This window comes from Massilia aerilata, from assembly GCF_042656905.1.
GTDB classification, from domain to species: domain Bacteria; phylum Pseudomonadota; class Gammaproteobacteria; order Burkholderiales; family Burkholderiaceae_D; genus Telluria; species Telluria aerilata.
In genome coordinates this window covers 225,850-280,021 of record NZ_JBHSMZ010000026.1, presented here as the reverse complement: position 1 = coordinate 280,021, position 54,172 = coordinate 225,850, and the positions used below count along the sequence as shown (strand labels likewise).

Below are 54,172 nucleotides of genomic sequence, written 5' to 3'. Positions count from 1 at the left end.
CGCAGGATGTGTGGCAAAAGCCGTCCTTCCTGGTGGGCGTGGGCCTGTCGGCGGCGGCGGCGCTGGTGGTGTTCGTGGCGCTGCGCCTGTTCCTGTGGGACGGCGCCGAGAAGGCGGCGCCTGAAACCGGACCGCCTGCCGCGGCTGCGGACACGGCCAGCGGGCCGCCGCAGGCGCCCCGGCAAGCCCAGGCGCCGCCCCAGGGGCCATCCCAGGCCCCGGCCCCGGCGGCGCAGCCCGCAGCCAAGGCGCAGCCATCCGCGCCCAGCCTGCCGGCCGTCTCCGCGGCGCTGGCGGATTTACCCTGCTCGGCGCTGGTCCCCACGATCAAGGGGCGTACCGTGCGCGTGCAGGGCTACATCGCGCGCAGCAGCGGGAAAGCCCACCTGAAGAATACGCTGATGGCGCTGCCGGGTGTGTCGGGGGTCGATGTGGCGGTGCAGGAGGTGGACGAGGACAAGTGCGCCTTGCTGCGCGTGCTGGGCCGCTACTGGGTGGCGCACCGCATGGCGCAAGGCGCGGCCAATGACGCGAGCTCGATCAAGGTGAACAGGGAAAGCGGCCGCGGCACCGACCTCAAGGCGGGCGCCACCTTGCTGTTCGACGTGACTTCACCGGCCTATCCGTCCCAGTTGGTGGTCGATTATTTCACCCTCGACGGCAAAGTCCTGCACATGCTGCCGACCTTGCTGGAGCGCGAGACCTTTGCACCGCCCAACTATACCGTCATCATCGGCAACCTGAACAACTGGGGCGTCGGCCCGCCCTTCGGTACCGAAATGGTGGTGCTGATCGCCACGCCGGTGCCCCTGTTCGGCGGCGTGCGCGACAACCTGGAAAGCACCGCGGGCTACCTGCGCGCGCTGGACGAGCAGCTGGCCCGGGTCGCCAAATCGCACGGCGCGGGTGCGGTCACGGTGGACTTCCTCCAAATTACCACGCACCCAACACGATAGATTCATTTCAGCGAACGCGCCACCCGCAGCCCGTTCTGCGACTGGCGCACGCTGGCGTCGTACTTGAAGCGGGTGGTGGAGAGCATATAGCTGCCGTCCTCGCGCCAGGAGCCGCCGCGGATGACGCGCGTCTGGCAATTCGGTTCGGCCCAGGCGCTGCCGTCGGCGGGGGCGCCCTTGTAGGAACTGTGCCAGCAATCCTGCACCCATTCCCACACGCTGCCATTCATGTCGTGCAGGCCGAAGGGATTGGCGGGAAAGCTGCCGACCGGCGGCGGTTCTTCCATTTTCCAGGGCTGGCCGCAATCCTTGCAACTCGAATTCCCGCCCTTCATGTCGTCGCCCCACCAGTAGCGGGTGGCGGTGCCGCCGCGCGCCGCGTATTCCCACTCGGCTTCGGTGGGGAGCCGGTAGGGCTTGCCGCTCGCCGTCGTCAGCCACTTGATGTAGAGCTGGGCTTCGTCCCAGCTGACGTCGCGCATCGGTATGTTGCCGGGCGCATCGTCCGGCAAGGGCACCGTCGGGCACACGTTCGCCTTGATGCATTGCCGCCACTGGTCCACCGTGATCTCGAATTTTCCGATGGCGAAGGGCGTGCGCAGCGCCACCTTGTGCGCCGGCTTTTCGCTGGGGTCGCTGCTGTTGCTGCCCATCGTAAACGGCCCCGGCGACAGCGCAACCATGGTCGGGCAAGCCTCGCAATCCTTGACCATGGCCATGGCGCCGGCCGTGTTAGGCGCCGGCGCCTCTTCCTGGTCGTCGTCGGTGGCGGCCGGCTGCGGGCGCGCCTTGGCCTGCTGGGCCTTGCCCGTGTTGGCGGTCCTGGCCTGGGCCTGCTCGCGCGCCGGTTTGTTCTCGGCCGGTCTGGCCGGCTGCGCAACCGGTTTCTGCGCGGGCGCCGGCGCCTGCTGCGGCGCGCTCTTGAGTTGCTGGATGCGCGCCCGCGCCAGCGCGGCGAAGCGTCCCTTGGGATAGGCCTTCAGGTAGGCCTCGTAGTCGCCGACCTGCTTGCTGTCCTTGACCGAGTTCCAGAACGCCAGCTCGAACTGCTCGGCGCTGTTCTTGGGCACCACGCCGGCAAGCTGGATGTCGCCGGTGTGCTGGCGCACCGGCAGCACGCCAGACGTGGCCGGCAGCGCCGCCATCGTCATCATCGCGGCCAGGCCGCACAGGATCGAGAATCGGGTCCGCACCGAAGTTCCCCTGAAGTTCGCCACAAACCGCTTAGACCACCGGACGCCGCGATTGTGCCGGCCAACTCTTTGTGCTGCCACAGGTGGTGCAGCCCGCACCTGATGGATGCTGCCGGAACGGCGGCCGGCACACCGGCAGGAGGGTGTATGCGAAAGAAAATTGCCCTGATTCTTGGCGCGGCGCTGCTGGCGTCGCTACCGGTGCTGGCGCGAACGCCGGGCGCCCGTACGCCGGCGCCCGAGAACGCCCAGGTATATTTCATCTGGCCCAGCGACGGCATGACCGTCCACCACGCCTTCTGGGTGCGCATGGGACTGCGCAACATGGGAGTCGCGCCCAAGGGCACGGACATCGCCAACACCGGCCACCACCATTTGCTGATCGACGTCGACCTGCCCGAGAACATGAACGAGCCGATCGCCAGCGACCGCAGCCACCTGCACTTCGGCGCCGGCGAAACCGAGGCGCGGGTCGAGCTGCCGCCGGGGCGCCACACGCTGCAGCTGGTGCTGGCCGACAAGGACCACATCCCGCACGACCCGCCCGTCGTGTCGAAGAAGATCACCGTCACGGTCAAGTGAGCCAGGAGAGCATCATGCGCAAGCCACTCGCCGTCATCGCCCTTGCCGCGCTGGGCATCGGCTCTGGCATCGCCGCGGCCGCCACCCCGGCCCCGCCCGACGCCTACCTGTACATCGGCTGGCCCAACAACGGCCAGGTGGTATCGAGCGGCAAGCCGATCCGCGTCTGGTTCGGCCTGCGCAACATGGGCGTGGCGCCGAAGGGCGTGAAATTTCCGAACACCGGCCACCACCACCTGCTGATCGACACCGATGCCCCCGGACCGGGCGTCGCCATCCCGAGCGACCGCCAGCACCTGCACTTCGGCACCGGCGAGACCGAAACCACGATCGAGCTTCCACCCGGCAAGCACACGCTGCAGCTGGTGATGGGCGACGACCAGCACATGACGTTCGAGCCCTCGGTACAGTCGAAAAAAATCACCATCACCGTCAAGTGAGCGAGCCACCGAGCGTCAAATGTGCCCGGTTGCGAACTGCGGCGCGCCGCCGCTGTCTTATCAATTCGGCCGATGCGCGCGTTCGGGAGGGCGCATGACTAAAGAACCAGCACCTGACCAGGCGGGCGGCGGGGTCAGCGCCTATCTCGAGCTGCTCGGCAACCGGGCGGCCAAGCCGCAGCTTTTTCCGCTGCACGACGAAATCGTGATCGGCCGCGACCGCCAGGATGCACTGCCCTCCGACCAGTTCGTCTGCATTCCGCAGCACACCATCAGCCGCCGCCATGTGCGCCTGCGCCGGCGCGGCGCGGCCTGGTCGGTCGAAGACCTGCACTCCTCGAACGGCACCTTCGTCAACGGCGAGCGCCTGCTGCCCGGCTCCTGGCGCGAGCTGGGCGACGGTGACGAGCTGGCGCTGGCCTCGACCCAGCTGGTGTTCCGCTCGCTGGTCGCGCCGAGCGCCGCCAGCATGCCGACCGTGATCCGCAAAAGCGTCGACGCCACCCAGTACGCGCCCACGACCATGCCGGCGACGATGAGCGTGTCGGCCGCGCACGACGCCACCCGCGGCGAGCTCGAACAGTCGGTGCTGAAGCTGCACGCCATGGCCCAGGTCAGCATCGCGCTGGGCGTCGTCACCGACCGCGAGACGCTCAGCGAGAAGATCATGAACTTCATCTTCGACCTGTTCCCGCTGGCCGAACGCGCCTTCATCCTGCTGCGCCAGAGCGAACGCGACCCGCCGGTGCCGGTTGCCGCGCGGCGCCGCAACGGCGCCGCTGAAGACCCGAGCCAGGCCAGGCTGTCGCACACCATCGTCGACGAAGTGCTGAACAAGAAGCATGCGATCCTGTCGAGCGATACCCTGTCCGACCGCCATTTCGCCTCGCAGGATTCGATCGTGTCCCAGGCCATCCGCAGCGCCATGTGCGCGCCGCTGATCGTCGGCAACGAGGTGCTGGGGCTGATCCAGGTCGACAGTTCCTCCGACCCGCACGCCTTCCAGGAGGCGGATCTCGAACTGCTGACCGGGGTGTGCGCCGAAACCGCGGTCGCGCTGAAGAACTTCCAGCTCTACACCGACATCGAGCGCCTGCTCGACGGCTTCGTGCGCGCCTCGGTGCAGGCGATCGAGGAACGCGACCCGGTCACCGCCGGCCACTCGTTCCGGGTCGCCACCTATGCCGAGTCGCTGGCCGTCGCCCTCGACCGCGCCGCCGAACCGCAGCTGCGCCGGATCAGCTTCAGCAAGGCGCAACTGCGCGAGATCCGCTATGCCGCGCTGCTGCACGACTTCGGCAAGGTCGGCGTGCGCGAGCACGTGCTGCGCAAGGAGAAAAAGCTGCACCACGCCGACATGCGCCTGCTCGAGCAGCGTTTCCGCTACGCGCGCGCCTGCATGGAGCGGCATGCCTTCCGCGGCCTGGCGCAGCGCCATATCGAGGAAGGCTGGAGCGCGGCCAGGTTCCGCAGCGAGAAGGAAGGGATCGAGGTGCAGCTGCTGGATGAGGCCGGGCGGCTGGACGCCTTCCTGGCCACGATCCGCAGCGCCAACGAGCCGGCGGTCAAGCGCGGCAGTCCGCTGCCCGACCTGCGCGACATCGTCCACTACCCCTGCCACGACCCGGACGGCCTGCCGCTGCCGCTGCTCGAGGAACATGAAGTCTCGGCACTGAGCCTGCCCAAGGGCTGCCTGACCGCCGACGAGCGGCGCCAGATCGAGGAGCACGTGGTCGATTCCTATTCCTTCCTGGTGCTGATTCCCTGGACGCGCGACCTAAGCGGGGTGCCGGCCATCGCGCATGGACACCACGAGAAGCTGGACGGTTCCGGCTATCCGATGGGTTTGAAGGGGCCGCAGATCAGCGTCCAGACCCGCATCCTGACCATCTGCGACATCTACGACGCCCTGACCGCCGGCGACCGGCCGTACAAGAAGGCGGTGCCGGTGGAACTGGCGCTGGATATCATGCGCGAAGAATGCGATGCCGGGCATATCGACGGCAACTTGTTCCAGGTCTTCGTCGACGCCCAGGCGTGGATCACATCATGAAGCAGCTCCTGGGCATGCTCGCCGTCCTGTTGCTGTCCGCCTGCGCGGATGTGAGCATGCGGCCCTACCAGCGTCCGGACACGCCTTCCAAGGCCGCGTGGTCGAATTCGGCGAACGTGCCGATTTCGCGCACGGATTTGATCGTGCCCGACTGGTGGCGCGGTTTCGGCGACCCCACCCTCGACCAGCTGGTCAGCCGCGCGATTGCCGGCAACGTCGATTTGTCCGTGCTGGCGGCCAGAATCGGCGTGGCCAAGGCCCAGATCGGCGAAGCGCGTGCCGGCGCCCTGCCGACCCTGGATGCCGGTGCGGGAGCGAGTTTCGAGAAGAGCACCGGGCAGAAGTTCAGCAAGCAGTTCAACCTGGCCACGCAAACCAACTGGGACATCGACATCTGGGGCAAGGTCGAAAAGGGCGTGCAGGCGCAAAAGGCCGAGTTTTTCGCCACCGAGGCCGACTGGCGCGCCGCTTATCTGACACTGGTGTCGGACGTCTCGACGACCTATTTCCAGATCCTGCAGTTCGACGAGCAGATCGAACAGCAGCAGAAGACGCTGGAAAAGAACCGGCAGATCCTCGCCACTTACGCGGCGATGGAGCAGAACGGCCTGATCCCGCACACGCGCGTGCTGCAGCAGTCGGCCGAGGTCAACCGCCTGAGCACGGACCTGATCGAGCTGCGCCGCCTGCGCGCGCTGGCCGGCAATGCCCTGGCGACCCTGCTCGGGGTGCCGGCCGGCGAGTACCAGATGCCCACCGGACGCCTGCAGGAGCGGGTCAAGGTGCCGGAGGTGCCGGGCGGCCTGCCCTCGCAGCTGCTCAAGCGCCGGCCCGACATCGTCGCCGCCGAATACCGGGTGCTGGAAGCCTACCAGCTGACAGGCCAGGCCAAGCTGGCCCAGCTGCCCTCGATCAGCCTGACCGGGCGCGGCGGCACCTCCAGCTTTGCGCTGGGCTCCCTGCTCAAGTCGTTTACTTTTGGCCTGCTCCCGAGCATCAACTTCCCCATCCTCGACCCCGGCGTCAAGGCGCGCGTAAAAACCAGCGAGGCGCAAACCAGGGTGGCCGAGCAGCAGTACCGCAGCACCGTGATGGCCGCCTTCGAGGACGTCGAAAACGCGCTGGTCAACCTCGATGCGCACAAGAAGCAGAGAGACGAGTTGCAGCAGCAGGCCGACCAGCTGCAACTTGTCGCGACCACCACCGATGCGCAGCGCAAGGAAGGCGTGGTGTCGCAGCTGGAAGTGTTCGAGACCGAGCGCTCGCTGCTGGCCGCGCAGCTGGCGCTGCTGGCCAACCGGCAGCAGATCCTGTCCGACACCGTCACGCTGTACAAGGCCCTGGGCGGCGGCTGGCCGCCGGCCGAGGTGCGCGATGTGGCGGGCCAATGATGGCGCCTGAGGAAGCCGTGGCCGCGACCATGCGGGGGAGCAGGCAGGCAGCGGCGGCCCCGCGCGTCGCCATCGTGCTGGAGGCGCTGACCCATCCCGAGCTGGGGCCGCTCGCCATCGACGACGGCGTGTTCGCCATCGGCCGCACCGAGCAGCCCTTCGCCGGCTATCCGCCCGAAGCGGTGAGCGAGCTGTCGCGCCGCCATGCGCGCATCTTCATCGAGAGCGGCGACGCGTATCTGGCCGACCTGGACAGCAAGAACGGCACCACCGTCAACGGTACGCCGGTGCGCCAGACCATCGTGCGCCTGCATGACGGCGACGAAGTCGATTTCGCCCGCGTGCTGGCTTACCGCGTGCGCCTGCAGGCTGCGGCCTCGGCCTCGGCCTCGGCGCCGCCCGCGCGGCTGGCCAGCCTCAGCCTGACCCCCGAGCGCGCCGAACTGGGGCTGGAGACCATCGTGGTCAGCAGTTTCCCTTTCCTGATCAGTAAGGTCGACGACACCTTCGCCCGCTACCGCGACAAGGAACCGCACCAGGTCGGCTACCTGTCGCGCCGCCATGCCCACATCTTCCTCAAGGGCGGCCAACCCTGGATCGAGGACCTGGGCAGCACCAACGGCACCTTCATCGGCGCGGCCCGGCTCGACGAGCATGCGCACGCGCTCGAGGATGGCGACGTGCTGGCCTTCGGCGGCCACCATTTCGTGTACCGCGTGGGCCTGCAGTGGGAAGCGCTCCCCGAGCAGGCGCCCGAACCCACCGTCACCCGTTTCAGGTCCGCCGCCGCCGCCCCGGGCGCCGCGGAGGATACCGACCACACCACCTTCGTCGCCTCGGCCGGCTCCTTCCTCGATATCTTCTGCGTCGACCGCGGCGCCGCCCAGGAGGACGAAATCAACCCGGCGGAGGCGCCCCCAGGCGGCGCGGCGCCGCAGACGGGCAGGCAAGCACGCGGCAAGGCGGCCCTGATGGCGGCCGGCCTGCTGGATGCCCTGGGCGCCGCCGGCGAGGCCGACCAGGCCAGGCTGCGGCGCTGGATCATGGCGCTGAGCGGCTTGATACTGGCCGCCGTGCTGGCCATCCACCTGGCCGGCGCGCCCCAGCGGCGCCTGCAGGCCCTGCTCGATAGCGGTGAGCTTACCGCCGCCAGCACCCTCGCCGCCGAACGCCTGGCGCAGGATCCGGACAACGCCGAGCTGCGCGCGCTGGGGACCGAGGCGCTGCTGCGGGCCGGGCTGCCGTCCTGGATGGCGCAATTGAAGGCGCGCCGCTTCGGGCCCGCCGCGCAGGCGGTGGCGCGCATGCGTGGGCTGAGCCGGAACAATGCCGACGCCGCGCCGCTGGTGGCCGAGATCGCGTGGGTCGGCGAGGTCGAACAGTTCGTCGCCGCGCGCGGCGGCGCCGATGCGCCGGTGCGCAGTCCGGCCGAGCAGGCGCGCATCCAGCGCATCCTCGGGCAATGGCAGGACGAGCAGCAGGCGCACCAGCGCGCATCCGCGACCATCGCGGCCTATGTGCCGGCGTTCCGCGATACCTATGCCCAGGTGGCGAGCGACCTGCGCAAGCTGGCGCTGGCGGGAGGGAGCAATGGCAGCGATCAATAAAAAGGGATTGCGGCCGCTGATCGGCGCGCTGGAAGACCACAGCGACGAAGGCATCGGCATCCTGACCGCCGAGCCCTGGCGCACCACCCGCCTGGCGATCCAGGTCATGGTCGGATTGGTGCTGGCGGGCCTGGCCTGGTCCTTCTTCGGCCGCGCCGACGTGCTGGTCACCGCGCCCGGGACCCTGGTGCCGGCCTCCGAGGTGCGGCGCCTGTACGCGCCGATCGACGGCGAACTGGCCAACATCTACATCGCCGAAGGCCAGCCGGTGCTGAAGGGTGACGTGGTGGCGCGCCTGTACGCGCGCGGCGCGATCGAGGCCGCCCGCAATGCGCTCGAGGCGCGCCTGAAACTCGAGGACGCCGAGCGCGAATGGAAGGAATTCCCGCAGAAGAAAGCGCTGCTGGACCAGCGCGTGGCGGCGCTCAAGGAGGCGATGGACACCGAGGAGAAACAGCACCAGCGCCGCCTGGCCGAGGGCACCGGCCAGCTCGCGCAGGGCCAGCGCGCGCAGAGCCAGGAAGCGCGCACCAACCTGGAGGATGCACGCCGCGCCGCCACCGCCGCGCGCGACGAGGCCGCCAAGTACGAGCGCCTGTTCGCGCTGCCGGGCGGCGGCGGCGTCTCGCAGCTGCAGGTGGAGGCCAGGAAGAACGCGCTGCAGGCCGCCGAGAACGCGGTGCGGGTGGCGGAATCGCGGGTCGGCGAATTGGGCGCGCGCCAGAGCCTGGAAACCACGCAGGCGCGCGCGCAGCTGGAAACCAGCGGCCAGCAGCTGGCCAGCCTGCGCCTGCAGTACGAGGCGGCCACGCGCGAGGCCAGCAATGTCGAGGAAAAGCTCAGATTGCAGGTGCAGACCGCGCGCCTGGTGGCGGACGCCGCCTCGCGCATCCAGTTCGAGAACATCGACAAGGACAATTTTTTGCGCATCCAGGCGCCGGTGGACGGCGTGGTGACCGAAGTGACCTCGACCCAGCCGGGCGACAAGATCCAGGCGAATACCCCGCTGGGCGGCATCGCGCCGAAGAACACGCGGCCGATCCTGAAAATCGAGATCGCCGAGCAGGACCGCGCCTTCCTGCGCGAGGGGCAGCCGGTGCAATTGAAATTCAATGCCTTTCCCTACCAGCGCTATGGGATCATCGGCGGCACCCTGCAGACCATCTCGCCGGCCACCAAGGCGTCCGTGCAGACCAGGCAGCCGGTGTACGAAGGACGGATCACGCTCGACCGCGACCACTATACGGTCGGCGACACCGCGTACCCGCTGCGCTACGGCATGACGGCGGCAGCCGAGATCGTGGTGCGCAAGCGGCGGCTGATCGACATGGCGCTCGATCCGTTCAGGCAAGTCGGGGGCTGATGACGCGTTGCGGATGTATCACTACGGCAAGATTTTTCTGGCCGAGAGCGGAATGTTGTGCCAGACTCGTCGTCTCGTTTCACCCGTCCACCGCCAATGGATACCAGCACAGAGATCGACGACAGCACCTCCACCCCCGCAGAACAGTTCAGGCACTACCGCCTGGGACGGCAGCTGGGCGCGGGCGGCTTTGGCGAAGTGCGCGAGGCCTGGGACGACACGCTGCAGCGGCGGGTGGCGATCAAGCGGCTGAAGGCCGCCGGACTCCCCAGTCACCCGGGCAGCCTGCTGCAGGAGGCGCGCCTGGCAGCCTCGCTGGAGCATCCGGCCTTCGTGAAAATCTATTCGATCGAGGAAGACGGCAGCGGCCACGCGATCGTGATGGAGCTGATCTCCGGCCTGACCCTGCGCGAACTGATCGGCCAGGGACCGATCGCCGCCGAACGCGTGTTCGACCTCGTCGTCCAGGCGGCGGCGGCGATGCAGGCGGCCCATGCCCGCGGCCTGGTCCACGGCGACCTGAAACCCTCGAACCTGATGGTCGACGATGCCGGCAAGCTGCGCATCCTCGACCTCGGCCTGGCCTTCCACGACGACCCGCAGGCAACCACCTCGGTCATGGAACTCGACCAGCAGGGCACGATCGCCTACATGGCGCCCGAATGCCTGCTTGGCAAGCCATTCAGCCGCCGGTCCGACGTGTATGCGCTGGGCGTGATGTTCTACGAGATGATCTGCGGCGCGCGGCCGTTCGCCAACCTGTCCGGCCTGGCGCTGGCGGCGGCGCAGATGCAATCGAGTTCCGACGCCTGGGTGTTTCCGGCCACGGCGCCGGCGCCGCTCATCGAGCTGATCCGCTCGATGACGGCGCGCCAGCCCGAGCAGCGCCTGGCGAGCATGGAAGATGTCAGCGTTGGCCTGGCCGCCTGCCGCGATGGTGCGCCGGCGCCCGTCTCTCGCCCTGCCGCTGAAACCGCAGTGGAAACCGCACCAGCGCCTGCACCGAAGCCGGCGCCGGAAGCCGGGCCGCCGCACGTACCGGTACTGCGCCGGTTCCGCTCGCGCAAGGCCTGGCTGGGCGGCGCCCTGGTCCTGGCGCTGGGCCTGGGCGGCGTGCTGGCCATCGACCAGCTGCGCACGTCGGCGCCGGTCTTTTCACGCGCGGCGACCATCGCCCGCGCCCTGCACGCCCTCGAAGCCTTCGACCAGACCGAGAAACTGGAAGCGGCGCGCGCCGATTTTTCGGCGCTGCTGGCCAGGGATCCGGAGAATGCGGCCGCGGTGGCCGGCATGTCGCTGGTGAACAGTTTTCGCTACGCCGGCGACACCCAGGACGAGACCTGGCTGAAGCGCGCCGATGCGGCTGCCCAGCAAGCCTTGCGGCTCGACCCGACGCTGGCCCTCAGCCATGCCGCCCGGGCCTGGGTGCTTTACAACCAGGGCCAGCGCGAGCAGGCGCTGGCGGCCGTGGAAAAAGCGCTCGGCCTGGAGCCGGACAATTATTTTGCGGCGCTCGGCAAGATCAACTGCCTGACCATGCTGCACCGTTACGACGAGGCCCGTGCATGGGGCGAAGCCATGCTGCGCCGGCATCCTGGCCAACGTGTCTTTGCCGATTCGCTCGGTACCGTGCATTTCCTGCAAGGCCGCGACAAGGAGGCCGAGCAGACCTTCCGCCTCAGCATCCAGTTGCAGCCCGATTCCAGCGTTGCCTATGCCAACCTGAACGCAGTGCTGCTGCGCCAGGGCCGCAATGACGAAGCCTTGCAGGTGGTCCAGCAAGGCTTGCGGGTCCGGCCGAACGCCATGCTCTACACCAACCTGGGCAACGCTCTGTTCCAGCGCGGCGACTACGTGGGCGCGGCCAGTGCCTTCGAGCGCGCTGTCACGCCGCCGGCGGGCAGTCCGAACAGGTACCTGAACTGGGCCAACCTGGGTGACACCTTGCTGTGGATTCCGGGCCGCGAGTCACAGGCGCGCAGTGCGTATGCCAAGGCCAGGGAACTACTGGCGCCGCGCCTGGCGCGTAGCCCGGATAACGCGACCCTGGTGTCGCGCATGGGTTTGTACGCGGCCCGCAGCGGGGATGGCGATGGCGCCATGCAGATGACAGCCAAGGCGCTGGCCATGGCCCCAAAGAGCGCGGACGCGCATTTCCGTGCTGCCCTGGCATACGAATTGCTCCATCGTCGGGAGCTGGCGCTCGATGCACTGGCCCGGGCAAAGCAACTCGGCTATCCGGCCAGCACCATCGAGGCCGAACCCGATTTCGTGGCCTTGCGCCGCGACCCGCGTTACCAACCACGCTAAAACAAGAGGAAACCTGACGTGATCAAGAACAGTTATTACCTGAGAGTGAGTTTCGATATTGGCCAGGAAAGCGAACGGCTCGACTGGACCATCCTGGACTCGGACCACCAGCCGGTGCAGAAATCCACGGGCCTGGAAACCGGCCAGTACATGCTCGACGTTAATGACACGCTGCGCGTGAACGTGGTGGCCAACAGCTACCTGGGAGAGCTGAGCTCGGTGCATATCATCGATTGCCACCTGATCCATCGCCCGGTGATGTTCTCCAGCCGCGGCAATCCTGCGCATCTTGCCGGCAAATATCCTTACCCTTCGCCCTTCTTCAATCCGGCCACGATGGTGAACGGCCAGGGCGCCACCTTCAGCTTCGGCCAGGGCCAGGCCAGCGGCACACAATTGCAGATGAGCTGGGATTCCGACGCCGCGCTGACCATCCTGAACCAGGGACGCTGGCAAATGTCGTTCATCATGACCGTGGCGATCGAGACGGCCAAGGGCCTCGAATACCGTGTGTTCTCGTTCGATCCCGAAACGCAGGTCGGAAACGGCTCTGTTCCCCCTGACGGCGCCTGAATCCCTTGCCCGCTCAGCCGAGCAGGCCGAGCCCACGCAGGTGACGCCGCAAGGCCTCCAGCGGCGTCCGCAGCAGAGCGGCGCAGCGTTCGACGTCGCCGCCGCTTTTCTCCAGATTCTCCGCCAGTTCGTCCGCGGCTATGTCTTCAGGGCGGCGGATGGCCGGATGGGCCTCGATCAGCTTGTACATCGAGGGCCGCGAAATACCGAGTTCGCCCGCCGCCCCCTGGATGCGCCAGCCGTTGTTGTGCATGGCCGCCAGGATCTCTTCTTCATCGAATTCGCCGAGCGCGCGCCGCTTTGCCGGTACGGAAGCAGCCGGCATCGCCGGCGTGGCGCGCCGGACCTTCACCAGTGTCTCGAACACCGGTTCCTGCCCGGCCTGCCATTCCAGCAGGGCGCGCCCCAGTACGTGGGCCAGCTGGCGCACGTTGCCCGGCCAGTCGTAGTTGGCGCAGGCGCTGGCGAAGGCGAAGGGCAGCGGCGGCGCCTGGCTGCCGTCCTCGCGCGCCCGCTCCAGGTAATGCAGCAGCAGCACGCCGATATCCTCGCGCCGCGCGCGCAGGGGCGGCAGTGAGATCACGAAGCGCTCGAGCCTGCGCAGCAGGGCCTGGTTGAAGTCCTGCCCGTTCAAATCCTGGTCGGTCGCGGCGATCACGCGGGCGCTGCTGCGGCGGTCGGTGTCGCCGCCGAGCGGCCGGTACTGGCCGCTTTCCAGCACCCGCAGCAGCATCGGCTGGACGTTGGCCGGCGTATTGCCGATCTCGTCGAGGAAGAGGGTGGCGCCGTCGGCTTCGGCGAACAGGCCGGCGCGCGCGGATTGGGCGCCGGTATAGGCGCCGCGCGTGGCGCCGAACAGCTCGGCGGCCGCCAGGCCCTCGTTCATCACCGCCATGTTCACGGCCACCAGCGGGGCGGCGGCGCGCCTTCCGAGGGCGTGGATGGCGCGCGCCGCGACTTCCTTGCCGGTGCCGGTTTCGCCCAGCAGCAGCACCGGCATGTCGGTCGAGGCCACCGCATAAATCAGCTCCCGCACCTTGATCGCGCCGCTGCTCACGCCGAGCAGGCCCGGCACCTTGTTGTTGCGCGGCAGCCGGTCGGTCCAGTGGATGCACAGCAGGATCGCCCGTCCCAGTCCCAGCACCACGCCCTGCTCCAGCTGCGCGGGGGCGAGCACGACCGGCCGGTCGATCTCGACCCCGTTGACTTCGACCGCCATGCGGCTTTCCGGCGGGGCCAGCGACAGCCCGCCGCCGGCCTCACGCGCGATCCGCACGGGCAGGCGCGATACGCCGCCATGCCCGAGGCCCAGTCCGTCTTCGCCGGCTTGGGCGAACAGGGGCAGGAAACGGCTCAGCTCGACCACGCCGCGCGCATCCGGTTCCAGGTATTGCGCGCCGATGCGGCTGGGGTCCGGATGCCAGAGCACGGTCAGCGCCAGGATGGCCGGGCCGGCGCCGGTGGCGCCTGGGAGCGGTGAGGTCAGGGTGATGTCGGCGTCATGCATGCAGCTGTGGCCATGTCGAAGTGTAAAAAATCAATGTAAAGCGCGGCTGTTGACATGTCAATTTACATGGGACGGCTACCGTGGTGCAGCAATTTCCCTAGCGAAACAGGTTGACGCGGTCATGGCATGCGTTTTGCAAACGGGTAGACCGCGGGCGCCGGGCAGCGTCCATCACTGGGAGAGACGCGATGGGATCGGCATGCAGCAACTTCGCTATCGGCAGCTACGGCGGCGATTTGCTGTTTTCCATCGACGCGCAGATCCGGCGCGAGCACCCGGGTGGCCACTGCAAGCACTTCGCCAGCGCACGCACGATCGGCAGTCCCGGCCAGACCGGGCTGATCCACCTGGCGATGGTGGTCAACGACGGTCTCCGGGACCATTTGTACTTGAGCCTGTCGAATCCGGCGCCGGAACTGGCCTTGCACGGCGCGCCGGTGTGGACGGCTTGCCCCTTCGATGGCGGCGTGCCGCAGGTGCGGCCGGACATCGCCGCCGTCCGGATCGGCGAAGCGAGCGACACGACCTTCATCGTCGTCGACATGGCCGGCAATCCCGGCGCCGCCGCGCCGCTGAGCGCGCGCTACTACATCGATACCGGCCGCAACGCCACGCCGCGCTGGGTCGCGCACGATGCGCCGGGCCACCCCCAGGCGCAGGTCTACGCCACCTGCCTCGGCCGCAGCCGCGGCAGCTGGAACGTCGATGGCCTGTACCTGGCAGGCACGGTGGGCGACACCCCGCAACTGATCTATTCCCCGCTCTACAATCCCTTCGTTCCCTCGCTGCCGGCGCAGGCGCGGCGCCTGGCGCTGCCCGGCGAACTCGCCGCCGAGACGATCGCCGCCTGCCGCCATGCCGACAATACCTCCGACCTCTTCGCCACGGCCCGGGATGCACTGTATTTTTTTTCCGCGGCTAACCAGTTCGACGGCGCGCAAGCCATGCAGCTGGTCGCCGATCCCTTGTTCGCGGGCGTGCGCAAGCTGCACGTGTCCGCCGCGGACGGGCGCGTCACGGTGCGGGGATGGAACCGGGCAGACCAGGTCGTGAGCACCAGCGCCGACCAGGTGTACATGGCCGAGCCCGATCGCTGGAGCCGCCCGCGCATCGAGGAGAGGCGCGGAGGTGGTTTCTCTTCGGCGGGACGTGCATAATAATGTCATGCAAGCACCCGCCCTGCCCGCCAACGAAGCCGAACGCCTGGCCGCGCTGTACGCGCTGCTGATCCTCGATACCCCGCCCGAACAGCGCTTCGACAAGATCGTCGAATTCGCCGCCGGCGAGTTCGACGTGCCGATCGCCCTGCTTTCCTTGATCGACCGCGAGCGCCAGTGGTTCAAGGCCAGCACCGGCCTGGATGTCTGCGAGACCGGGCGCGACATCTCCTTTTGCGGCCACGCGATCCTGGCGCGCGACATCATGGTGGTGCCGGACGCGCTCGAGGATCCGCGTTTCGCCGGCAACCCCCTCGTCACCGGCGCGCCCGGCATCCGCTTCTATGCCGGCGCGCCGCTGGTGCTGCCGTCCGGCGCCGCGCTCGGCACCCTGTGCCTGATCGACCGCCGCCCGCGCACGCTCGATGCGATGGAACTCGGCATCCTGGCGACCCTGCGCGACCTGGCGGTGCTGGAGCTGGGGAGGGCCGAGGGAGGCGCCGATGACTGACAGTTCCCTGCACATGCTGCTGGTCGAGCCGGAAACCCTGCTGCGCCGCACCGTCTCGCTGACGGCGCGCAGCCTGGGGCTGGGCATGGTGCATGAAGCGGCCAGCATCGAGGCCGCGCGCCGCCTGCTGGGCCAGCGTCGCTTCGACGGCGCCGTGATCGCGGTGGCGTGCGTCGAGAGCGAGGGCGAGCGCCGCTACGACATGACCCTGGTCGAACTGATCCGCCAGGGCCTCAGCATCAGCGACGCCGACATGCCGATCGCCATCATGGCGGACCGGGCGACGGCCGAACTGGTGAAGGAACTGCAGGGCCGCGGCATCAGCCGCGTCATCCTGAAACCGTTCCGCGCCAAGGTGTTATTGGAAGCGATGGCCGATTTCGCCGGCAAACAGCCGGCCTGAGCACTGGACGCGCTAGGAACCCTTCACGATTTTCAGGATGGCGGTCGGGGTAAGCACATACAGCTCGCCCTGCCCGTCGCGGCCGAACGACATCACCTGCCCCGGCTTGCCCACGTTCCAGTCGCGCTGCTCGGACACCGTGCGCCCGGTCGCCAAAAAGCTGCGCAGGAAGCCGGCGCAGTAATCGGAATAGAAATAGCGCCCGGCCAGTTCCGGGATCGCCGCGCCGCGGTACACGTAGCCGCCGGTGATCGAGCAGGGGCTGCCCGCATCCGCATGGCTGTATTCGAGCAGCGGCAGCGCCAGGCCGCTGCTGCTGCAGGTCTGCGCCTGGTAGCAGCTCGTGCCTTCCATCCTGTTCCAGCCGTAGTTCAGGCCGCCCTGGTTCGCCGCTTCCAGGTCGATTTCCTCGCGCTGGGCCTGGCCTACGTCGGCGATATACAGCCTGTCGGCATCGAAGGCATAGCGCCACGGGTTGCGCAGGCCGTAGGCCCAGATCTCGGGGCGGGCGCCGGCCTGGCTGCGGAACGGGTTCGTGGCCGGGATCGTGTAGGGGACGGATGCGCTGGCATTGCTCACATCCAGGCGCAGCAGTTTTCCCAGCAGCGAATCCAGGTTCTGCGCATTGCCGGGCGGGTCGCCGGCCGAGCCGCCGTCGCCGGTGCCGAGGTACAGGTAGCCGTCCGGGCCGAAGGCGACCAGGCCGCCGAAGTGATTCGTAAACGTCGGGTGCGCGATCTGGATGATGGTGATGCCGGAGGCGCCGTCGGCCCGGTCCGGATCGCCGGAGACGGTGTAGCGCTCGACCACGATGTCGCGGTTCAGGTTCGTGCGGTAGACGTAGAAGCGGCCATTGGTGGCGTAGCCGGGATCGAAGGCCAGCGACAGCAGGCCGCCTTCGCCGGCGACGTCGGTGAGCGTGCGGATATCCAGGAAAGGCTGAGGCAGCAGCGCGCCGTTCCGCATGATGAGGATTCGGCCCGCGCGTTCGACGATGAACTGGCGGGTGTCGCCCGGCGGCGCGGTCAGGAAAGTGGGGCTGGCCAGATTGCTGGCGAAGGGCGCAAGCGCCAGGGCCAGGGGGACGGGCGGCGGTGGCGGGGGTGTGCTTGTCCCGCTGCTGCCGCCACCGCCGCCGCAGGCGGCGAACAGGGCGCCGAGCACGCCGGATAGCAAAAACGACAAGGGCAAGCGCCTGTGCCAGGACCGCATGTGCGCCTCCGGATTGGTTGCCAGACTCGTGTTGTCGCAGGATGCGCCGGGTGCGCGGGTTGTGGCGCGCGATTGGCCCGCGGCGCGAAAAGGTGGTGTCCGTCCGAAAAGCGGTGCATAATATGGCGCTTGTCTTCTGTCTTATATAAGACTTGGCCGCGCGACAAGCAGTCAGGGCGCGGCGAAAAGCGCCAAGCTTCGGGTTAGATCGGTTAGGATCACCGCTTGAACAGTGGGCACAGACCCGCGAGCCAGGACAGTCGATGTCATTTTAGTATTAGTTTCCCTACCCTTCGCGAACACCGAGGAAAAAGCGTATGAGCAGCGATCCGACCATCATCTACACCTTAACCGACGAGGCGCCCCTGCTGGCTACCCACGCCTTCCTGCCCGTCGTCAGCACCTTCACCAAACCTGCTGGTATCCGTATCCAGGAAAGCGACATTTCGGTCGCCGCCCGTATCCTGGCCCAGTTTCCCGAGCGCCTGACCGCCGAGCAGCGTGTGCCTGACACCCTGAGCGAGCTGGGCAAGAAAACCCTCGAAGCGGACGCCAACATCATCAAGCTGCCGAACATCAGCGCTTCGGTGGGCCAGCTGGTCAACGCCATCAAGGAACTGCAGGGCAAGGGCTACGACCTGCCCGACTACCCGGCCGATCCCAAGACCGACGAAGAAAAAGAAATCAAGGCGCGCTACGGCAAGTGCATCGGCTCGTCCGTGAACCCGGTCCTGCGCGAAGGTAACTCCGACCGCCGCGCGCCCAAGGCCGTCAAGGAATACGCACGCAAGAACCCGCACTCGATGGGCGAATGGTCGCCGGCCTCGCGCACCCACGTGTCGCACATGACCGGTGGCGACTTCTATCATGGCGAAAAGTCGATGACCCTGGACCAGGCTCGCGACGTCAAGATGGAACTGCTGACCAAGAGCGGCCAGACCCTGGTGCTGAAGCAGAAGGTGGCGCTGCAGGATGGCGAGATCATCGACTCGATGTTCATGAGCCGCAAGGCGCTGCTGGCCTTCTACGAGCAGCAGATCGAAGACGCGCACAAGACCGGCGTGATGTTCTCGCTGCACGTGAAAGCGACCATGATGAAGGTCTCGCACCCGATCGTGTTCGGCCACGCCGTGCGCACCTTCTACAAGGACGCCTTCGAGAAGCACGGCGCGCTGTTCGACAGCCTGGGCGTGAACGTCAACAACGGCATGGCCGACCTGTACAACAAGATCGCCACCCTGCCGGATTCGCAGCGCGAAGAAATCGTCCGCGACATCCACGCCTGCCAGGAACACCGTCCGGCGCTGGCCATGGTCGACTCGGCCAAGGGCATCACCAACTTCCACTCGCCGAACGACGTGATCGTCGATGCGTCGATGCCGGCCATGATCCGCGCCGGCGGCAAGATGTACGGCGCCGATGGCCGCCTGAAGGAAGTCAAGGCCGTCATTCCGGAATCGACCTTCGCCCGTATCTACCAGGAGATCATCAACTTCTGCAAATGGCATGGCGCCTTCGATCCGAAGACCATGGGCACCGTTCCGAACGTGGGCCTGATGGCGCAGCAGGCCGAGGAATACGGCTCGCACGACAAGACCTTCGAGATCCCGGAAGACGGCATCGCCAACATCACCGACCTCGCCACCGGCGAAGTGCTGATGTCGCAGAACGTCGAAAAGGGCGACATCTGGCGCATGTGCCAGGTGAAGGACGCGCCGATCCGCGACTGGGTCAAGCTGGCCGTTACCCGCGCCCGCAACTCGGGCATGCCGGCCGTGTTCTGGCTGGACCCGTACCGCCCGCACGAGAATGAAGTGATCAAGAAGGTCAAGACCTACCTGAAGGATCACGACACCACCGGCCTGGACATCCAGATCATGTCGCAGGTGCGCGCGATGCGCTACACCCTGGAGCGCGTGGCCCGCGGCCTGGACACCATCTCGGTGACCGGCAACATCCTGCGCGACTACCTGACCGACCTGTTCCCGATCCTGGAACTGGGCACCAGCGCCAAGATGCTGTCGATCGTTCCGCTGATGGCGGGCGGCGGCATGTACGAAACCGGCGCCGGCGGCTCGGCGCCGAAGCACGTGCAGCAGCTGGTTGAAGAGAACCACCTGCGCTGGGATTCGCTGGGCGAGTTCCTGGCGCTGGCCGTCAGCCTGGAAGACCTGGGCCTGAAGACCGGTTCCGCCAAGGCCAAGATCCTGGCCCAGACCCTGGACGCCGCCACCGGCAAGCTGCTGGACAACCGCAAGTCGCCGTCGCCGAAGACCGGTGAACTCGACAACCGCGGCAGCCAGTTCTACCTGTCGCTGTTCTGGGCCCAGGAACTGGCCGCGCAGACCGAGGACGCCGAACTGGCAGCCTACTTCGCGCCGCTGGCCAAGAACCTGGCCGAGAACGAGCAGAAGATCGTGGCCGAGCTGCTGGAAGTCCAGGGCAAGGCAGTCGACATCGGCGGCTACTACCAGCCGGACAACGCCAAGGTGAAAGCCGTGATGCGTCCGAGCGCGACCTTCAATCAGGCGCTGGCTTCGCTGGCTTAAGTTAGCTGTAGTACACCCGTCGTCCCCGCGCAGGCGGGGACCCAAGTTTTGTTTGCGCTATCGAAACGCTTGCAAACTTGGGTCCCCGCCTTCGCGGGGACGACGTTTTTGAGCCAAGGTATTCATCATGTTTGATACCGACTCGGGGCGCGTTCTGGCGTTGGCGCTGCGTGCACCGCACAGCGCCGGCTCGACGCCGGCGGCGCAGCTCGAGGCTCTTCCCGGCACCGGCGTGAATGGCGACCGCCACGCCGATCCGCTGTCGCCGCGCCAGGTGCTGCTGGCCAGCGCCGCCGTCTACGCCGGCCTGGATCTGCCGGCGCATGCGCTGGGCGAGAACCTGCTGCTCGACCTCGACACCTCGCAACTGCTGTCCGGCGCCGTACTGCAGATCGGCGATGCCGTCCGGCTGCGCCTGATGTTCCAGTGCGAAGCCTGCGGCTACCTCGATGCGCACAGGGCCGGCGTGGCGGCGCGGATCGGCAGGCGCCGCGGCGTGCTGGCGCGCGTGCTGGCCGGCGGTGTCGTCCACCCCGGCGACCGCATCCGAGACCTGGGCCGGCCGCTAGCCGCCTGGTCAGATGACTGGCGGGAGCGGGTTGCGCAGGTCTTGTGCGCGGTGCCGGAGGGGATGGTGCTCACTTACGCCCGGCTGGCGCGCCTGGCCGGGGTGCAGTCGACCTATTGCCGCGCCTTCCCGCGCCTGCTCAAGAGCCTGGGCCAGGCCGGCAAGGCGGTGTCCGGCCAGGCGGCAGCCGGATTGCACACCTGGGATGGCGGCGGCCTGTTCGGCGACGAGGGCGCCGCTTAAAGCGCGTGCAATCCGTCGCGCAGGTCGCGCCGGTCCTGCGCCTGCGTGCCCTCGACCAGGTCGGCATCCCAGCCCAGGCGGCCGATGGCCGATCCCTCTTTCATGGCCACCTCGCGCACGTCGGCCGCGCACGGCACCAGTGCCATTTCGTATTCGAGCGTCACGCCGGTAAACAAGGCATGCTTGAGCGAATAAAAGGGTTGATAGGCGATGATGGTTTCGCCCTGCGGGGTCTGGCGCACCAGCGAGACCGAATCGATCGCCTGCGCCTCGTAGGCGAAGGCGCGGCGCGCATCGGCCAGCACCGGATAGCTGGCGCTGGTATGGGTCAGGCGGATCGGATCGCCCTTGGTGCGGAACAGGTTCACCACCGGCGTACAGCCGAGCAGCAGCTTGTTCGTCGACAGGGTCGCCAGCATGCGCGCCGTGTTCGAGTCGGCGCGCAGTCGCGGCAACTGCAGCCAGCCGGGCGCCTGCTCGCCGGTGGCGGCGATCGTGAGCTTCAGGCCGGCGCCGGCGCGGTCGATGCCGATCCTGCGCGACCGGCCTTGCTGATGCTGTACTGGAGGGTCGAGCGCTGCAGCACGGCGTCGAAGTTGACCGGCTCCTGCGAGCTGCTGGCCACCAGCAGCGCCGTGATCGAGAAATTCAGGCGGTTCACGGCCCCCTCGCGGATCTCGAGCGAGGCTTTCACGTTGCGCAGGCGCGGCTCGTGGCGCCCGATGACCTTTTCCAGGCAGGCGCAGATGTGGGCGCGGTCGGCGGGGCTGGACAGCGAGCGGTCGGCGAAATCGCTGAGGCCATAGTTCAGGATCGAGCGGCTGCATTCCGGGAAGTCCTTGAGCAGTTCCTCGTCGATCACGGCGCGGGTATTCAGCAGGGCCTCGAGGTCGCGCGCCACCGCGTCCTTCAGGTCATCGGCCGAGATCCGCGAGACGGTGGCGCCGCCGCCGGCTGCGTGACGCGCCGGTATGCCGAGCAGGCGGTCGAATAAACCAGGCGTGAACCCTTTCATCGGCATCCCTCCCTTGATCGAGCGGAAAGTCTTACATAGACGCCGGCGAAAAAATAGTTCAGTTGGTCCTGCGCTAACAAAACATTGACCGGGAGCAAGACCCATCGGGGTTCCCATAAAAAGAACGCCACGAAAAAGCCATGGTGGAGGACTCGACAGGAGGGATGGCGCCATGAACAGCAAGGTACTTTGGGGCGAGGGCCTGCTGCTGCGTCCGCAGCACTTCCAGCGCCAGGATCAATACCACGAGCACCGCCTGCCAAAAAGTATGGCGCTGTTCGCGTTACGTGTTGAAAACGCCGAGCGCCGCTCTGAGGAAGGCGTCCGAGGTGCCGATGCGTCCGCCATCCAGCGCCCAGCGCCACCCCAGGTAATTGCCCAGGTAGCGGCTGGCCACACCGCGAAACGGCAGCAGCCAGGCGCGCAGCCGGCTGTGATAGGCGTTGACGTTCTGCACGTGGATGGCGCCGCGCGTCCTTACCCCTGCTTTCGGATTGACCGCTTGGTGGGTAATACCCGCCTCGGCTGCGAAGGCCCGGTAGGCGGCATGGGCATCGGTGACCAGCAGGACGTCGGGTTCCAGCCGCGACTTCAAATGCTCGTGCAGTTGCGCCCGCGTCACCGGTCCTTTGCCGGGCACCCAGTCGAGGGTCTGGCCGGTGCGGTCACGGGCGACCAGGATGCACATTTGCTCGTTCGAGATGCCGCGTCTTGTCGCTTTGCCGCCGCGTTTGCGTGGCGCGCGCTGTAAATGTCGCGAGCCCTTGTGGGATTCGAGCACATACATTTCGTCCGCCTCGGCGATCCCGGTGAGGCAAGCGGCCCGATCTTCCTTGCTCAGTCCCAGGAAGCGGTGACGCCAGCGGAAGCTGGTCGCGCTCGCCACGCCGAGCTCGGCGGCGGCACGCCGAATGCTGCGCGAGTCAAGCATGCGGTCCAGATAGTCGAACCAGTGCTGTTTGTGGCGCAAACGCGCCAATGGCGTGCCGCTCAGCGCGTTGCAGGTACGGCCGCAGCCGCGGCAGCGATAGCGCTGCAGGCCGTGCGCCTGGCCATGCCGGTAGAGTTGGCGTGAGCCGCAGGCCGGGCAGGCGAGCCGCGGCGCCGCCATTTGTTCGATGAGCTCGACGGTCTTGTCGAGCTTTGCTGCCGGCAACAGCAGGGCCCGCAGGCGTTCGCGCTGGCGCCGGGTCAAAACGGGAATCTGCTTGAGGAAGTGTTCGAACGTGCGGGCATGCATGGCGCCTCCGGCTTCGGTTCAGGTCGATGTTGGACCTCGGCCGTTCAAGATGATTCCACACTTAATGCGAACAGCGCCAAAAGTATCGATGCGGTGCATCCGTATGCGTGGGGCGAGGAACGCCTGGCGATCTACGCGACGCCCTCGGCAGCAAGGTGCTGCGCATGCTGGCGCTGGCGCTGGCGCTGCGATCCGGGCTTCGTGCCGCCCAGCCTGTCGGTGGGATCGGCGCCGCTGCTGCGCCTGCGCCGCGCCGCGCAGCGGGATGTTTGCATAAGCCTCAGCGCACCCGGCGCATCGACGAGATGCGGTTGTTCATCCCCTCCAGGAAGGGATAGCGGCCCGGGCCGAACACGACGCACTGGCCGCGGAAGTCGCCGTGCTCGCAGAATTCCCAGCGCCCTTCGTGGATGACGATGGAGCCGGCGCGGTCGTTGAAGCCGACGTCGTTCAGTTCGCGCACGTCGCCGGACAGGCTGACGGCGGGGCCCTCGAAGCGCTGGCCGGAGAACAGCTGGACCGCGTCGCCGCGGCCGCCACGCTCGTCGCGGCGGTCATCACGGCGGTCATCGCGCTCGCCACGCCAGCCCGGGCCGCCGCGGCGGTCGTCGCCGCCGCGGCCGCGCGAGATTTCGCGCACCGACGAGATGCGGTCATTGAAGCGCGGCAGTTCGCGGTATTCGCCGGGGCCGAACTCGGCGCAGTAGCCGCCGAAGTCCTTGTTCTCGCAGACCTGCCAGACGCCCGAGCGCACGACCAGGCTGGAGGCGCGGTCGTTGAAGCCCATGTCGGCCAGGTTGTAGGCATCCCGGTCGATGCTCAGGCGGGCGCCGCGGAAGTCGCTGTCGGTGAACAGCGTGATCTCGCCGGCGGCTGCGGCTTGGGCAAGGGTGGCCAGCACGGCGGCGGCGGCTAACAGGCGTTTCATGTGATCTCTCCTCTGAATTGTTCTACGCGCGCCTATCACGGGCGCCCGTGACTCTAACGCGGCAGGAGAGTAGCACGCGGACATGTTCTTGTAACAAATTCCTACTGCCTTAGCGGACAGGCGCCCGGCTCTTCGAGTTCGCGCGCCAGTTCGGTCCGCAGCGCGCCCAGGGCGGCGATGCGGGCGTCCATGTCGGCCAGCTTGCGGCGCAGCGCGTCCCGCAGCTCGGTGGCGGAGGCGTCGGGCGATTCCAGCAGCGGCATGCCGGCTTCGATCTCGGCCAGCGTGAAGCCGAGCTGCTGGGCGCTGCGCAGGTAGCACAGCCATTGCACGGCTTCCGGCGGATAGTCGCGGTAGCCGTTGTCGCGGCGGCGGGGCAGCAGCAGGCCGCGCTTTTCATAGAAGCGCAGGGTGTCCCGGCTCAGGCCGGTGGCGGATGCCAGTTCTCCGATTTTCATGGGCGGCGATGAAAGAGCTTGACCCTGGAGTGTACTCCAGCCTTGATGATGCAGGTATCCCATCGACGGAGCCATCATGAACCTGCCCGCTTATCTGAAAATCGTCCGCGCCAGCGCCTGGTACGACCTGCTGCTGACCGCGCCGTTTGCCACGCCCTGGAGCTTCGCGCTCGTGCACGCCCAGCTGTCCGCGCTCAACCAGGCGCTGGGCGGCGGCGCCCTGCCGGCCTTTTCTCCCTTTCACATCTTCTTCGCCGGCCTGATGGGCAGCGTGGTGCTGACCTGGAGCGTACTGCGCCTGCGCAGGACCGAGGCGGTGCTCGGACGCTACGACGGCGTTACGCGCTTCCTGTTCGCGTCCTGGATGGGCTGGACCCTGGCCATGACCGGCGCCCCGATTCTGTGGCTGTTCGTGCTGCCGGAATTCGCCTGGGGCGTCGTGCAGTGGCTGCCCGTCGCCGCAGCGGCTGCTCAGGATGGCAGCAGCACCGCGCGCGCTCCCTTCACCAGCGCCGCGCCCATGCGTTCCAGCCTCGGCGGCTGGATCCGCCAGGCATGCCAGTGCAGGCTCACGTCCATGTGAAGCTGCGGGGTCAGGTCGACCAGCTGGCCGGCTTCGAGCATCGCCGCGCACTGCTCCAGCGGCAGCATGCCGTAGCCGAGGCCGAGCCGGATCGCCTGCGCGAACGGGTCGCTGGCCGGCACGTAGTGAAAGGGATACGAGCCCTCGGGCAGCCCGAAATGCTGCAGCAGGAAGGCCGCCTGCAGCGAATCCTTGCGGTCGAACACCACCACCGGCGCCTTCCGCGCCGCCTCGCGCGTAAAACCGCCGGGGAACCAGCGTTGCGCGAAATCCTTCGACGCCACCAGGCGGTAGCGCATGATGCCCAGCGGCGTGACGGTGCAGCCGCGCATCGGTTCCGGCTCGCCGGAGATACAGGCCAGGGCGCGCCCCTGTTCGAGCAGCGTGAAAGTGTGCCACTGGTCGTCCAGCACGAATTCGACCAGCAGCCCTTCCGCCGCCAGCACCGGCGCCAGCACCGGCAGCAGCCAGGTCGCGAGGGTGTCGTTGTTGACGGCCAGCGGCACCCGTACCGGCACGGTGGCGTCCTCGGTCTCGGCCAGGAACTCGGCTTCCAGCAGTTCGCGCCTGCGTAAAAACTGCAGCAGGCGCATGCCGGGCGCGGTCGGGCGGCAGGGACGGCTGCGGATCAGCAGCGGCGTGCCGAGGTCCTGTTCGAGCGCGGAAATGCGCTGGGACACGGCCGAGGGCGTGAGCTTCAGCCGGCTGGCGGCCGCTTCCAGGCTGCCGCTGTCGACGGCGGCGAGGAAAGCCTCGCTGCGGCGCGGATCGATCTTCATGGGTTAGCGAAATTTATGGTGGATTAGATTTCGTTAATGTAATTGAAGATTCGCGGCCGGGCACGCATCCTGGCGTTCTACGCACAGGAGAGCACGATGTTTTCGCAGCAGGTATTTCTACAGGGACTGGGCATGGGCGCCAGCCTGATCATGCCGATCGGCGCCCAGAACGCGCACGTGATCCGCACCGGGGTCGGCGGGCGGCACGTGGGCTTGACGGTGGCGGCCTGCGTCCTCGTCGACGTGACCCTGATCGCGCTCGGCATGGCGGGTCTCGGCCAGCTGGTCGAGTCCTCGAGCTGGCTGCTGGCGGCGGCGCGCTACGGCGGCGCCCTGTTCCTGCTGTGGTACGGACTGCGCTGCTGGAAAGGCGCGCTCGGTGGCGGCGCTGCGGGACCGGTGGCCGCCGGGCAGCAGCCACCCACCGCGCGCCGCGCCCTGGTGACGGTGATGGCGATGTCGCTGCTGAATCCCCACGTCTACCTGGATACCGTGGTGCTGCTGGGCGCGGTCGGCGGCAGCCTGGCGGCCGGGCACCGCGGTGCCTTCGCGCTTGGTGCGATGACGGCTTCGCTGCTGTGGTTTTCGCTGCTCGGCCTGGGCGCGCGGCGTTGCGCCTTCGTGCTGGGCCGGCCGATGGTCTGGCGCGCCATCGAAGGGTTTACGGGGACGACGATGCTGGTGCTGGCGCTGCTGCTGCTGAAGGATGCCTGAAGCAGCAGCTGGCTACGCCGCCAGCGGATTCTCGGGCAAGTCCCTGGCCAGCGCCTTGCCGCCCTCCACCGACATCTGCACCGGCAGCGCGACCCCGTTCTTCACGGCGGTCAGCTCGGCCAGGATGGACACGGCGATCTCGTAGGGCGTCTTGCTGCCGATGTAGATGCCGATCGGCCCGTGCAGCTTCGCGATCTGCGCTTCCGTCAGGTCGAACTCGCGCAGGCGCTCGCGGCGCCGTGCATTGTTGACGCGCGAGCCGATCGCGCCGACATAGAAGGCGTCGGTTTTCAGCGCTTCCATCAGGGCCAGGTCGTCCAGCTTGGGGTCGTGGGTCAGCGCGATCACGGCGCTGCGGCTGTCGAGCTTCATCTCGAGCACGACGTCGTCCGGCATCGCGTGCACGACGTCCACGCCTCCTAGGGCCCAGCTGCCGCGGTATTCCTCGCGCGGGTCGCACACCGTCACCTGGTATTCCAGCCCCACCGCGATCTGCGCCAGGAACTGCGACAGCTGGCCGGCGCCGATGATCAGCATGCGCAGGCGCGGCCCGTGCACGGTGACGAGAACGCCGTCCTGCATGCGCAGCTGGTCCTCCGGCGCCGCCGTCGACAGCGCGACCGCGCCGGTCTCCAGCTGCAGCGTGCGGCGGGTCAGCACGCGGCGCTGCGCCAGCGCCAGCAGTTCATTCATGCGGCTGTGCGCGCCCAGCGGTTCCACGACCAACTGGATCGTGCCGCCGCAGGGCAGGCCGAAGCGGTGCGCCTCGTCGGCGGAAATGCCGTAGGTGACGACTTCCGGCTTGGTGCGGGTGATGCCCTTCTCGCGCACCGCGGCGATCAGGTCGTCCTCGATGCAGCCGCCGGAAACGGAGCCGACCACCAGGCCGTCGGCGCGGATCGCCATGGTCGCGCCTTCCGGACGCGGGCTCGAGCCCCAGGTGCGCACCACGGTCACGTACTCGCACTGGAATCCGTCCTGGATCCATTGCGCGCAGGCGTGCAGTACTTCGAGGTCGATACTGTCCATTCCGGTTCCTTATTCAGCAGCAGATTGCAGACCGCATGCTAACGCAAATCCGCAAGGCGCTCCGGACGGCTGACCTCAGGCGTCCGCGTATTCCTGCTCGATCTCGTCCTTGCGGTTCAGCAGCGAGATATCGAGGATGACGGTGGCCTTGAAGCTGTGGCTGGGGTGGGCGGCGCGGTGCCTGGCGAACCAGAACACCTCTTCGCGGTCTTCGTCCTCGTGCCAGGTGGCGATCACCGCGTGCTCTTCGGGAACGTCTTCGTAATCGAAGGCTTCCAGCGCCGCATCCTCGACCATGTCGTGCCAGGCCTCGCAATCCTTGCCCCAGGCCAGCAGGTAACGGCAGCCCGCCGCCACCAGCCAGCGGCTGATTTCGGCCTGCCACAATTCCGTGACCTCTTCCTCGGCCAGCACGATGGCGAGGAAGGGAGAAAGGTGGTCCAGCGCGGGCGGCTCGCTGCCGGGCGGCAGCTGCAGGTAAGTCAGGATCTTGTTTTGCATGATGGCGCAAGCTTACCACCGGCGGCGCCGCGCGTGAGGTCAACCGGCCCGGCGGTGGCGCGTTGCTGGCATACTATGCCGTCACCGCACCAGGAGTGTCCACCTTGAAGAAATTCGCATCCTTCGCCCTCGCCGCCACGCTGCTCGCAGGCGTCAATATCGCCCAGGCCGCCATTCCGGTCTACGGCTTCGTGGTCAAGAACACCTACCCGCACGATCCGCAGGCGTTTACGCAGGGCCTGTTCATCAAGGATGGCCAGCTGTACGAAACCACCGGCCAGAAAGGCCAGTCCACATTGCGCAAGGTCGATCTCAAGACCGGCAAGGTGCTGCAGAAGAAGGCGCTGGCGGACGAGTATTTCGGCGAAGGCTCGACCCCGGTCGGCGACACCATCGTCGGCCTGACCTGGCAGTCGAACGTCGGTTTCATCTATGACGCCAGGACCTTTGCGCTGAAGGGCCGCTTCAACTACAAGGGCGAAGGCTGGGGCCTGGCCAGCGACGACAAGAACGTCTACATGAGCGACGGCAGCGCCGAGATCCGCATTCTCGACCCGAAGACCCTGGAAGAGCGGCGCCGCGTCAAGGTGACGGCCGAGGGCAAGGCGATCGCCCAGCTGAACGAACTGGAAATCGTCGACGGCGAGCTGTATGCCAACGTCTGGGGCACCGACGTGATCGCGCGCATCGACCCGGCCAGCGGCAACGTGGTCGGCTGGATCGACCTCACCGGCCTGCTGCCGCCGGCGCAGCGGGGCACCAGCTCGGTCGACGCGGTCCTGAACGGCATCGCTTATGACGGCAAGCACCGCAAGCTGTATGTGACCGGCAAGCTGTGGCCGAAGCTGTACGAAATCGAATTGGTGCAGATTCGCCGTTGAGTTGATGTCAGGCGTGGGCACGGTGTGCCCACCCTACGCCACCGCGATCACCACTTTGCCGAAGTGCGAGCCCGATTCCATGTGGCGGTAGGCTTCGCGGGCCTGGTCGAAGGTAAACACGCGGTCGACCACCGGCTGCAGGCCGCTGGTGTCGGCAAAGCGCATCACCTTCTCCAGCATGGTCCGGCTGCCGACGAAAATGCCGACAATGCGCTTGGCGCCGGCCAGCAGGGTGGCCGGATTGACCTCGCCGCCGAAGCCGCTGACGCCGCCGATGATGGCGACGCTGCCGCCCATCGCGCTCGATGCCACCGAGCGGTTCACCGTGCCTTGCCCGCCCACTTCCAGCACCACGTGCGCGCCCGCGCCATGCGTCAGGCGCAGCACCTCCTCCTGCCATTCCGGGAAGCTGCGGTAGTTGATCGTCTGGTGCGCGCCCAATTCCCGGGCGCGCTGCAGCTTCTCGTCGCTGGACGAGGTGATGATGGTCTTCAGGCCCGCCGCGATGGCCAGCTGCAGGCCGAGCACCGAGACGCCGCCGGTACCCAGCAGCAGCACGGTATCGCCGGGACGGATGCCGTTGCTCGATTCGAAGATCGCGTTCCAGGCGGTCACGCCGGCGCAGGGCATGGTGGAGGCGTCGACGAAGCTCATGCCCGGCGGGATTTTCACCAGTGCGTCTTCCGGCAGCACGACTTCCTCGGCCAGCATGCCGTCGATGTCGCCGCCCAGCGAGTGGCGGATCTTGTCCGGCCCGGTCGGACCGTCCTGCCAGTAAGGGAAAAAGGAGGCGGCCACGCGGTCGCCCACCTGCACCCGGCTCACGCCCGGGCCCACCGCCAGCACCTCGCCGGCGCCGTCCGAACAGGGAATGATCGGGTCGTCGACGGTGACCAGGTAGTTGCCGTTCGCAACCATCAGGTCGCGGTAGTTCAGCGACACCGCGTGCACGCGCACCCGCACCTCGCCGATGCCCAGTTCACGCTCGGGAAAATCCACGCACTGCAGCCCTTCGATGCCATCGCCGGGGAGAATCTGGTAAGCCCGCATCATTGCCCTCCGTCCATCAATTTTCAAATATTGTGAACCCAATGATCAGTTGACTGGCGCACGAAAAAAAAGCCCGTCCTGGCATCAGGAGCGGGCTTGCCGGACCGGGAACGCGTTCAGGCGCGGCGCACCGGATCAGCCTGGTAGGTCTGCTTGCTGAACTTCGCCTGCACTTTTTTCAGCAGAAAGCCGGCAATCGCCATCATGATCATCTTGCGCATAATTATCTCCGTCCTGTAGATAAAGGGTTGGAGACAAGCTTACCGAAAAACCGGGCACAGGCGGCGCGAGATAGGTTCAGCGCTTCTGCGACGGGATGAAATCCTTGAGCACCGCCTCGCGCATCAGCTTGGGCGGCAGGATGCCCTGGGCGATCACGAAGTCGTTGAAGGCCTTTAAATGAAAGCGCTCGCCCAGCTCGATCTCGGCCAGGGTCTTCAGGGCGCGCAGTTTCACGTAGCCGTAGTAGTAGGCGGTGGCCTGGCCGGGGCTGCGGTAGGAATAGCGGTCCACTTCCGACTGGGCGAAAGGCTCGGACAGCACCACTTCCTGCATCAGGAAGCTTTTCGCCGCTTGCGGCGTCATGCGGCCCAGGTTGATCTGCGGGTCGAGCATCGCGCGCGCCATGCGCAGCAGGCGCGCATGCAGCGACACCAGCTGGCCTTCCGGCGGCATGTAGGGCAGCACCAGGGCTTCCGAATACAGGCCCCAGCCTTCGACGTTGGTGCTGTTGAAGGCAAAGCGGGCGCGCGCCACCGACATGCCCTGCTCCACCATCGACGCGAACTGCAGCTCGTGGCCCGGGCGCGCCTCATGCGCGGCCAGGGTCCAGGACATCGCGGCGAAGTCGAAGTCGTTCATCTTTTCCTTCGACTTCGCGTTCGGATTGGCCAGCGGGATCACGAATTCGCCGTATTCTCCGGTGTTGCCGATCATGCGCGGCGGGTTCATGAAGGGCGCCGGCGAGCGCGCCGCCTCGGCCGGGGTGGCGGTGCGGATGCTGGCTTCGCGCGCAGGCAGGGTCACCAGCTCGTGCTGGCGGATGATGCCTTCGATGTCCTTCAGCCTGTCGCGGTAGTAGGGCAGCAGCTGGTCGGACGGGATCGCGGTTTTCTTCAGCTCGCGCATCACGTCGCGGTAGTCGCTCGAGGGCAGGTGCTTCTGCGCGGCGATGATGTTGGCCACCACCTGCATCTGGTCGCGCACCTCCTGGAAATCGAAGCTGGCGCGCTCGATCATCTGCTCCGGCGCGATGTCGACGCCGACGTTCTTGAGGCGGTTCACGTAGATCGCTTCCGGCAGGCGCACCTCCTTGCGCGCGCGCGGCAGGATGCGGCTCTTCACGAAGGCGTCGTAATCTTTTACTTGTTGGCGCAGGGCCGCCAGGTCGGCTTCCCAGCCAGTCAGTCTGGCTTTCTTGAACAGGTCTTCGATGCCGTCCAGGTAGGTGGCGTTGTTGTTCAGGCCTTCCTGGACTTCTTCGATGTACGGTCCGATCAGCGACTGGTTGGCCAGGCGTTCCTCGGTGCGGGCGCGCACCAGCGTGGCGAGCGGCGCATAGCCGTTTTCCTTGCCGGCGTAGCGCTTCAGGCGCACCAGGGCCAGCTTCTGGCGTTCCGGCTTGTTGCGCGGGTCGAGCAGGGCGCGCAGGCCGCCGTACACCAGCTCACCGACGTTGGTGTAGTCGAGCAGGTACTGGCGCTCCAGCTTCATGCTGGCCACCTGCTTTTCGCGCGAGTCGATCAGGATGTCGAGGTCCTGGCCCACTTTCGGGTCCTTCTCGAAGGTGCGCTGGCGGCGCAGGTCTTGCAGGCGCTTTTCGGTGTCGGCCAGTTCGCGCTCGTAGTCGCGCGGCTTGAAGTCGGCGACCATGGTGTCGAAGCTCTCGTCGCCCAGCTGGGTCGAATCCTCGGGGTGGTACTTGCCGGTGTCCTTCAGGACCGGCTGGGTGTAGGCGTCGCTGCGCGCGACCCAGGCGGGCGGGGCGGCGATGACGCTGCCGGATGCGAGAACGAGGGCGAGACCGAGAGCGAGGCGGGCCATGCGGCTTCCTTTGAAAGGGCGATTCCGCATTCTAGAGAAAGGCCGGCGGCCCGTAAACGTCATTCCCGCGCAGGCGGGAATCCAAGCCAAGCTAGCGTAACGCGAAAAAATTTGGGCCCCCGCCTGCGCGGGGGCGACGGGGTCAGAAGCTGTAGTTCGCCCGAGCGTAGATATACCGCCCGCCCGTACCAAACGGCGTGTAGTTGGCAAACGGCGTGTTGCTGGTGGTGTTCAAGGAAGGCGGCAGCGTCTCCGAGTACTGGTCGAACACGTTATCCACACCCACGGCCAGGTTCACCTGCTTCGTCAGCGCATAGCGCCCCTCCAGGTCGACGATGGTCTTCGCGCCGAGGTTGAAGTCGAAGGCGGCCGTCGTGCCCGGCGACAGCACCTCGCCGTAGCGGGTCGCGCGCAGGGTCGCGCCCCATTGCGCCAGCTTCCAGTTGGCGCTCGCCGTGATCTTGTTCTTCGGCTGGCCCTTCTCCAGCGTCAGCACGTTCAGGCGGTCGAACAGCACCGGCGCCGGGTTCAGCGCCGCCAGCTGCGCCGAGGTCGGCACCTTGGTGACTTCGGTCTTGTTGAAGTTGCCGGCCAGGGTGAAGTCGAAGCGGCCGTTCGAACCGAGGTTCAGCGGGTAGTTGGCGACGATGTCGACGCCCTTGGTGGTGGTGTCGACGCCGTTGATGAAGAAGCGGCCGCCGCCCACGCCGGTGAAGCCGCGCGAGACGATGTAATCGCGCACCGCCGCCGAGGTCAGGTTCTCCGACAGGATGATGCGGTCGGTCACCTCGATGCGGTAGGCATCCACGGTCACGGTCAGCGGATCGAAGCGCATCACCGCGCCCAGCGAGACGTTGGTCGACTTCTCGGCCTTCAGCGGCTTGGCGCCGAGCGCCACCGCCACCGGGTCGGTCGGCTTGAAGGTGGTGATCTCGAAGGGCACGCCGTTGATGAAGTTGGTCGAGGTCGAGGTGAAGTTCTGCTGCTGCAGCGAGGGCGCGCGGAAACCGTTCTGCAGTGCGCCGCGCAGGGCGAAGGTCTTGTTGAAATCGAAGCGCGCCGACAGCTTGCCGGACAGGTTGTTGCCGAAGTCCGAGTAATGCTCGCCGCGCACGGCGCCCGAGACCAGCAGCTGGTCGGTGACGTTCGCTTCCAGGTCGACGAAGGCGCCGACCGCGTTGCGGTGGGCGTCGGTTTCGTTGGCCGGACGGAAGCCCGGGAACACCTGGGCGCCCGGCGCGGCCGGGGTGCCGTTGGCCAGCACCACGCCGCCGTAGCGGTAGGAATCCGGTTCGCCGGCGTTCAGCTGGTAGCCTTCGCGGCGCGCTTCGATGCCGACCGCCACGTTCAGCGGCGAGGCCAGGCCGGCGCTATCGATCTTGCGCACGCCCGTCAGGTTCAGCACTGTCTGGTCGTAGCCGTAGCCGCCGGCGTCGAACACCGTCTTGCTGGCCGGGCCGATCGAACGGTTCAGGGTATTCTGGATTTCGTAATCCATCTCGTTCTTGCCGTAGACGATGGACGCATCCATGTCCCAGGCGCCGAGGGTCCAGGTCACGCCGCCGGCGGCGCTGTAGTCGTTGACGGTCGGCGCGATGATCGGCAGGAAGCCGTCCGGATAGATCGACGGGATGTTGCGCACATCCTGCGGGGTGCGGAAGTAGCCGGCCGAACGGGCGTCGCGGTTCTGGTAGCTGGCCCAGCCGTAGATCTTGACGTCGCCGCTCAGGTTGTTGCCGGCGTTGACGAACAGGGTCGACTGCTTGACTTCGGGCTCGCCGTACCAGGCGTCGAAGCGGTTGATGGTCAGCTCGCGCGGATCGTAGGCGGTACCGACTTTCGGATACAGCTGGCGCATGTCGTAGCCGGCGCGCTCGGTGTGTTCCTGGTTCTTGTATTCGGCGGCCAGGGTGATGTAGCCGCTCTCGCCCCACGGCAGGCCCTTCCAGGCGCTGACGGTGGTGGTCTGGCCGTCGGTGCGCTTGCGCGAGCTCGGCGCGGTCCAGGTGCCGCCGGCCGGGGCGACGTCGTTCAGCAGATCGTATTCCGTCTTGTGCACGCCATAGACCACGGTGCCCTCGCCGCCGCTGCGGTCGGTGCGCAGGCGGACGTTGACCACGCCGGAAATCGCATCCGAGCCGTATTGGGCGGCGGCGCCGTCGCGCAGCACTTCGATGGTCTTGACCATGCTGGATGGGATCGTGTTCAGGTCGACCGAGGCCGAACCGCGGCCGATACTGCCGTTCAGGTTTACCAGCGAGGAGGCATGGCGGCGCTTCGAGTTGACCAGCACCAGCGACTGGTCCGGCGCCATGCCGCGCAGGGTGGCCGGGCGGATCGTGTCGGTGCCGTCGGTCAGAGAGGGACGCGGGAAGTTCAGCGAAGGCAGGGCCACCGACAGCGCCTGGTTCAGTTCCGTGGAACCGCTGGTCTTGAGGGTGTCGGCGGAGATGATGTCGACCGGCGAGGCGGTGTCGAGGGCGGTGCGGTTGGCAACCCGGGTGCCGGTGACGACCACGGTGGCCGGGTTGCCGGCGCCGGCGCTGTCCCCGGTTTCCTGGGCCCACACGGGGGCGCCAACGAATAGCGAGGCAATCGATAAGGCGAGTACGGTTTTTTCCGGTGCAAATCCTTGTTTCATCGCTAGATCCTTCTTGTTGGGATGCTAACGATACTGTGCCGGGTATTTATTGTTGTCAATTCGCTCAATTGCGTAGATGCAATTTCACAACACCGTAGTTAAGCACGGTGCATGTAAGGAATGCGTAAGCGAGCTACTGCTCCGTCATTCCCGCGCAGGCGGGAATCCAAGTTTGTTTGCGTTTCGACTGCGCGTCGAACTTGGGTCCCCGCCTGCGCGGGGACGACGGTTTAGTGCTGCGGTTATTTTTTGCCGCGCAGGCGCTGCACGATGGTGACCACCAGCAGCACCACGGCGCCGACGAGCACGCCGGCCACCGCATCGATCAAGGTCGGCGCCACCGCCGCCAGCAGGCCGCCGACGGCCGGCACCCCGGCCACGGCATGGGCCGCGCCTTCCGCCAGGTGGTGCAGCGGTTCGAAGGCATGGCCGATGATGCCGCCGCCGACCATGAACATGGCGACGGTGCCGATCACCGACAGCGATTTCATCAGCATCGGCGCGCCCTTCAACAGCATGTTGCCGATGGCGCGCACGGCGCTGCCGCTCTTGCGGCTCAAATAAAGACCGAGGTCGTCGATCTTGACGATGCCGGCGACGATGCCGTACACCCCGACCGTCATCGCGATCGACACCGCGACCAGGGCCGCCACCTGGGCGCCGAAAGACGCGCCCTGCTCGTTGACCACGCCCAGCGCGATCACGATGATTTCCGCCGACAGGATGAAGTCGGTGCGGATCGCGCCCTTGATCTTGTCCTTTTCGACTTCGCACATGTCGGCGTTGGACGCCAGCGCCGTCGCCAGTTCTTCCTCGTGGGCGGCGTCTTCGGCGGCGCTGTGCAGGAATTTGTGGGCCAGCTTCTCGAAGCCCTCGTAGCAGAGGTAGGCGCCGCCCACCATCAGCAGCGGCGTGATCGCCTGCGGGATGAAAGCGGAGATCGCCAGCGCGGCCGGCACCAGGATCGCCTTGTTCTTCAGCGAACCGACCCCGACCGCCCACACCACCGGCAGTTCGCGGTCGGCGTTCACGCCGGTCACCTGCTGGGCGTTCAGGGCCAGGTCGTCGCCCAGCACCCCGGCCGTCTTCTTGGCTGCCACCTTGCTCATCAGGGCGACATCGTCGAGCACGCTCGCGATGTCGTCGATTAACGCCAGCAAACTGCCTGCAGCCATTGTTCCGCCTCCAATATCAAGATGGCCACATCTTACCCGACGCTTCACGACTTCTTCACACGGTTCAGACGCGATTTCTGCATTTCATCCCCGGAAATCTGCATCTCGTCGCTTTCCGGAGGAACAGCGGCGACGCCCTACGTATAGTGACAATATTGGCTGCGGTACAGCAGCCTTGCCGACGAAGGAGATGCCATGACCACGAACCTCGCCAATTTCGCAGCCCTCGAACTGCCGATCGCGCCGCGCCGCCGCGCCCGTCCGCCGAAGCGCAAGACCCGCATCACGATCTACCTCGACGACGAGGTGCTGGACGCGTTCCGTTCGCGCGCCGAGAGTACCGGCACCGGCTACCAGACCCTGATCAACGCCGCCCTGCGCACCCGTCTGGCTGTGCAGGAGGCTCCGCTCGCTCCCGCCTGAACCTGCCAAAAACGCAGGAAGCCCCGCCAGCACAGGGCGTACGGCCAACGTACGCCCTGTTTGGACATTACACTGGGCAATTAATTATGCTAATCTTCCGGCTCTTTCAACCCGGAGGATTTATGAAAAAAGGCGAACTGATCGCAGAATTTGCGAAGCGTACCGAAATGTCGGGTGCCGCTGCCAACGAAGCAGTGAACACCATCATCGACATCATCACCGAGCGCCTGAAAAAAGGCGATACGGTCGGTATCACCGGCTTCGGCACTTTCTCGGTCACCAAGCGCGCTGCCCGCAAAGGCCGCAACCCGGCAACTGGCGAAGTCATCAAGATCGCAGCATCGAAGACCCCGCGCTTCTCTGCCGGCGCGACCCTGAAGGGCGCCGTCAACCCGAAGAAGAAGTAAGCCGTACCCTCGCGGCGGGCCGCAGCCCGGCATCCATGCCGGTTGCTGCGCGCCACGCCCGTTTCGCCCTTGCCGTTTCATCCCCCTATTCCTTCCCCGTCCCAGCATGCAGCTCTCCACCTGGATCGCTTTCGTTATCGCCGGCGTCCTGATCGCCATTTCTCCCGGGTCGGGCGCCGTGCTGTCGATGTCGCACGGCCTCGCCTACGGACTGAAAAAGGCCAGCGCCACCGTCCTGGGACTGCAGCTGGGCCTGATCCTGGTGCTGGTCATCGCCGGCGCCGGCGTCGGTTCGCTGGTGCTGGCGTCGGATGCCGTGTTCACCGCCGTCAAGATCGCCGGCGCGCTCTACCTGATCTGGCTGGGCATCGGCCAGTGGCGTTCGAAGGCCCACCCGACCGAGGTCTCGGCGGCCGGCCTGGCGGCCCACCCTTCCTTCGGCCAGCGCGTGCTGACCGGCTTCCTCACCAATGCGACCAACCCGAAAGGCATCATCTTCATGGTCGCGGTGCTGCCCCAGTTCATCTCGAAAGACGGCTCGATGCTGCTGCAGCTGGCGATCCTGGGCGTGACCATGGTCACCATCGACACCACCGTGATGCACGGCTACGCCTTCCTGGCCTCGTCCATGCAGCGCTTCTTCCGCGACCCGCATGCGGTCAAGATGCAGAACCGTTTCTTTGGCGCGGTGCTGATGGTGATGGGCTGCCTGCTGTTCCTGGTGAAACGCGGCCACGGCTGACAGCGCGCTTTACGCTGTGTAACGTCAATAACTCTTTCGCAACGATTTGTAACCGGGGTCCTCTCGTCCGTTTCCCGGCGCGTTGTATGCGCGTATAACCCTAATAAAACAATCCACGCTGGAGACCGCGATGTCCAATTCGATCCTGAAGACGGCCGTAGTGCTGGCCTTTACCACCCTCTCCGCGCTGGCCGTCGCCGCAGATGAACCGCCGGGCCGCGTCGGCCGCATTGCCCTGACCCAGGGCGCGGTCAGCATCGGCGGCGACGTCGGCGGCGAGATGAACCCGGCCCAGGTCAACTGGCCGGTCACCTCGGGCAACCTGGTCACCACGGCGCCCGGCGCCCGCACCGAGCTGCGGGTCGGCTCGACCTCGATCCGCGTGGACGGCGATTCCTCGCTCGAAGTCATCGAACTGGACGACGACAGCATCCGCCTGCGCCTGCACTACGGCAGCGCCAGCGTACGCGTGCTGAATGCGGACGTGCTGCGCGGCTTCGAACTGGTCACCCCGCAGGCGCGCGTGCGCCTGCAGCAGCCGGGCCGGGTGCGCATCGACGCCGAGCGGGTGCGCGACACCAGCGCCATCAGTGTGTTCGACGGCGTGGCCCTGGTCGACTCCGGCGGCTCCCAGCTGACGGTCCGCGCCGGCAAGCGGCTTGACGTCACGGACGACGACATGCGCACCGCCAGCGCCGTGCAGGACGCCTTCGACAGCTGGTCCTTTGCGCGCGACCGCGCCGAAGACAATGCGGCATCAAAGCGCTACGTGACCTCGGAGATGACCGGCTACGAGGACCTCGACCGCTATGGCCGCTGGCAGTCCGACAGCGAGTACGGCCCGCTGTGGACACCGGCCGTGGCCGCCGACTGGGTGCCCTACCGCGACGGCAGCTGGACCTGGATCGATCCCTGGGGCTGGACCTGGGTCGACAACGCGCCCTGGGGCTATGCGCCCTTCCACTACGGGCGCTGGGTCTACGTGAACCGCCACTGGGCCTGGGCGCCCGGCGGCCGCGCCGAACGCCTGGTCTGGGCGCCGGCCCTGGTCGGCTGGGTCGGCGGCGTCGACTGGAACATCACCTTCCGCGACCGCAGCCGCCGTCCGGGCTTCGGCTGGTACCCGCTGACGCCGCACGACCGCTACGTGCCGTCCTACCACGTGTCCGAAGACCGCCTGCGCTGGCTGAACCACCATGTGCGGCCCGATCCGCGCCGTCCGCGCGATTACCGCCCGAATGGACTGACCGTGGTGCCGCAGGAGCGCTTCGGTCCCGGCGGCCGGGTCAACGTGCCGAAGGCGCCGATCGCCACCCTGCCGCCGGCCATGTCGCACAACGGCGCGAATACCGGCATCCCGACCGCCAGCGCACCGCCGGCGCCGCCGGCGCGTCCGCACCGCGGCAACATCGTCGACCGCAATGGCGATGGGCGTCCGGACCGCTTCGATGGCAACCGCGTCGACCGCAATGGCGATGGACGCCCGGACCGGATCGATGGCAACCGTGCGGACCGCAACGGTAATGGCATTCCGGACCGGATCGAGACCGCGCGCGTCGAGCGCGATGGTTTTGCGCGTCCGCGTCCGCAGCAGCAACCGGGCGTCGTCCTGCAGCAGGCGCCGGGCCAGGCCCAGCCCGTGGTGAGCCCGACGCCGCACGCCCCGCCGGGAGCCCAGCCCGTGGTGAGCCCGACGCCGCACCTGCCGCCGGCGCCCCAGCCGGTGGTGAGCCCGACCCCGCGCGTCTCGGGCGCCCCGCAGCCGCTGACCAGCGACAGCCCGGTGATCCAGACGCCGACCAACCAGGGCGGCTGGCAGCGCCAGGAACGCGGCGGCTGGAACGAGGGCAACCGCGACCGGCGCGATGGCCGCGACGGCCGCGCCAACGACGAGCCGCGCCGCGAGCGCCGCGACGACGAGGACCGCCGCGAGCACCGTCCGTCGCCGGCCCCGGTGTCGATGGCGCCGGCCGCACCGGTCCAGCAGGCGCCGGTGATGGTGGCGCCCCAGCCGGCGCCGCGTCCGGTAACCGAAGCGCGCTTCGAGCGCCCGCAGCGCGGCGACAGCGAGCGTGCCCGCGAAGCGCCGCAGCGCATGGCGCCGCCGCCCGCCCCGGCAGCGGCGCCTGCCCCGGCTCCGATGGCGCGTCCTGCACCGCCGCCGGTCCAGGCCAGCGCACCGGCGCGCGCGTCCAACCCGCGCGCCGAGGAACGCAAGCGCGACCAGGACAGCAAATAAGCGCGTGCACCTGAAGCGTGGGCAGCGCCATCGACGCTGCCCACGCGGTGATGCGCGCGATCACAGGACTTTAGCTACAATGCGGGTTTGACAGGAGTGGCCATGGACCCGAAAGAATCCCTCATCGAATACCCCAGCGAGTTCCCGATCAAGGTGATGGGGCCGACGCACGATGATTTCGCCTCGACCATCCACGACGTGGTGCTCGCGCACGACCCATCTTTCCATAAAGGCAAAATGGAAGTGCGCCCCTCGGGCAAGGGCAACTATACCGGCCTGACCGTGGTCGTCGTCGCCACCAGCCGCGAGATGCTGGACAAGCTGTACACCGAGCTGTCCTCCCATCCGATGGTCAAAATCGTTCTCTAAGCAACAGTCAGCAGCAGTAATCGCGGCCTTGCGGGCGCGGGAAATGAGCCTGGCTTATAATGTCGAGGCATCCCATTCCTGTTCCCACAGTTTCCATGCAAGCGAACCGCCCTGCCGGCCCGCTCACCACCAGCCCGCTGATCCGTGAGCTCGGCCGCGCCGATTACGACACCGTCTTCGCCGCCATGCGTGCCTTCACGGACGCGCGCACGCCCGACACCCCCGACGAACTCTGGATCGTCGAGCATCCGCCGGTGTACACGCTGGGCCTCGGCGCCGACCCCGGCCACGTCCTGAATGCGCACGCCATTCCCGTGGTGCAGACCGACCGCGGCGGCGAGGTGACCTACCACGGCCCTGGCCAGGTCGTGATCTACCTGTTGATGGACCTGCGCCGCAACAAACCGGGCGGCAAACTGTATGCGCGCCAGTTCGTGAACAAGATCGAGCAGGCGGTCATCGATGTACTGGCGGCGTATAATCTGGCGGGTGAACGCGTCGAAGGCGCGCCCGGCATCTACATGGCCGAAGGCCGTTGCCGCGGCGCCAAGATCGCCGCGCTGGGCCTGAAAGTGCGCGGCAACGGCTGCACCTACCATGGCGTATCGCTGAACGTGGCGATGGACCTGTCCCCCTTCACCTGGATCAACCCGTGCGGCTATTCCGGGCTGGCCACGGTGGACATGCGCAGCATGGGCGTGGAAGCGCCGCTGGCCGACGTCCAGCAGGCATTGGCGCAGGCCCTGGCCAGCCATCTGGCAACGAACAACCCAACCGAGACCCTAGCGGGGTAAAGAGCACATGACTTCCGAAATCGATACCGGCAACGCCGCAGAAGCTGCCTACAACGCCAGCGCCAAGCAGAAGGGCGCGGACAAGACCTCGCGCATCCCGATCAAGATCGTGCCGATCGAGCAGCACGAGCGCCTGAAAAAGCCGGACTGGATCCGTGTGAAGGCCGCCACCGCCTCTTCGCGCTTCTACGAGATCAAGGACATCCTGCGCGCGAATAACCTGGTCACCGTCTGCGAAGAAGCCAGCTGCCCGAACATCGGCGAATGCTTCGGCAAGGGCACCGCCACCTTCATGATCATGGGCGACAAGTGCACCCGCCGCTGCCCGTTCTGCGACGTCGGCCACGGCCGTCCGGATCCGCTGGACGTCAACGAGCCGGGCAACCTGGCCAAGACCATCGCCGACCTGCGCCTGTCCTATGTCGTGATCACCTCGGTCGACCGCGACGACCTGCGTGACGGCGGCGCCGGCCACTTCGTCGAGTGCATCACCAAGACCCGCGCGCTGTCGCCGAACACCAAGATCGAAGTGCTGGTGCCGGACTTCCGCGGCCGCCTCGAAAAGGCCCTGAACATCTTCGCCGACGGCCTGCCGGACGTCATGAACCACAACCTGGAAACCGTGCCGCGCCTGTACAAGGAAGCGCGTCCGGGCGCCGACTACCAGCACTCGCTCGAGCTGCTGAAGCAGTTCAAGGCCAAGTATCCGAGCGCCGTGACGAAATCCGGCCTGATGGTGGGCCTGGGCGAGACCGACGAGGAAATCCTCGAAGTCATGCGCGACATGCGCGCCCACGACATCGACATGCTGACCATCGGCCAGTATCTCGCCCCGTCGAACTCGCACCTGCCGGTGCGCCGCTACGTGCACCCGGACACCTTCAAAATGTTCGAAGAGAAGGCCTACGAGATGGGCTTCGTGCACGCGGCCGTGGGCGCGATGGTGCGTTCTTCGTACCATGCGGACCAGCAGGCGCATGAGGCGGGTGTGGCTGCCTGATTCATCGTCATCCGCCCGCATTCATTCGTCGCCCCCGCGAAGGCGGGGGCCCAAGTTTGCTTGCGTTTCGACTGCTTAAGCAGAACTTGGGTCCCCGCCTGCGCGGGGACGACGTAACTGGCGCGGGAACGACGTGACTTAAGTCAGCGCAGCTTCTGCGGCGCTTCCATTTCCTTTTCGATCTCCCTACCCGTTTGCTCGATCCGCTCGATCGTCCGCGCATCCGCCTCGTCCGGATGCGTGCTCACGATGCGCGGCGTGATCAGGACGATGGTCTCGGTCGAGCTGTTGATCTCTTCCTTGTTGGCGAACAGGTTGCCGATGGCCGGGAGGTCGCCGAGCAGCGGCACGCCGTTGCGGCGCTTGCCGGCGCTGGCCTTGATCAGGCCCGCGATCAGGATCGACTGGCCGTTCTCGGCCACCAGCTGGGTGCTGACCTCGGTCGTCTTCTTGGACGGGATCCCGCCCAGCACCGAGCCCGAACTCACTTCCGGGCGCACGCGCAGGGTGATCCTGCCGTCGGCGTCGACGGTCGGCACCACGCGCAGGATCACGCCGGTTTCCAGGAACTGGATCGACTCGCTGGTGACGTTGTTGATGGTCGTGGTCAGGCGGTAGCCGAGCTTGTCGCCGATATTGGTCGAGGCTTCCTGGTTTTCCAGCGTCAGCAGCTTGGGCGTGGCCAGGGTGCGCACGCGGCCCTTGTTGCTGAGCGCATTCAGGTAGACCTCGACGTTCTTGTTCACGTAGTTGAAGAACAGCCCGGGATTGGTCGGGTTCGTGAGCCCGCCGATGCCGATGCGGTTGGTGCCGTCGGCGCTCAGGATCTTGCTCCAGTCGATGCCGAAGGTCTCGGTGTCGTCCAGCGTGATCTCGAGGATCTTCGCCTCGATCATGATCTGCTGCGGCTGCGAGTCGATCTCGCGCAGCAGCGCCACGATCCGCTTCATGCCTTCCGGCGTATCCTCGACCACCACCATGCGGCGCCCCGGCATCACCGTCACCTTGCCGCCGCGGCCGACGTGCTTGGCGAGGATGTCGGCCACCAGCTGCGGTTCCGAGTACAGCACCTTCAGCGCTTTCACTTCCATCTGCGCAGGCGCCGGTCCTTCCGCGGCCGCCTGGGCCGGGTTGACGATCATGTAGCCGTTGTCGCGCGCGATCACCTGGAAGCCGCCGGCTTCGGCGATCGCGTAGATGGCCTGGCGCGGCGTCATGTCGTACAGGCTGACGGCGACGTTGCCGCCCACGCCCTTGCCGAGCACGATGTTGATGCGCTCGTGCCGCGAGATCATCTCGAACAGTTCGGCGATCGGCGTGTCGCGGAACACGAAGGAGCTGGCGCCGCCGGTGCCGGCGGCAGCGGGCGCGCCGTTGGCGCCGGGCGTGGCCGGTGGGCTGAGCGGCGCCTGGCCGGTGGCGGCGTGCGCGCCGGCGATGGCGCAGGCTGCCGCCGTCGCCAGGAATAGTCGTTTCATGCTCGTCTTCTTCATTTGTAGTCGGTCCGCTCCAGCGCCAGTTCGCTTTTCGCGCCGCCCCTGGTGGCCAGCGTGACGCTGCGTTCGCGTATCTTGACGACCCGGTAGTCGCCGAACCATTCGCCTTCCGCCAGGATGTGGCCGCTGATGTTGGCCAGCGACTGGTCGGGCGCCACCATGATCGCGCGCAGTTGCGGCCGCACAGCCGGTTCGGCCGGCGCCTGGGCTTGCGCATCCGCGCGGATCGGCGCGGGCAGGGCGGGGCGGGCAAACGGATCGCGCCCGGCCTGCGCCGGCGCGGCGGCCAGCATGGCCAGGGCCGCGAGGGTCAGGTATTTCATGGGTTCTTCTCCTGCGGCCGGAATGCGGCGATGCGGACTTTCATGTCGACCTGGCCGGGCGCCTGCGCCGCATGCATGTCGAAGCTGGCGATCGACAGGCCGCCAGGGGCTTTTTCGATGGCCTGCATCCACGCCAGCAGGTCCGCATAGCTGCCGCTGGCATCGATGTCGAAGCCGGCCTCGGTGAAGGACAGGACCTGCTGTTCCGGCGCCGGCTGTGCGTGGTGCAGGCGCAGGCCGTGGGCCTGGGCCAGGGCGCCGACTTCGCCGAGCACGCTGACGGCTTGCTGCGTGGTGCTGCGTCCTGGAACGCCGCCGGCGCGCTGCACGAGTGCGCGCGTGTCGGTGTCGAGGGCGGCCAGCTGCGCGGCCAGCAGGCGCGGATCGCCGGCCGCCGTTTCCAGGGTCGCCTGCTCGGCGCGCACCGTGCGCAGGGCCGCCAGCGGCGCGCGCAGCGCGTAGAACCACAGCGCGGCGGCGACGATCAGCAAGACACCGCCGGCCATCAGGTGCAGCTGGCGCGCCGGCATGGCGCCGGCCTTGCGGAGCCAGTCCTGCTTCATGGCGTCTCCTTGCGTTTGACCAGCGTCGCGGCGGCGCCGAAGGCCACCGCGCCGCCTTCTTCGGACGTCGCTTCGCTGCTGTTCAGGAAGCGCACCTGGCCCAGCGCCGGGTGCGCCGCCAGCGCGCCCAGGAAGTCGGTCATCGCGCGATGGTCGAGCGCCTGGCCGGACAATTCAACATGGCTGGCGAGCTGCCAGGCCTGCGGCTGTCCCTGCGCCTGACTGGCGCGCACGGTTCCCGGCGGCAGCGGCGAGGGCAACGGTTCGCGCAGCGCTTCCCGCGTGCGGCTGAAGCGCAGCTGGTCGATCCAGACCTTGTCGTTGAGGGTGCCGTCCAGCACACGCGCCAGGCTGGCCGTGTCGCCGGCGCCGCGCAGCAGCGCCAGCGCGTCGACGTCGCCGGCCAGGGCGTCCTTGCGCTGCTGCGCGCCGATCAACCGGGTGCGCAGCGTGCCGGCCAGCGCCGAATCGCTGCGCATGCGTTCAAGCTGCGGCGTTTCGACCGCCACGCGCCAGCGCAGCAGCAGGCTGGCGGCGCCGCCGGCGGCCACCAGCAGCGCCAGCGCGGCGCCGTAGGCCGCCAGCGTACGCCGCACCCGCTGCGCATCGCGGTAACTGCGCGGGATCATGTCGATATCAGCCATGGCTTCTCCCGCGCAGGGCCAGCCCGGCTGCCAATGCAATGCCCTGCGCGACTGTAAAGGTGGGTGTGAAAGCGGGCGCCGCGCGGAAGGCGCGGAAGGGATCGAGGATCTCGACCGGCAGCCGCACCAGCTCCTCCATGCGCGGCCGGATGTGCGGATAGCGCGCCACGCTGCCGTTCAGGTAGACCCGGCTCAGCGCGCTGCCGCGCGTGCGCGAAGCCACGTATACCTGGGTGCGCACCAGTTCTTCCGCCAGCGCGGCGAATTCCTGGTAGAGGATTTCGCGGATCGTGCGGCCGATGTCGGTCTGCGGCCCGGCGCCCGGCTGCGGCACGCGCTCGGCGCTGCCGACGCCATGCTCGTGCAGCAGCGTCAGCGCCACCTCGGGGCTCAGGCCGAGCGCCCGCGCCAGCTTGTCGACCAGCTGGGTCTCGCCGAAGTCGACCTCGCGGTCGAGCATCAGGCGGCGGCCCCAGATCACGGTGAGGAAGCTCTTGCTGGCGCCGAAGTTCACCAGCAGGACCGACTGCTCGTAGTCTTCCTGCATCGCCGCCAGCAGGCGCGCGATGGCGGCCGGGCCGATATCCAGGGCCACCGGCTCCAGGCCGGCGCCGCGCAAGGCGTCGAGGTAGGCGTGGACGTGCGCGTTCGAGGCCACCGCCGCCAGCACCTGGCGTTCCGAACTGGATGCATCGGCGCTGCGCACCTGGTAATAGTCGACCACCGACTCGAGCGCGGCGGCGCCGAGCTGGTCACGCACGACCCGCGCCACCGCCTGCTGTTCGTTCTGGCCGGCGGCGACGTGCACGGTCAGCGGCAGGATGCGCACTTCGGAGGGCGGCAGCGCGGCCACCACGCGCCGTCCCGCGAAGTCGCCGCCGGCCAGCGCCTCGCGCACGAGGCTCTTCAGGGCGCGCGGATCGGCCAGCAACTGGGCGCGTTCGAGCGGGTAGGGGACCGATACTGCGGCGCGCACCAGCGGCGCCGCGTTGGCCTGCGCGCCGTCGTCCTCGATCTGCAGCATGTTCAGGCGCTGGGCCGCGAAGTCGACGCCGATCGGCGCGCCGGACTTGCTGGATGCCGCCTTCCCGAACAGGGTACGCAGGCTCGCCATCATGCGGACCTCTTTTGCGGCTGGACGTAGCGGATAGAAGGATGTTTCATGAGCAGCGGGGATAATAGCGGACGACGAGTTTCGGGCTGTTGGCGCTTGCGTCGAAGCTGGCGAAGTGCGCCTCGAGCAGGCCACTGGGCTTGAGCAGCAAGCCCTTGTCCTTGTCGACGCTGTGGTCGACCCAGCCCTGCACCAGTCCGTCGATGGGCAAGGGATAGGTGGTGTTGCCCGCAATGGCGACAGTCGCTACCGGCGTGGGCACATAGTCGCCGCCGGGTGTGGTCCAGGGCGAGGTCCAGGTAGCGCCCGCCCCCCAGTCGTGCAGGACCTGGTGGGCGCTCAGTGAACGCGGCATTTGGGTCGACTTGCTGTCGGTCTGGGTCAACTGCAGTTGCGCAGTGATGATGGACGAGTTGTCCAGGCTGCCGGAAATCGGAAACCGGAGCAGCGCGTGCGACTGGCCGTCGGTGGTTTCGAGATACTTGAGAGGCCCCTGGCCGGTGGTCACGCCGAGCGTGATCGAGGTGTCGTTGCCGCCCGAGGAGTCGACGGTGGCGTCTTTTGCGCCCGTGAGGTCGAAGGTCGTCAGTGCCAGCTTGTCCACGGCATGCACGGTGCCGCGGTCGGTCGTCGCATTGAGGCTGACTTCGAGCGTGTTCTTGCCTTTCTGGTCGATCAGGCCGGCGACGATGCTTCCACCGGGGAGGGCGACCGCGCCGAAACCGATCTCGCTCTTGCAGCCGCGCTTCTGATTTTGCCATTTGGCCAAATTAACGCCGGCCTCGGCCAGATAGCGCGCCACCTCGATGTCGTAGCGCGCGTCGATATTGGATACGTCCATGCTGCCTTCGCGCGTCATCGAATAAGCGATGGCGCCGACGATGGCCAGCGTGAGCGCCACCGGCAGCAGCACCAGCCCGCGCTCGCGGCGCGGTGTGCGCACGCCGCTCACGGCAGGCTCTCCATGCGCACGGCGATGCTGGCGCTGGTACTGGCATTGCCGCGCGCCAGGGCGAGCGTGACGATCAGGAGCGGTTCGTTGCTGGTGACGACGGGCGCGTCCAGGCTGAACGTTTTGACGGAATCGGCCAGCACGTAATTCACGCCGCCGACCTGCTCGATCAGGCTGCCGTTGCTGACGCTGTAGACGGCCGGCTTGAGCCATTCGCTGGTGGCCTTGCCGGCCACCAGGTTGGCTGGGTCGGTAATGCGGATGCGCGCGGCGATGCGGTTCAGGGCGAAGTCGGCGTCGCGTTCCAGCACGGCCTGGTCGCTGACCGCACCATCGGCGGCATATGCCGTCTGCAGCATGGGCAGCAGCGGCAGCATGATGAGCGCAGTGATGGCCAGCCCGAGCAGCAGCTCGACCAGGCTCAGGCCATGTTGGTGGATGTGCGGCCTGGTGCTCATCGCGACACCAGGGTGGTGAAGGAATACGTGCCGTCCGGCGAGGAAACGTTCACGTACAGCAGGGCCGACTCGAGCCGCCAGCTGGCAGCGCTGTTGTCGAGAAAGACCAGCGACTTGCCGTATTCCCATTCGGACTTCGCGATATAGACCCTGCGCGCGAGGCAAGCAGCATCCGCCGGGCGCGAGTAGGACGAGGGCGTGTCCTTGCCGAGCGCGGCGTTCGCGAGATTCGGATAGGGTTCTGCGAGGACGGTTTCCATCATGCTTTTCATGCAGCGCAGTTCGCGCGCCTTGGCCGCGCCGATCGTGGAGGCGGCGATGCCGTTCCGCACCGCCTCGGCCAGCGGTACCGCGCACAGGGCCAGCACCGCGACCGCGACCAGCACTTCCACGAAGGAGAAGCCCCGCCGGCGCCAGCCTGTCAAACGCATCTTGTTCAAAACGTGACCCTGCCGGTGACCGCCGCGACTTTCACCACGCGCTGCACATTGCCATGGCGGAGCGTCACCGCGCCGTCGCTGAGCAACGGATGCAGACCCTTGGGGTCGCGCGCATCGATATACGCAGGGGTGCCGTCCGGGCCGAAGGCCGCATAGCTGGTCGTGCTCTTGTCGTACTTGAAGACCGCGCCGGCGATGGCCGCACCGGCCGGGCCCTTGCCCAGGGCTAGCTGGTAAGGCAGTTTGTCGACCGGATGCAGCACGGGATTGGCGGTGTCTTCGCTCACGGCGCCCGAGGTCGTCAGCCGGTAGATCCGCAGGGATTGGTTGGCGGTGTCGAAATTGACGACGTGCCAGGCATTGGTGCGTTCCGCTTCACGGCGCGCGAAACGCAGCGCGCTGGCGACCTCCCCGGCGGCGGCATCGACGGCCGCCGGCGACACGGTAAACGCCCGAGGGATCGCTATCGCTGCGACGATGGCGATGACCGCAACGACGATCATCGTCTCGATCAGCGTCACACCGGCGTGCCGAAGGGCAGGGCGATGCGGCACGTTGCTTATGTTGTTTTATTTTTCCGACAGCTTGGTCTTGCCGTCGCGCATGACCTTATCCGAATTGATCTGGAGTTTGCCGTTCAGGTTGACGAAGCGCCAGCCCTTGGTGGTGGTCGCGTCGGCCAGCTTGTCGGTGTCGCTGGTTGCAATGGCGACGTCGGCGGAATTCGTGACCGGCTCGACAGGAATCGCGCGCATGTACGGCCCGTAGCTGTAGCCCGGGTCCGCGGTGCTGCAGGCGTGGCCGGTAAGGTCGGTAAACATCGTCATCTGTTCGGTGAACGTGCCCGTCTCTCCATCTTTCCCCGCGCCAGCAGTTCCTTTGCACTCCGGCGCAGTGCCGGTAGCAGCAAACTTGCTCGGGTAAGTATTATTGTGCTGCACGCGATACAACTCGACCGCCGAACGCATGGTCGTCAAATTGGCGATGGCCGCCGATTCCTGCGCATCGCCGGAAGTATTCGAAAACTGCGGAATCGCAATCGCCGCCAGAATCGCAATGATGATCACGACGATCAAGAGTTCGATGAGGGTAAAGCCTTTGGCAGCGCTACGGCGGAGAATAGTGGTCATCATCATTTTTCTAGTTAAATGGATATAAAGTTTGCAACCCGGCAAAGCCTTAATCAAGTGCAACAAAGAGTAACATGAAGATCTGCCACTTATATTGCTCAATTACACTAACCATTGGAAATTGTGGTTTTTTAATGCACAGCCCGTGACATTTTGAAAATCGGCAGGATGATCGACGTGACGATCGTCCCCACCAGCACCCCCATCACCAGCAGCATCACCGGTTCCGCCATTTTCGCCAGCTGGTTCAATTGGCGCGTCAAATCGCGCTCGTAGAAGTCGGCGACCCGTCCCATCACGCGCCCCAGCGTGCCGGTTTCCTCGCCGGTGGCGATCATCTGACGCACGCTGGTCGGGATCAGGGCATTGTCCTTGAAACCCGCGGCGATCCCTTTGCCCTCGGTGACCTGGATTTCCAGCTGCCCGATGAAGCGGCGGAACTCGGCGTTCGGGATCACGTTGCGGCAGGCGTCCAGGGTCGCCAGGATGGTCACGCCGCGCTCCAGCGAAATGCCCATCACCCGCATCAGGCGGGTCAGGTAGATCTTGATGAAGAGGTCGCGCACACCCGGCACGCGCAGCTTGAGGCGGTCGAGGCGCTCCTGCATGTCGGGCCGGCGCAGCGCGCCGACCGCCGCCACCAGCAGCGCCAGCACGCCGCAACCGAGCGCCAGGCCGTGCCCGACCAGCAGCTCGCTGGCGCCGATCAGGAATTTGGTGGTGAAGGGCAGCTCCGCGTAGATCGAGCCGAACATCACCGAGAACTTCGGGAACACCACCACCAGGATGAAGATCACCACCAGGATCGAGAACACGATCAGGAAGCCCGGATAGGACAGCGCCGAGACGATGGTGCTGCGCAGCTTTTCCTGCTTTTCGTCGAGCTCGACCAGCTGCTCCAGCACTTGCGGCAGGAAGCCGCCGGTCTCGCTGGCGCCGATCAGGTTGATGTAGGTGGGCGGGAACAGGTCGGGGTGCTTCACCAGGGCTTCGGAAAAGCGCTGGCCGCCGACGATGTCGGTGGCGACTTCGCCGATGATGCGTTTCAGGCGCGGCTTCGTGGCCTGTTCTTCCAGCACCTGCAGGGCATCGTGCAGGGCGACGCCGGTTTCCAGCAGCAGCGCCAGGCGTTCGGTGAACGAGATGCGGTCGGCGCTGCCGACCCGTCCCTCGGACGGCGTGAGCCAGGAAACCGTGCGCGCGCCCGGCTTCTTCGGAGCCGGCGCGGCCGCAGCGGGTAGTTCATCCCATTCGATCGCCATCTGCTTCCCTTCTCATTCCTAGAGCGAGTGCACGACCCGCGCAATTTCCTCGGGCGTGGTGTCGCCGGCGAAGGCGCGCTCCATGCCGTCGGTGTACAGGTCGCGGTGGCCGATGCCGGCCACGTGGCGCGCCATGTCGTCCTTGCCGGCGTCCGCCACGATCATGCGCTGCAGGTCGGCGCCCACTTCGAGCAGCTCGTAGATGCCCAGCCGGCCCTTGTAGCCGGAGTCGTAGCAGGACTGGCAGCCGCGCCCGCGCTGCAATTTGAGGTTGCCCTCGCCGCGCCAGCCGTAGGCGCCGGCGGTTCCTGGCGGGACCAGGTAGCTGGTCTTGCACGAAGGGCAGACGCGGCGCACCAGGCGCTGCGCCACCACGCCGATCAGCGCCGACGACAGCAGGTAGGGCTCGACCCCCATCTCGACCAGGCGCGCCACCGCACCCAGGGTGTCGTTGGTGTGCAGGGTCGTGAGCACCAGGTGGCCGGTGAGCGCGGCCTGCACCGCGATCTCGGCGGTCTGGCGGTCGCGGATCTCGCCGATCATGATGATGTCCGGATCCTGGCGCAGCACGTGCTTGAGGATCTTCGGGAAGGACAGGCCGATGGCGTCGTTGACCTGGTTCTGGTTGATGATGTCCAGCTGGTACTCGACCGGGTCCTCGATCGTGACGATGTTCTTCTCGATGCTCTTGAGGTAGTTGATCGCGGCATACAGGCTGGTGGTCTTGCCGCTGCCGGTCGGTCCGGTCACCAGGATCAGGCCATGGCTGCGGCCCAGCAGGCGCTTGAAGGAATCGACCGTGTTGGTGCTCATGCCGAGCTTGTCGACGTCCAGGATCGACTGGTTCTTGTCGAGCACCCGCAGCACCACCTTTTCGCCGTAGATGCCGGGCAACGAGGAGAAGCGCAAGTCGACCGAGCGGCCCTGGGTCATCACCTGGATGCGGCCGTCCTGCGGCAGGCGGCGCTCGGCGATGTCGAGATGCGCCATCACCTTCAAACGCGAGACGATCGACGGATGCAGCTCCACGCGCGGCGACATGACCTCGTACAGGACGCCGTCGATGCGCAGGCGGATGCGCGCCTTGTTGCGCGAGATTTCGATGTGGATGTCGCTGGCGTTGTCGTGGATCGCGCGCTGGATCACCGCGTTGACCATGTTGATCACCGGGCTGGCGCCGGCCATCTCGTCGATCTGGGTGTAGTCGTCCGGGATGCGGTTCTCGACCAGTTCGAGGTCGTCGGCCTCGCTGTGCACGAAATCCGGCAGCGCGCCGCCGTAGGCGTCGTCGCGCATGCGGTTGATGTCGGCCGGCGGCGCCATCGCCACCCGTACGCGGCAGCCGGTGCGGGCGCGGATCTCGTCGATGCTGTGCACGGCCTGCGGCTCGCCGGTGGCGACCGTCAGCGTGTTCTCGACCAGGAACAGCGGAATCACGTTCAGGCGCCGCGCCACTTCGCGTTCGAGCAGCGACACCGCGGCCGGGTCGTACAGGCCGGTGCGCAGGCTGACGAAGGGCAGCTCGAGCTGCTCGGCCAGGGCCTGGAACAGCGCGGCTTCCGACAGCCACTTCTTCTCGACCATGATGAAGCCCATGCGCTTGCCGGTCTGCTCCTGCAGGCGCGCCGCTTCCGCCACCTGGTCCGCATTCACCACACCGCGCTCGACCAGGATGTCGCCCAGCTTGGGCTGGCCGCCGCTGCGCGCGGGCCGCGGCGGGGCCGGCTGGGCGTTGGGCGCCGCGTCGTACAGCGCCACCTGCTCGGCCACGCCGGTCACGTTCATCACGTCCATCAGCAGCGGGCTGGGATAGGCCAGCTTGAGCCAGCCGCCCAGCGCCGCCAGCCTGGCCGCGGTGCGGGTCATCAGCTCCAGCGCGCGGCCCGACAGCAGCGGCACCTTGCCGAGGTCGAGCACGATGGTGACCTGGTGGTGCGCGATGCATTCCGCCACCGCTGCTTCGACGGCCTCGATGGCGTCGCTCGCCACCAGCGCCATCGCCGGCGCCAGGTAGGTCATCGAGCCGATGCGGCTGCGGGTGACGCTGTCGGTCATGCCGCGACCGGGGTGCGCTGGATGTTGAAGCGCGCGATCCACTCCGGTTCGAGGGCGCAGACTTCCTCGAGCACGCGGACGATGGCGGGATCGAGCTGGACACCCGCCACGCGCGCGATTTCCGCCATCGCGACCTCGTGGCTGCGGCCGGCGCGGTAGGCGCGCGAGCTGGTGATCGAGTCGTAGGTGTCGGCCACCGCGATGATGCGCGCGTTGAGCGGGATGTCGGCGCCCTTCAGCCCGTGCGGATAGCCGGTGCCGTCGAATTTTTCCTGGTGATGGCGCGCGCCTGGCACCGCGCCCTTCAGGCGGTCGATGTGGCGCAGGATCTCGTAGCTGCGCTCCGGGTGCACCATGATGAAGGTGTATTCGTCCTGGGTCAGGCGGCCCGGTTTGCACAGCACCGCGTCCGGAATGCCGATCTTGCCGACGTCGTGCAGCAGCGAGCCCCAGAACAGGTCTTCGAAATCGCGCGCGCCGAGGTTCATGGCGCGCCCGATTTCCATCGAGATGTAGTGCACGCGTTCGGAGTGGCCGCGGGTGTAGGGATCCTTGGCCTCGACCGCCTCGATCAGGGCGTTCGCCATCTGCTCGTTGAACTTGCGGGTCTCGCTCAGCATGCCGTACATGCGCGACAGGCTGGATAACTGGTTGGCCAGCAGTTCGCCCAGCTTGCGGTCGCTGTTCGAGAAGTCGGGCTTGGCCAGGTGATTCGCCAGCACCAGGATCGCGACCACGCTGCGGTCGTGGATCACCGGGCAGCACAGCAGCTTGAACGGCAGGTCCGTGAAAATATAGGCGCGGCGCGGATCCTTGACGTCGTTGATGACGATGGGCGCGCGCGCCGAATGCGTGAAGCGGTACAGGTCGCCGCGCATCTCGACCAGCACCAGGTCCAGGTTGTGGATCGGCGCCGACAGGTTGGTCGCGTGCACGCACAGGTCTTCGCCCGGCTTGACGAAGGCGGCGACGTCGGCGTCCATGTGCTCGGCCCAGCTTTGCAGCAGCTTCTGGAACAAATCGGCGCCGGGGTCGAGCTGCTGCACCTGCTTGTCGATGGCGTACACCAGGTGCAGTTCTTCGTAGCGCTCGGACAGTTCCAGCGCCATGCTGTCGAGTTCGACCTTGGACGAGATCTCGTCGGCGATGCCGGCGGCGATGTCCTCGAAGGTTTCGGCCAGCACGTCCCACTCGGCCGGCGCCTGGGCCGCGAAGGGCACCCGCACCGCCAGATAAGCGATCACCATGCCGCGGCCCTTGACCGCCATGTAGAGCAGGGTGTCGCCGCCGGCGTCGTGGCGCTGCAGGCCATCGCCGATGCAGGGCCATTCGAAGCCGTCGGCGCACAGCGCTTGCAGCGAGGCGCCGAGGCCGCGTTCCGGCGCGCTTTCCCAGACCGCCGCGCCGGACGGCAGGCACAGCGCGAGCTCGTGCTCGGCGCCGGTGATGCGGCGCAGCCAGCGCGCATACCGCGCCATGTCCAGACTGTTCAGGGCATCAGCTTGCGCTTGCATCGGGGGTCTCCTGCTGGGTGGGTAAGGCAGCGAAATGGCTGGCCAGGCGCGCCACCAGCTGGCGCGGGCTGAGCGGCTTTTCGAGGAACTCGACCTTGGCGAGGCCGCGCACCCATTCGCGCTCGGCGCTGGCGGTCATCGAGGTCATCACGAGGATGGGGAAGAGTTTGTCCGGATAGCGCTCGCGCACGGTGCGGCACAGGTCGCGGCCGTTCATGCCGTCCATCTGGATATCGCTGACCATGACGTCGGGGAGTTTTTCGGCGATCTTGGCGAGGGCGTCAAAGCCGTCGGCGGCGCTGTGCACCTCGTAGCCTTCGCGCTCGAGCATCAGGCGCAGCACGCGGATCACGTGGGCCTCGTCGTCGACGATCAGGATGGTGCGCTTGCTCATAAAACGTGGGCTCCCTCGGCCAGCGCCGGCATCTTTTTCAAATGGATCGAGAACACGCTGCCGTGTCCGGGTTCACTGTCGATCGTCAGGCGGCCGTGGTGCAGCTCGACGATCTGGTTGGCCAGGTACAGTCCCAGGCCATGGCCGCCGCGCTGGTCCGGGCCAGTTTCGCGCACGCGGAAGAATTTCTCGGTCACG

The 54,172-nt window shown here is 67.1% G+C and carries 54 protein-coding genes and 1 pseudogene (2 of these 55 running past the window's edge); 24 read left to right on the top strand and 31 right to left on the bottom strand.

What is annotated here, in order from left to right; genetic code table 11:
* Positions 1-956 carry the final stretch of a serine/threonine protein kinase gene (locus tag ACFPO9_RS26525; RefSeq protein WP_379777231.1) on the top strand. It extends 1,165 nt beyond the left edge of the window, so 956 of the gene's 2,121 nt are visible here — the last part of the coding sequence; its start codon lies beyond the left edge, outside the window; its stop codon occupies positions 954-956.
* Positions 957-958: 2 nt separating this feature from the next.
* Here the strand turns inward: ACFPO9_RS26525 and ACFPO9_RS26520 are convergent, their stop codons facing one another.
* Entirely contained in the window at positions 959-2,149 is a 1,191-nt protein-coding gene (locus ACFPO9_RS26520) for a formylglycine-generating enzyme family protein (RefSeq protein WP_379777229.1), read from the bottom strand.
* A gap of 147 nt (positions 2,150-2,296) precedes the next feature.
* Between ACFPO9_RS26520 and ACFPO9_RS26515 the strand changes: the two genes are divergently transcribed.
* From ACFPO9_RS26515 to ACFPO9_RS26480, 8 genes are all read left to right on the top strand, one after another.
* Complete coding sequence (locus ACFPO9_RS26515) at positions 2,297-2,731, top strand: DUF4399 domain-containing protein (RefSeq protein WP_379777226.1); 435 nt, start codon at positions 2,297-2,299, stop codon at positions 2,729-2,731.
* Between the two features lie 14 nt (positions 2,732-2,745).
* Positions 2,746-3,171, top strand: a complete 426-nt coding sequence (locus ACFPO9_RS26510) for a DUF4399 domain-containing protein (RefSeq protein WP_379777223.1) — start codon at positions 2,746-2,748, stop codon at positions 3,169-3,171.
* Between the two features lie 94 nt (positions 3,172-3,265).
* Entirely contained in the window at positions 3,266-5,224 is a 1,959-nt protein-coding gene (locus ACFPO9_RS26505) for an HD domain-containing phosphohydrolase (RefSeq protein ID WP_379777221.1), read from the top strand.
* Positions 5,221-6,615, top strand: a complete 1,395-nt coding sequence (locus ACFPO9_RS26500) for an efflux transporter outer membrane subunit (protein ID WP_379777219.1) — start codon at positions 5,221-5,223, stop codon at positions 6,613-6,615. The genes ACFPO9_RS26505 and ACFPO9_RS26500 overlap by 4 nt, the downstream gene beginning before the upstream one ends.
* Entirely contained in the window at positions 6,612-8,222 is a 1,611-nt protein-coding gene (locus tag ACFPO9_RS26495; protein ID WP_379777217.1) for an FHA domain-containing protein, read from the top strand. Before ACFPO9_RS26500 ends, ACFPO9_RS26495 begins: the two co-directional genes overlap by 4 nt.
* Complete coding sequence (locus tag ACFPO9_RS26490; RefSeq protein ID WP_379777214.1) at positions 8,206-9,585, top strand: HlyD family efflux transporter periplasmic adaptor subunit; 1,380 nt, start codon at positions 8,206-8,208, stop codon at positions 9,583-9,585. Before ACFPO9_RS26495 ends, ACFPO9_RS26490 begins: the two co-directional genes overlap by 17 nt.
* Positions 9,586-9,681: 96 nt before the next feature.
* Positions 9,682-11,895, top strand: coding sequence for a protein kinase domain-containing protein (locus ACFPO9_RS26485; RefSeq protein ID WP_379777211.1), 2,214 nt, complete (start codon positions 9,682-9,684; stop codon positions 11,893-11,895).
* Positions 11,896-11,913: 18 nt separating this feature from the next.
* The gene (locus ACFPO9_RS26480) at positions 11,914-12,468 is read left to right on the top strand and encodes a hypothetical protein (protein ID WP_379777208.1); all 555 of its coding nucleotides are present in this window, start codon (positions 11,914-11,916) and stop codon (positions 12,466-12,468) included.
* A 13-nt stretch (positions 12,469-12,481) separates the two neighbouring features.
* On the opposite strand, the gene ACFPO9_RS26475 is transcribed toward ACFPO9_RS26480, so the two are convergent.
* Positions 12,482-13,975, bottom strand: coding sequence for a sigma 54-interacting transcriptional regulator (locus tag ACFPO9_RS26475; protein ID WP_379777205.1), 1,494 nt, complete (start codon positions 13,973-13,975; stop codon positions 12,482-12,484).
* Between the two features lie 188 nt (positions 13,976-14,163).
* Here ACFPO9_RS26475 and ACFPO9_RS26470 point away from each other — a divergent pair, with 188 nt between their 5' ends.
* From ACFPO9_RS26470 to ACFPO9_RS26460, 3 genes are read left to right on the top strand one after another with little or no spacing between them, the layout of a single operon-like run.
* Positions 14,164-15,132: a hypothetical protein gene (locus tag ACFPO9_RS26470; RefSeq protein WP_379777202.1), complete on the top strand. Its 969-nt coding sequence runs from the start codon at positions 14,164-14,166 to the stop codon at positions 15,130-15,132.
* Between the two features lie 7 nt (positions 15,133-15,139).
* Entirely contained in the window at positions 15,140-15,643 is a 504-nt protein-coding gene (locus tag ACFPO9_RS26465) for a GAF domain-containing protein (protein ID WP_379777199.1), read from the top strand.
* Positions 15,636-16,046 (top strand): DNA-binding transcriptional response regulator, encoded by a 411-nt coding sequence (locus ACFPO9_RS26460; RefSeq protein WP_379777197.1) that lies wholly within the window; start codon positions 15,636-15,638, stop codon positions 16,044-16,046. The genes ACFPO9_RS26465 and ACFPO9_RS26460 overlap by 8 nt, the downstream gene beginning before the upstream one ends.
* A gap of 12 nt (positions 16,047-16,058) precedes the next feature.
* On the opposite strand, the gene ACFPO9_RS26455 is transcribed toward ACFPO9_RS26460, so the two are convergent.
* Complete coding sequence (locus tag ACFPO9_RS26455; RefSeq protein WP_379777194.1) at positions 16,059-17,258, bottom strand: PQQ-dependent sugar dehydrogenase; 1,200 nt, start codon at positions 17,256-17,258, stop codon at positions 16,059-16,061.
* A gap of 317 nt (positions 17,259-17,575) precedes the next feature.
* Here ACFPO9_RS26455 and ACFPO9_RS26450 point away from each other — a divergent pair, with 317 nt between their 5' ends.
* Entirely contained in the window at positions 17,576-19,807 is a 2,232-nt protein-coding gene (locus tag ACFPO9_RS26450) for an NADP-dependent isocitrate dehydrogenase (protein ID WP_379777191.1), read from the top strand.
* Between the two features lie 127 nt (positions 19,808-19,934).
* Positions 19,935-20,618, top strand: coding sequence for an MOSC domain-containing protein (locus ACFPO9_RS26445; protein WP_379777188.1), 684 nt, complete (start codon positions 19,935-19,937; stop codon positions 20,616-20,618).
* 179 nt (positions 20,619-20,797) lie between these two features.
* Here ACFPO9_RS26445 and ACFPO9_RS26440 read toward each other — a convergent pair.
* The 6 genes and pseudogenes from ACFPO9_RS26440 to ACFPO9_RS26415 all read right to left on the bottom strand — a co-directional run.
* Positions 20,798-21,079: pseudogene (locus ACFPO9_RS26440) on the bottom strand (type VI secretion system baseplate subunit TssF); the annotation flags it as partial.
* A gap of 41 nt (positions 21,080-21,120) precedes the next feature.
* Positions 21,121-21,633 carry a type VI secretion system baseplate subunit TssE gene (tssE, locus tag ACFPO9_RS26435; RefSeq protein ID WP_379777184.1) on the bottom strand — a complete coding sequence of 171 codons (513 nt, stop codon included), beginning with the start codon at positions 21,631-21,633 and terminating at the stop codon, positions 21,121-21,123.
* Between the two features lie 283 nt (positions 21,634-21,916).
* The gene (locus tag ACFPO9_RS26430) at positions 21,917-22,873 is read right to left on the bottom strand and encodes an IS1595 family transposase (RefSeq protein ID WP_379777181.1); all 957 of its coding nucleotides are present in this window, start codon (positions 22,871-22,873) and stop codon (positions 21,917-21,919) included.
* 131 nt (positions 22,874-23,004) lie between these two features.
* Positions 23,005-23,148, bottom strand: coding sequence for a hypothetical protein (locus ACFPO9_RS26425; RefSeq protein ID WP_379777178.1), 144 nt, complete (start codon positions 23,146-23,148; stop codon positions 23,005-23,007).
* A gap of 5 nt (positions 23,149-23,153) precedes the next feature.
* Positions 23,154-23,801: a beta/gamma crystallin-related protein gene (locus tag ACFPO9_RS26420; protein WP_379777175.1), complete on the bottom strand. Its 648-nt coding sequence runs from the start codon at positions 23,799-23,801 to the stop codon at positions 23,154-23,156.
* A gap of 101 nt (positions 23,802-23,902) precedes the next feature.
* Positions 23,903-24,259 carry a MerR family transcriptional regulator gene (locus ACFPO9_RS26415; protein WP_379777173.1) on the bottom strand — a complete coding sequence of 119 codons (357 nt, stop codon included), beginning with the start codon at positions 24,257-24,259 and terminating at the stop codon, positions 23,903-23,905.
* Between the two features lie 76 nt (positions 24,260-24,335).
* Between ACFPO9_RS26415 and ACFPO9_RS26410 the strand changes: the two genes are divergently transcribed.
* Positions 24,336-24,842 carry a hypothetical protein gene (locus ACFPO9_RS26410; protein WP_379777170.1) on the top strand — a complete coding sequence of 169 codons (507 nt, stop codon included), beginning with the start codon at positions 24,336-24,338 and terminating at the stop codon, positions 24,840-24,842.
* Here ACFPO9_RS26410 and ACFPO9_RS26405 read toward each other — a convergent pair.
* Positions 24,731-25,621 (bottom strand): LysR family transcriptional regulator ArgP, encoded by an 891-nt coding sequence (locus tag ACFPO9_RS26405; protein ID WP_379777167.1) that lies wholly within the window; start codon positions 25,619-25,621, stop codon positions 24,731-24,733. The two genes, ACFPO9_RS26410 and ACFPO9_RS26405, sit on opposite strands and share 112 nt — an antisense overlap.
* A gap of 96 nt (positions 25,622-25,717) precedes the next feature.
* On the opposite strand from ACFPO9_RS26405, the gene ACFPO9_RS26400 reads away from it, so the two are divergent.
* Complete coding sequence (locus ACFPO9_RS26400; RefSeq protein ID WP_379777165.1) at positions 25,718-26,335, top strand: LysE/ArgO family amino acid transporter; 618 nt, start codon at positions 25,718-25,720, stop codon at positions 26,333-26,335.
* Between the two features lie 12 nt (positions 26,336-26,347).
* Here ACFPO9_RS26400 and ACFPO9_RS26395 read toward each other — a convergent pair whose 3' ends face one another.
* Together ACFPO9_RS26395 and ACFPO9_RS26390 are read right to left on the bottom strand one after the other, a co-directional pair.
* A complete protein-coding gene (locus ACFPO9_RS26395; protein WP_379777163.1) occupies positions 26,348-27,364 on the bottom strand; it encodes an XdhC family protein in 1,017 nt (338 codons plus the stop codon).
* Between the two features lie 75 nt (positions 27,365-27,439).
* The gene (locus tag ACFPO9_RS26390; RefSeq protein ID WP_379777161.1) at positions 27,440-27,865 is read right to left on the bottom strand and encodes a DUF7684 family protein; all 426 of its coding nucleotides are present in this window, start codon (positions 27,863-27,865) and stop codon (positions 27,440-27,442) included.
* 104 nt (positions 27,866-27,969) lie between these two features.
* On the opposite strand from ACFPO9_RS26390, the gene ACFPO9_RS26385 reads away from it, so the two are divergent.
* Positions 27,970-28,746, top strand: coding sequence for a glutaminyl-peptide cyclotransferase (locus ACFPO9_RS26385; protein WP_379777158.1), 777 nt, complete (start codon positions 27,970-27,972; stop codon positions 28,744-28,746).
* Positions 28,747-28,779: 33 nt separating this feature from the next.
* Here the strand turns inward: ACFPO9_RS26385 and ACFPO9_RS26380 are convergent, their stop codons facing one another.
* The 4 genes from ACFPO9_RS26380 to ACFPO9_RS26365 form a co-directional block, all read right to left on the bottom strand.
* Positions 28,780-29,796 carry a zinc-dependent alcohol dehydrogenase family protein gene (locus ACFPO9_RS26380; protein ID WP_379777653.1) on the bottom strand — a complete coding sequence of 339 codons (1,017 nt, stop codon included), beginning with the start codon at positions 29,794-29,796 and terminating at the stop codon, positions 28,780-28,782.
* A 297-nt stretch (positions 29,797-30,093) separates the two neighbouring features.
* Positions 30,094-31,839, bottom strand: coding sequence for a DUF885 domain-containing protein (locus ACFPO9_RS26375; protein ID WP_379777155.1), 1,746 nt, complete (start codon positions 31,837-31,839; stop codon positions 30,094-30,096).
* Between the two features lie 142 nt (positions 31,840-31,981).
* Entirely contained in the window at positions 31,982-34,408 is a 2,427-nt protein-coding gene (locus ACFPO9_RS26370; protein WP_379777152.1) for a TonB-dependent receptor plug domain-containing protein, read from the bottom strand.
* 314 nt (positions 34,409-34,722) lie between these two features.
* The gene (locus ACFPO9_RS26365) at positions 34,723-35,655 is read right to left on the bottom strand and encodes a DUF808 domain-containing protein (protein ID WP_379777149.1); all 933 of its coding nucleotides are present in this window, start codon (positions 35,653-35,655) and stop codon (positions 34,723-34,725) included.
* A gap of 195 nt (positions 35,656-35,850) precedes the next feature.
* Between ACFPO9_RS26365 and ACFPO9_RS26360 the strand changes: the two genes are divergently transcribed.
* The 7 genes from ACFPO9_RS26360 to lipA all read left to right on the top strand — a co-directional run bounded on the left by ACFPO9_RS26360 (position 35,851) and on the right by lipA (position 41,629).
* Positions 35,851-36,078 carry a BrnA antitoxin family protein gene (locus tag ACFPO9_RS26360; RefSeq protein ID WP_379777147.1) on the top strand — a complete coding sequence of 76 codons (228 nt, stop codon included), beginning with the start codon at positions 35,851-35,853 and terminating at the stop codon, positions 36,076-36,078.
* A gap of 122 nt (positions 36,079-36,200) precedes the next feature.
* Positions 36,201-36,485, top strand: a complete 285-nt coding sequence (locus ACFPO9_RS26355) for an HU family DNA-binding protein (RefSeq protein ID WP_379777145.1) — start codon at positions 36,201-36,203, stop codon at positions 36,483-36,485.
* A gap of 106 nt (positions 36,486-36,591) precedes the next feature.
* Entirely contained in the window at positions 36,592-37,227 is a 636-nt protein-coding gene (locus ACFPO9_RS26350; protein WP_379777143.1) for a LysE family transporter, read from the top strand.
* Between the two features lie 130 nt (positions 37,228-37,357).
* On the top strand, positions 37,358-39,466 hold the full coding sequence (locus ACFPO9_RS26345) for a DUF6600 domain-containing protein (protein ID WP_379777140.1): 2,109 nt from the start codon (positions 37,358-37,360) through the stop codon (positions 39,464-39,466).
* 87 nt (positions 39,467-39,553) lie between these two features.
* On the top strand, positions 39,554-39,835 hold the full coding sequence (locus ACFPO9_RS26340; RefSeq protein ID WP_379777137.1) for a DUF493 family protein: 282 nt from the start codon (positions 39,554-39,556) through the stop codon (positions 39,833-39,835).
* A 59-nt stretch (positions 39,836-39,894) separates the two neighbouring features.
* Positions 39,895-40,629, top strand: a complete 735-nt coding sequence (gene lipB / locus ACFPO9_RS26335; protein ID WP_379777134.1) for a lipoyl(octanoyl) transferase LipB — start codon at positions 39,895-39,897, stop codon at positions 40,627-40,629.
* A gap of 7 nt (positions 40,630-40,636) precedes the next feature.
* A complete protein-coding gene (gene lipA / locus ACFPO9_RS26330; RefSeq protein WP_230026859.1) occupies positions 40,637-41,629 on the top strand; it encodes a lipoyl synthase in 993 nt (330 codons plus the stop codon).
* A 143-nt stretch (positions 41,630-41,772) separates the two neighbouring features.
* Here the strand turns inward: lipA and ACFPO9_RS26325 are convergent, their stop codons facing one another.
* From ACFPO9_RS26325 to ACFPO9_RS26255, 15 genes are all read right to left on the bottom strand, one after another.
* The gene (locus ACFPO9_RS26325; protein WP_379777131.1) at positions 41,773-43,107 is read right to left on the bottom strand and encodes a type II secretion system protein GspD; all 1,335 of its coding nucleotides are present in this window, start codon (positions 43,105-43,107) and stop codon (positions 41,773-41,775) included.
* Positions 43,108-43,118: 11 nt separating this feature from the next.
* The gene (locus ACFPO9_RS26320) at positions 43,119-43,448 is read right to left on the bottom strand and encodes a hypothetical protein (RefSeq protein WP_379777128.1); all 330 of its coding nucleotides are present in this window, start codon (positions 43,446-43,448) and stop codon (positions 43,119-43,121) included.
* Entirely contained in the window at positions 43,445-44,011 is a 567-nt protein-coding gene (gene pilO / locus ACFPO9_RS26315; protein WP_379777125.1) for a type 4a pilus biogenesis protein PilO, read from the bottom strand. Before pilO ends, ACFPO9_RS26320 begins: the two co-directional genes overlap by 4 nt.
* A complete protein-coding gene (locus ACFPO9_RS26310; RefSeq protein ID WP_379777123.1) occupies positions 44,008-44,655 on the bottom strand; it encodes a PilN domain-containing protein in 648 nt (215 codons plus the stop codon). The genes pilO and ACFPO9_RS26310 overlap by 4 nt, the downstream gene beginning before the upstream one ends.
* A complete protein-coding gene (gene pilM / locus ACFPO9_RS26305; protein ID WP_379777120.1) occupies positions 44,648-45,772 on the bottom strand; it encodes a pilus assembly protein PilM in 1,125 nt (374 codons plus the stop codon). The genes ACFPO9_RS26310 and pilM overlap by 8 nt, the downstream gene beginning before the upstream one ends.
* 43 nt (positions 45,773-45,815) lie before the next feature.
* On the bottom strand, positions 45,816-46,712 hold the full coding sequence (locus ACFPO9_RS26300; RefSeq protein ID WP_379777118.1) for a DNRLRE domain-containing protein: 897 nt from the start codon (positions 46,710-46,712) through the stop codon (positions 45,816-45,818).
* A gap of 5 nt (positions 46,713-46,717) precedes the next feature.
* A complete protein-coding gene (locus tag ACFPO9_RS26295; RefSeq protein ID WP_379777115.1) occupies positions 46,718-47,179 on the bottom strand; it encodes a prepilin-type N-terminal cleavage/methylation domain-containing protein in 462 nt (153 codons plus the stop codon).
* A complete protein-coding gene (locus ACFPO9_RS26290) occupies positions 47,176-47,610 on the bottom strand; it encodes a prepilin-type N-terminal cleavage/methylation domain-containing protein (protein ID WP_379777112.1) in 435 nt (144 codons plus the stop codon). Before ACFPO9_RS26290 ends, ACFPO9_RS26295 begins: the two co-directional genes overlap by 4 nt.
* Before the next feature lie 5 nt (positions 47,611-47,615).
* Positions 47,616-48,173, bottom strand: a complete 558-nt coding sequence (locus ACFPO9_RS26285; protein WP_379777109.1) for a GspH/FimT family pseudopilin — start codon at positions 48,171-48,173, stop codon at positions 47,616-47,618.
* Between the two features lie 15 nt (positions 48,174-48,188).
* Positions 48,189-48,749 carry a prepilin-type N-terminal cleavage/methylation domain-containing protein gene (locus ACFPO9_RS26280; protein WP_379777107.1) on the bottom strand — a complete coding sequence of 187 codons (561 nt, stop codon included), beginning with the start codon at positions 48,747-48,749 and terminating at the stop codon, positions 48,189-48,191.
* A gap of 131 nt (positions 48,750-48,880) precedes the next feature.
* Positions 48,881-50,011, bottom strand: a complete 1,131-nt coding sequence (locus ACFPO9_RS26275) for a type II secretion system F family protein (protein WP_379777104.1) — start codon at positions 50,009-50,011, stop codon at positions 48,881-48,883.
* Positions 50,012-50,029: 18 nt separating this feature from the next.
* Positions 50,030-52,066, bottom strand: coding sequence for an ATPase, T2SS/T4P/T4SS family (locus tag ACFPO9_RS26270; RefSeq protein ID WP_379777101.1), 2,037 nt, complete (start codon positions 52,064-52,066; stop codon positions 50,030-50,032).
* Positions 52,063-53,580: an HD domain-containing phosphohydrolase gene (locus ACFPO9_RS26265; RefSeq protein WP_379777098.1), complete on the bottom strand. Its 1,518-nt coding sequence runs from the start codon at positions 53,578-53,580 to the stop codon at positions 52,063-52,065. The genes ACFPO9_RS26270 and ACFPO9_RS26265 overlap by 4 nt, the downstream gene beginning before the upstream one ends.
* Positions 53,564-53,974 (bottom strand): response regulator, encoded by a 411-nt coding sequence (locus tag ACFPO9_RS26260; RefSeq protein WP_379777096.1) that lies wholly within the window; start codon positions 53,972-53,974, stop codon positions 53,564-53,566. Before ACFPO9_RS26260 ends, ACFPO9_RS26265 begins: the two co-directional genes overlap by 17 nt.
* Positions 53,971-54,172 carry the final stretch of a sensor histidine kinase gene (locus tag ACFPO9_RS26255; RefSeq protein WP_379777093.1) on the bottom strand. It continues 1,616 nt past the right edge of the window, so 202 of the gene's 1,818 nt are visible here — the last part of the coding sequence; the start codon falls outside the window, past its right edge; the stop codon is at positions 53,971-53,973. Before ACFPO9_RS26255 ends, ACFPO9_RS26260 begins: the two co-directional genes overlap by 4 nt.

What these genes read in the sequence shown, in the direction of transcription:
- ACFPO9_RS26390 (WP_379777161.1), bottom strand. Translation starts at nt 27,865, where the DNA reads ATGCAAAACAAGATCCTGACTTACCTGCAGCTGCCGCCCGGCAGCGAG.
- ACFPO9_RS26405 (WP_379777167.1), bottom strand. Translation starts at nt 25,621, where the DNA reads ATGAAGATCGATCCGCGCCGCAGCGAGGCTTTCCTCGCCGCCGTCGAC.
- pilM (WP_379777120.1), bottom strand. Translation starts at nt 45,772, where the DNA reads ATGATGGCGAGCCTGCGTACCCTGTTCGGGAAGGCGGCATCCAGCAAG.
- ACFPO9_RS26430 (WP_379777181.1), bottom strand. Translation starts at nt 22,873, where the DNA reads ATGCATGCCCGCACGTTCGAACACTTCCTCAAGCAGATTCCCGTTTTG.
- ACFPO9_RS26450 (WP_379777191.1), top strand. Translation starts at nt 17,576, where the DNA reads ATGAGCAGCGATCCGACCATCATCTACACCTTAACCGACGAGGCGCCC.
- lipB (WP_379777134.1), top strand. Translation starts at nt 39,895, where the DNA reads ATGTCGAGGCATCCCATTCCTGTTCCCACAGTTTCCATGCAAGCGAAC.
- ACFPO9_RS26500 (WP_379777219.1), top strand. Translation starts at nt 5,221, where the DNA reads ATGAAGCAGCTCCTGGGCATGCTCGCCGTCCTGTTGCTGTCCGCCTGC.
- ACFPO9_RS26360 (WP_379777147.1), top strand. Translation starts at nt 35,851, where the DNA reads ATGACCACGAACCTCGCCAATTTCGCAGCCCTCGAACTGCCGATCGCG.
- ACFPO9_RS26490 (WP_379777214.1), top strand. Translation starts at nt 8,206, where the DNA reads ATGGCAGCGATCAATAAAAAGGGATTGCGGCCGCTGATCGGCGCGCTG.
- tssE (WP_379777184.1), bottom strand. Translation starts at nt 21,633, where the DNA reads ATGAAAGGGTTCACGCCTGGTTTATTCGACCGCCTGCTCGGCATACCG.
- ACFPO9_RS26455 (WP_379777194.1), bottom strand. Translation starts at nt 17,258, where the DNA reads ATGCGGTCCTGGCACAGGCGCTTGCCCTTGTCGTTTTTGCTATCCGGC.
- ACFPO9_RS26475 (WP_379777205.1), bottom strand. Translation starts at nt 13,975, where the DNA reads ATGCATGACGCCGACATCACCCTGACCTCACCGCTCCCAGGCGCCACC.
- ACFPO9_RS26510 (WP_379777223.1), top strand. Translation starts at nt 2,746, where the DNA reads ATGCGCAAGCCACTCGCCGTCATCGCCCTTGCCGCGCTGGGCATCGGC.
- ACFPO9_RS26470 (WP_379777202.1), top strand. Translation starts at nt 14,164, where the DNA reads ATGGGATCGGCATGCAGCAACTTCGCTATCGGCAGCTACGGCGGCGAT.
- ACFPO9_RS26445 (WP_379777188.1), top strand. Translation starts at nt 19,935, where the DNA reads ATGTTTGATACCGACTCGGGGCGCGTTCTGGCGTTGGCGCTGCGTGCA.
- ACFPO9_RS26295 (WP_379777115.1), bottom strand. Translation starts at nt 47,179, where the DNA reads ATGAGCACCAGGCCGCACATCCACCAACATGGCCTGAGCCTGGTCGAG.
- ACFPO9_RS26425 (WP_379777178.1), bottom strand. Translation starts at nt 23,148, where the DNA reads ATGCAAACATCCCGCTGCGCGGCGCGGCGCAGGCGCAGCAGCGGCGCC.
- ACFPO9_RS26365 (WP_379777149.1), bottom strand. Translation starts at nt 35,655, where the DNA reads ATGGCTGCAGGCAGTTTGCTGGCGTTAATCGACGACATCGCGAGCGTG.
- ACFPO9_RS26505 (WP_379777221.1), top strand. Translation starts at nt 3,266, where the DNA reads ATGACTAAAGAACCAGCACCTGACCAGGCGGGCGGCGGGGTCAGCGCC.
- ACFPO9_RS26460 (WP_379777197.1), top strand. Translation starts at nt 15,636, where the DNA reads ATGACTGACAGTTCCCTGCACATGCTGCTGGTCGAGCCGGAAACCCTG.
- ACFPO9_RS26415 (WP_379777173.1), bottom strand. Translation starts at nt 24,259, where the DNA reads ATGAAAATCGGAGAACTGGCATCCGCCACCGGCCTGAGCCGGGACACC.
- ACFPO9_RS26345 (WP_379777140.1), top strand. Translation starts at nt 37,358, where the DNA reads ATGTCCAATTCGATCCTGAAGACGGCCGTAGTGCTGGCCTTTACCACC.
- ACFPO9_RS26310 (WP_379777123.1), bottom strand. Translation starts at nt 44,655, where the DNA reads ATGGCTGATATCGACATGATCCCGCGCAGTTACCGCGATGCGCAGCGG.
- ACFPO9_RS26290 (WP_379777112.1), bottom strand. Translation starts at nt 47,610, where the DNA reads ATGCGTTTGACAGGCTGGCGCCGGCGGGGCTTCTCCTTCGTGGAAGTG.
- ACFPO9_RS26465 (WP_379777199.1), top strand. Translation starts at nt 15,140, where the DNA reads ATGCAAGCACCCGCCCTGCCCGCCAACGAAGCCGAACGCCTGGCCGCG.
- ACFPO9_RS26320 (WP_379777128.1), bottom strand. Translation starts at nt 43,448, where the DNA reads ATGAAATACCTGACCCTCGCGGCCCTGGCCATGCTGGCCGCCGCGCCG.
- ACFPO9_RS26260 (WP_379777096.1), bottom strand. Translation starts at nt 53,974, where the DNA reads ATGAGCAAGCGCACCATCCTGATCGTCGACGACGAGGCCCACGTGATC.
- ACFPO9_RS26265 (WP_379777098.1), bottom strand. Translation starts at nt 53,580, where the DNA reads ATGCAAGCGCAAGCTGATGCCCTGAACAGTCTGGACATGGCGCGGTAT.
- ACFPO9_RS26420 (WP_379777175.1), bottom strand. Translation starts at nt 23,801, where the DNA reads ATGAAACGCCTGTTAGCCGCCGCCGCCGTGCTGGCCACCCTTGCCCAA.
- ACFPO9_RS26410 (WP_379777170.1), top strand. Translation starts at nt 24,336, where the DNA reads ATGAACCTGCCCGCTTATCTGAAAATCGTCCGCGCCAGCGCCTGGTAC.
- lipA (WP_230026859.1), top strand. Translation starts at nt 40,637, where the DNA reads ATGACTTCCGAAATCGATACCGGCAACGCCGCAGAAGCTGCCTACAAC.
- ACFPO9_RS26380 (WP_379777653.1), bottom strand. Translation starts at nt 29,796, where the DNA reads ATGCGGGCTTACCAGATTCTCCCCGGCGATGGCATCGAAGGGCTGCAG.
- ACFPO9_RS26395 (WP_379777163.1), bottom strand. Translation starts at nt 27,364, where the DNA reads ATGGACAGTATCGACCTCGAAGTACTGCACGCCTGCGCGCAATGGATC.
- ACFPO9_RS26400 (WP_379777165.1), top strand. Translation starts at nt 25,718, where the DNA reads ATGTTTTCGCAGCAGGTATTTCTACAGGGACTGGGCATGGGCGCCAGC.
- ACFPO9_RS26495 (WP_379777217.1), top strand. Translation starts at nt 6,612, where the DNA reads ATGATGGCGCCTGAGGAAGCCGTGGCCGCGACCATGCGGGGGAGCAGG.
- ACFPO9_RS26280 (WP_379777107.1), bottom strand. Translation starts at nt 48,749, where the DNA reads ATGACCACTATTCTCCGCCGTAGCGCTGCCAAAGGCTTTACCCTCATC.
- ACFPO9_RS26355 (WP_379777145.1), top strand. Translation starts at nt 36,201, where the DNA reads ATGAAAAAAGGCGAACTGATCGCAGAATTTGCGAAGCGTACCGAAATG.
- ACFPO9_RS26375 (WP_379777155.1), bottom strand. Translation starts at nt 31,839, where the DNA reads ATGGCCCGCCTCGCTCTCGGTCTCGCCCTCGTTCTCGCATCCGGCAGC.
- ACFPO9_RS26325 (WP_379777131.1), bottom strand. Translation starts at nt 43,107, where the DNA reads ATGAAACGACTATTCCTGGCGACGGCGGCAGCCTGCGCCATCGCCGGC.
- ACFPO9_RS26515 (WP_379777226.1), top strand. Translation starts at nt 2,297, where the DNA reads ATGCGAAAGAAAATTGCCCTGATTCTTGGCGCGGCGCTGCTGGCGTCG.
- ACFPO9_RS26275 (WP_379777104.1), bottom strand. Translation starts at nt 50,011, where the DNA reads ATGGCGATCGAATGGGATGAACTACCCGCTGCGGCCGCGCCGGCTCCG.
- ACFPO9_RS26485 (WP_379777211.1), top strand. Translation starts at nt 9,682, where the DNA reads ATGGATACCAGCACAGAGATCGACGACAGCACCTCCACCCCCGCAGAA.
- ACFPO9_RS26350 (WP_379777143.1), top strand. Translation starts at nt 36,592, where the DNA reads ATGCAGCTCTCCACCTGGATCGCTTTCGTTATCGCCGGCGTCCTGATC.
- pilO (WP_379777125.1), bottom strand. Translation starts at nt 44,011, where the DNA reads ATGAAGCAGGACTGGCTCCGCAAGGCCGGCGCCATGCCGGCGCGCCAG.
- ACFPO9_RS26270 (WP_379777101.1), bottom strand. Translation starts at nt 52,066, where the DNA reads ATGACCGACAGCGTCACCCGCAGCCGCATCGGCTCGATGACCTACCTG.